This window comes from Shewanella glacialimarina (assembly GCF_020511155.1).
In the GTDB taxonomy this organism is placed as follows: domain Bacteria; phylum Pseudomonadota; class Gammaproteobacteria; order Enterobacterales; family Shewanellaceae; genus Shewanella; species Shewanella glacialimarina.
In genome coordinates, this window is record NZ_CP041216.1 from 1,960,831 (window position 1) to 2,018,501 (window position 57,671).

At 40.2% G+C, this 57,671-nt stretch carries 52 protein-coding genes and 1 tRNA gene (2 of these 53 only partly in view); 22 read left to right on the plus strand and 31 right to left on the minus strand.

Going from position 1 to position 57,671, the window contains the following annotated elements; translation table 11 throughout:
- The 15 genes from FJ709_RS08455 to FJ709_RS08525 form a co-directional block, all read right to left on the minus strand.
- The gene (locus FJ709_RS08455; protein WP_226415424.1) for an IS3 family transposase occupies positions 1-167 on the minus strand; it reaches 1,374 nt to the left of the window's first position. Within the gene, positions 1-167 belong to an annotated coding region that runs on past the window's edge; the region does not span the whole gene.
- A gap of 435 nt (positions 168-602) precedes the next feature.
- A complete protein-coding gene (locus FJ709_RS08460; RefSeq protein WP_226415426.1) occupies positions 603-1,679 on the minus strand; it encodes a protein-glutamate methylesterase/protein-glutamine glutaminase in 1,077 nt (358 codons plus the stop codon).
- Positions 1,676-1,960 (minus strand): hypothetical protein, encoded by a 285-nt coding sequence (locus FJ709_RS08465; RefSeq protein WP_226415428.1) that lies wholly within the window; start codon positions 1,958-1,960, stop codon positions 1,676-1,678. The genes FJ709_RS08460 and FJ709_RS08465 overlap by 4 nt, the downstream gene beginning before the upstream one ends.
- A gap of 222 nt (positions 1,961-2,182) precedes the next feature.
- On the minus strand, positions 2,183-2,983 hold the full coding sequence (locus FJ709_RS08470; RefSeq protein WP_226415430.1) for a CheR family methyltransferase: 801 nt from the start codon (positions 2,981-2,983) through the stop codon (positions 2,183-2,185).
- A 102-nt stretch (positions 2,984-3,085) separates the two neighbouring features.
- Positions 3,086-3,469 (minus strand): chemotaxis protein CheW, encoded by a 384-nt coding sequence (locus FJ709_RS08475; protein ID WP_319002910.1) that lies wholly within the window; start codon positions 3,467-3,469, stop codon positions 3,086-3,088.
- A gap of 161 nt (positions 3,470-3,630) precedes the next feature.
- Positions 3,631-3,879, minus strand: coding sequence for a hypothetical protein (locus tag FJ709_RS08480; RefSeq protein ID WP_226415432.1), 249 nt, complete (start codon positions 3,877-3,879; stop codon positions 3,631-3,633).
- Positions 3,880-3,955: 76 nt separating this feature from the next.
- Positions 3,956-4,129 carry a hypothetical protein gene (locus FJ709_RS08485; protein WP_226415434.1) on the minus strand — a complete coding sequence of 58 codons (174 nt, stop codon included), beginning with the start codon at positions 4,127-4,129 and terminating at the stop codon, positions 3,956-3,958.
- A gap of 15 nt (positions 4,130-4,144) precedes the next feature.
- Positions 4,145-4,654: a hypothetical protein gene (locus FJ709_RS08490; RefSeq protein WP_226415436.1), complete on the minus strand. Its 510-nt coding sequence runs from the start codon at positions 4,652-4,654 to the stop codon at positions 4,145-4,147.
- The gene (locus tag FJ709_RS08495) at positions 4,654-5,505 is read right to left on the minus strand and encodes a CheR family methyltransferase (RefSeq protein WP_226415437.1); all 852 of its coding nucleotides are present in this window, start codon (positions 5,503-5,505) and stop codon (positions 4,654-4,656) included. The genes FJ709_RS08490 and FJ709_RS08495 overlap by 1 nt, the downstream gene beginning before the upstream one ends.
- A gap of 2 nt (positions 5,506-5,507) precedes the next feature.
- Entirely contained in the window at positions 5,508-6,110 is a 603-nt protein-coding gene (locus FJ709_RS08500; protein WP_226415439.1) for a chemotaxis protein CheW, read from the minus strand.
- 9 nt (positions 6,111-6,119) lie between these two features.
- The gene (locus tag FJ709_RS08505; RefSeq protein ID WP_226415441.1) at positions 6,120-7,751 is read right to left on the minus strand and encodes a methyl-accepting chemotaxis protein; all 1,632 of its coding nucleotides are present in this window, start codon (positions 7,749-7,751) and stop codon (positions 6,120-6,122) included.
- Between the two features lie 360 nt (positions 7,752-8,111).
- Positions 8,112-10,331, minus strand: a complete 2,220-nt coding sequence (locus FJ709_RS08510; RefSeq protein ID WP_226415443.1) for a chemotaxis protein CheA — start codon at positions 10,329-10,331, stop codon at positions 8,112-8,114.
- A 39-nt stretch (positions 10,332-10,370) separates the two neighbouring features.
- Positions 10,371-10,685: an STAS domain-containing protein gene (locus FJ709_RS08515; protein ID WP_226415445.1), complete on the minus strand. Its 315-nt coding sequence runs from the start codon at positions 10,683-10,685 to the stop codon at positions 10,371-10,373.
- A gap of 52 nt (positions 10,686-10,737) precedes the next feature.
- Positions 10,738-11,100 (minus strand): response regulator, encoded by a 363-nt coding sequence (locus FJ709_RS08520; protein WP_226415447.1) that lies wholly within the window; start codon positions 11,098-11,100, stop codon positions 10,738-10,740.
- Positions 11,101-11,162: 62 nt separating this feature from the next.
- Complete coding sequence (locus FJ709_RS08525) at positions 11,163-12,332, minus strand: methyl-accepting chemotaxis protein (protein WP_226415450.1); 1,170 nt, start codon at positions 12,330-12,332, stop codon at positions 11,163-11,165.
- 334 nt (positions 12,333-12,666) lie between these two features.
- On the opposite strand from FJ709_RS08525, the gene FJ709_RS08530 reads away from it, so the two are divergent.
- On the plus strand, positions 12,667-14,823 hold the full coding sequence (locus FJ709_RS08530) for a bifunctional diguanylate cyclase/phosphodiesterase (RefSeq protein WP_226415452.1): 2,157 nt from the start codon (positions 12,667-12,669) through the stop codon (positions 14,821-14,823).
- Positions 14,824-15,656: 833 nt separating this feature from the next.
- Here the strand turns inward: FJ709_RS08530 and FJ709_RS08535 are convergent.
- The 3 genes from FJ709_RS08535 to FJ709_RS08545 all read right to left on the minus strand — a co-directional run bounded on the left by FJ709_RS08535 (position 15,657) and on the right by FJ709_RS08545 (position 20,906).
- A complete protein-coding gene (locus FJ709_RS08535) occupies positions 15,657-16,670 on the minus strand; it encodes a peptidoglycan binding protein CsiV (RefSeq protein ID WP_226415455.1) in 1,014 nt (337 codons plus the stop codon).
- A 77-nt stretch (positions 16,671-16,747) separates the two neighbouring features.
- Positions 16,748-20,257, minus strand: a complete 3,510-nt coding sequence (mfd, locus tag FJ709_RS08540) for a transcription-repair coupling factor (protein WP_226415457.1) — start codon at positions 20,255-20,257, stop codon at positions 16,748-16,750.
- Between the two features lie 28 nt (positions 20,258-20,285).
- Complete coding sequence (locus FJ709_RS08545) at positions 20,286-20,906, minus strand: hypothetical protein (protein ID WP_226415459.1); 621 nt, start codon at positions 20,904-20,906, stop codon at positions 20,286-20,288.
- A 156-nt stretch (positions 20,907-21,062) separates the two neighbouring features.
- Between FJ709_RS08545 and FJ709_RS08550 the strand changes: the two genes are divergently transcribed.
- From FJ709_RS08550 to lolE, 3 genes are read left to right on the plus strand one after another with little or no spacing between them, the layout of a single operon-like run.
- A complete protein-coding gene (locus FJ709_RS08550) occupies positions 21,063-22,307 on the plus strand; it encodes a lipoprotein-releasing ABC transporter permease subunit (protein ID WP_226415461.1) in 1,245 nt (414 codons plus the stop codon).
- Positions 22,307-23,029, plus strand: a complete 723-nt coding sequence (gene lolD, locus FJ709_RS08555; protein WP_226415463.1) for a lipoprotein-releasing ABC transporter ATP-binding protein LolD — start codon at positions 22,307-22,309, stop codon at positions 23,027-23,029. The genes FJ709_RS08550 and lolD overlap by 1 nt, the downstream gene beginning before the upstream one ends.
- A complete protein-coding gene (lolE, locus tag FJ709_RS08560; RefSeq protein ID WP_226415465.1) occupies positions 23,022-24,263 on the plus strand; it encodes a lipoprotein-releasing ABC transporter permease subunit LolE in 1,242 nt (413 codons plus the stop codon). The genes lolD and lolE overlap by 8 nt, the downstream gene beginning before the upstream one ends.
- 97 nt (positions 24,264-24,360) lie before the next feature.
- Here lolE and FJ709_RS08565 read toward each other — a convergent pair whose 3' ends face one another.
- From FJ709_RS08565 to punR, 6 genes are all read right to left on the minus strand, one after another.
- A complete protein-coding gene (locus tag FJ709_RS08565; protein ID WP_226415904.1) occupies positions 24,361-24,690 on the minus strand; it encodes a TusE/DsrC/DsvC family sulfur relay protein in 330 nt (109 codons plus the stop codon).
- 17 nt (positions 24,691-24,707) lie between these two features.
- A complete protein-coding gene (gene tusB, locus FJ709_RS08570) occupies positions 24,708-25,004 on the minus strand; it encodes a sulfurtransferase complex subunit TusB (protein WP_226415467.1) in 297 nt (98 codons plus the stop codon).
- Positions 25,001-25,357, minus strand: a complete 357-nt coding sequence (tusC, locus tag FJ709_RS08575; protein WP_226415469.1) for a sulfurtransferase complex subunit TusC — start codon at positions 25,355-25,357, stop codon at positions 25,001-25,003. The genes tusB and tusC overlap by 4 nt, the downstream gene beginning before the upstream one ends.
- Positions 25,358-25,369: 12 nt before the next feature.
- On the minus strand, positions 25,370-25,759 hold the full coding sequence (gene tusD / locus FJ709_RS08580) for a sulfurtransferase complex subunit TusD (protein WP_226415471.1): 390 nt from the start codon (positions 25,757-25,759) through the stop codon (positions 25,370-25,372).
- A gap of 58 nt (positions 25,760-25,817) precedes the next feature.
- A complete protein-coding gene (locus FJ709_RS08585; RefSeq protein WP_226415474.1) occupies positions 25,818-26,477 on the minus strand; it encodes a Bax inhibitor-1/YccA family protein in 660 nt (219 codons plus the stop codon).
- A gap of 420 nt (positions 26,478-26,897) precedes the next feature.
- Positions 26,898-27,800, minus strand: a complete 903-nt coding sequence (gene punR, locus FJ709_RS08590; protein ID WP_226415477.1) for a DNA-binding transcriptional activator PunR — start codon at positions 27,798-27,800, stop codon at positions 26,898-26,900.
- Positions 27,801-27,913: 113 nt separating this feature from the next.
- Here punR and punC point away from each other — a divergent pair, with 113 nt between their 5' ends.
- Entirely contained in the window at positions 27,914-29,182 is a 1,269-nt protein-coding gene (punC, locus tag FJ709_RS08595) for a purine nucleoside transporter PunC (RefSeq protein ID WP_226415479.1), read from the plus strand.
- An 89-nt stretch (positions 29,183-29,271) separates the two neighbouring features.
- Positions 29,272-29,361: transfer RNA gene (locus tag FJ709_RS08600), tRNA-Ser, on the plus strand.
- 410 nt (positions 29,362-29,771) lie between these two features.
- Here the strand turns inward: FJ709_RS08600 and FJ709_RS08605 are convergent.
- The gene (locus tag FJ709_RS08605; RefSeq protein WP_226415481.1) at positions 29,772-30,191 is read right to left on the minus strand and encodes a BLUF domain-containing protein; all 420 of its coding nucleotides are present in this window, start codon (positions 30,189-30,191) and stop codon (positions 29,772-29,774) included.
- A gap of 688 nt (positions 30,192-30,879) precedes the next feature.
- Here FJ709_RS08605 and FJ709_RS08610 point away from each other — a divergent pair.
- From FJ709_RS08610 to FJ709_RS08660, 10 genes are all read left to right on the plus strand, one after another.
- Positions 30,880-32,052: a methyl-accepting chemotaxis protein gene (locus tag FJ709_RS08610; protein WP_226415483.1), complete on the plus strand. Its 1,173-nt coding sequence runs from the start codon at positions 30,880-30,882 to the stop codon at positions 32,050-32,052.
- Between the two features lie 42 nt (positions 32,053-32,094).
- On the plus strand, positions 32,095-32,379 hold the full coding sequence (locus tag FJ709_RS08615; RefSeq protein ID WP_226415485.1) for an STAS domain-containing protein: 285 nt from the start codon (positions 32,095-32,097) through the stop codon (positions 32,377-32,379).
- The gene (locus FJ709_RS08620; protein WP_226415486.1) at positions 32,366-34,060 is read left to right on the plus strand and encodes a fused response regulator/phosphatase; all 1,695 of its coding nucleotides are present in this window, start codon (positions 32,366-32,368) and stop codon (positions 34,058-34,060) included. The genes FJ709_RS08615 and FJ709_RS08620 overlap by 14 nt, the downstream gene beginning before the upstream one ends.
- A complete protein-coding gene (locus FJ709_RS08625) occupies positions 34,057-34,422 on the plus strand; it encodes a response regulator (RefSeq protein WP_226415488.1) in 366 nt (121 codons plus the stop codon). Before FJ709_RS08620 ends, FJ709_RS08625 begins: the two co-directional genes overlap by 4 nt.
- Positions 34,423-34,450: 28 nt before the next feature.
- The gene (locus FJ709_RS08630) at positions 34,451-36,418 is read left to right on the plus strand and encodes a chemotaxis protein CheA (protein WP_226415490.1); all 1,968 of its coding nucleotides are present in this window, start codon (positions 34,451-34,453) and stop codon (positions 36,416-36,418) included.
- The gene (locus FJ709_RS08635) at positions 36,408-36,911 is read left to right on the plus strand and encodes a chemotaxis protein CheW (protein WP_226415492.1); all 504 of its coding nucleotides are present in this window, start codon (positions 36,408-36,410) and stop codon (positions 36,909-36,911) included. The genes FJ709_RS08630 and FJ709_RS08635 overlap by 11 nt, the downstream gene beginning before the upstream one ends.
- 5 nt (positions 36,912-36,916) lie before the next feature.
- Positions 36,917-39,241, plus strand: a complete 2,325-nt coding sequence (locus tag FJ709_RS08645) for a methyl-accepting chemotaxis protein (RefSeq protein ID WP_319002912.1) — start codon at positions 36,917-36,919, stop codon at positions 39,239-39,241.
- Positions 39,242-39,324: 83 nt separating this feature from the next.
- Positions 39,325-40,161, plus strand: coding sequence for a CheR family methyltransferase (locus tag FJ709_RS08650; RefSeq protein ID WP_226415494.1), 837 nt, complete (start codon positions 39,325-39,327; stop codon positions 40,159-40,161).
- A 2-nt stretch (positions 40,162-40,163) separates the two neighbouring features.
- Positions 40,164-40,784, plus strand: coding sequence for a chemoreceptor glutamine deamidase CheD (cheD, locus tag FJ709_RS08655; RefSeq protein ID WP_226415496.1), 621 nt, complete (start codon positions 40,164-40,166; stop codon positions 40,782-40,784).
- Entirely contained in the window at positions 40,777-41,829 is a 1,053-nt protein-coding gene (locus FJ709_RS08660; RefSeq protein WP_226415498.1) for a protein-glutamate methylesterase/protein-glutamine glutaminase, read from the plus strand. The genes cheD and FJ709_RS08660 overlap by 8 nt, the downstream gene beginning before the upstream one ends.
- Positions 41,830-42,221: 392 nt before the next feature.
- Here FJ709_RS08660 and FJ709_RS08665 read toward each other — a convergent pair whose 3' ends face one another.
- Positions 42,222-44,231 (minus strand): putative bifunctional diguanylate cyclase/phosphodiesterase, encoded by a 2,010-nt coding sequence (locus tag FJ709_RS08665; protein WP_226415500.1) that lies wholly within the window; start codon positions 44,229-44,231, stop codon positions 42,222-42,224.
- A 65-nt stretch (positions 44,232-44,296) separates the two neighbouring features.
- Positions 44,297-45,043, minus strand: a complete 747-nt coding sequence (locus tag FJ709_RS08670; RefSeq protein ID WP_226415503.1) for a transporter substrate-binding domain-containing protein — start codon at positions 45,041-45,043, stop codon at positions 44,297-44,299.
- A gap of 491 nt (positions 45,044-45,534) precedes the next feature.
- Here FJ709_RS08670 and FJ709_RS08675 point away from each other — a divergent pair, with 491 nt between their 5' ends.
- The 3 genes from FJ709_RS08675 to FJ709_RS08685 are packed head-to-tail and all read left to right on the plus strand — an operon-like array spanning position 45,535 to position 47,350.
- Positions 45,535-45,918 (plus strand): DUF302 domain-containing protein, encoded by a 384-nt coding sequence (locus FJ709_RS08675; RefSeq protein ID WP_226415506.1) that lies wholly within the window; start codon positions 45,535-45,537, stop codon positions 45,916-45,918.
- Between the two features lie 36 nt (positions 45,919-45,954).
- Entirely contained in the window at positions 45,955-46,242 is a 288-nt protein-coding gene (locus tag FJ709_RS08680) for a ferritin-like domain-containing protein (protein ID WP_226415508.1), read from the plus strand.
- 58 nt (positions 46,243-46,300) lie between these two features.
- Positions 46,301-47,350, plus strand: a complete 1,050-nt coding sequence (locus FJ709_RS08685; protein ID WP_226415511.1) for a Na+/H+ antiporter NhaA — start codon at positions 46,301-46,303, stop codon at positions 47,348-47,350.
- Positions 47,351-47,916: 566 nt separating this feature from the next.
- On the opposite strand, the gene FJ709_RS08690 is transcribed toward FJ709_RS08685, so the two are convergent.
- Positions 47,917-48,102 (minus strand): hypothetical protein, encoded by a 186-nt coding sequence (locus FJ709_RS08690; RefSeq protein ID WP_226415514.1) that lies wholly within the window; start codon positions 48,100-48,102, stop codon positions 47,917-47,919.
- 171 nt (positions 48,103-48,273) lie between these two features.
- Here FJ709_RS08690 and FJ709_RS08695 point away from each other — a divergent pair, with 171 nt between their 5' ends.
- Complete coding sequence (locus tag FJ709_RS08695) at positions 48,274-49,059, plus strand: PRC-barrel domain-containing protein (RefSeq protein ID WP_226415517.1); 786 nt, start codon at positions 48,274-48,276, stop codon at positions 49,057-49,059.
- Positions 49,060-49,534: 475 nt separating this feature from the next.
- Here FJ709_RS08695 and FJ709_RS08700 read toward each other — a convergent pair whose 3' ends face one another.
- Both FJ709_RS08700 and FJ709_RS08705 read right to left on the minus strand, forming a co-directional pair.
- A complete protein-coding gene (locus FJ709_RS08700; protein WP_226415520.1) occupies positions 49,535-50,911 on the minus strand; it encodes a lyase family protein in 1,377 nt (458 codons plus the stop codon).
- A 469-nt stretch (positions 50,912-51,380) separates the two neighbouring features.
- Positions 51,381-52,364, minus strand: coding sequence for a hypothetical protein (locus FJ709_RS08705; protein ID WP_226415522.1), 984 nt, complete (start codon positions 52,362-52,364; stop codon positions 51,381-51,383).
- Between the two features lie 1,198 nt (positions 52,365-53,562).
- Between FJ709_RS08705 and aguA the strand changes: the two genes are divergently transcribed.
- Both aguA and FJ709_RS08715 read left to right on the plus strand, forming a co-directional pair.
- A complete protein-coding gene (aguA, locus tag FJ709_RS08710) occupies positions 53,563-54,669 on the plus strand; it encodes an agmatine deiminase (RefSeq protein ID WP_226415524.1) in 1,107 nt (368 codons plus the stop codon).
- Positions 54,670-54,783: 114 nt separating this feature from the next.
- A complete protein-coding gene (locus FJ709_RS08715; RefSeq protein ID WP_226415526.1) occupies positions 54,784-56,490 on the plus strand; it encodes an amidase in 1,707 nt (568 codons plus the stop codon).
- 236 nt (positions 56,491-56,726) lie between these two features.
- Here FJ709_RS08715 and FJ709_RS08720 read toward each other — a convergent pair whose 3' ends face one another.
- Positions 56,727-57,671: the 3' portion of a methionine synthase gene (locus tag FJ709_RS08720; protein ID WP_226415528.1), read on the minus strand. It continues 108 nt past the right edge of the window; the window shows 945 of its 1,053 coding nt (coding positions 109-1,053); its start codon lies beyond the right edge, outside the window; the stop codon is at positions 56,727-56,729.

Here is a 57,671-nt window from a genome sequence, read left to right on the forward strand (position 1 = left end):
ACTTTTGACACGTTTAACCCTGAAGTATTAAATTGCTTTTGCCAACTATACAGGGTTGAGAGGTTAATGCCTTCTTGCTCTGCAAACTTGCGAACCGACAAACCACTTTGACTAAACTTGTTTAATATTGCTTCTTTAAATTGACCTGAATGCCTTTGATAATTCACTTGCTTTAACCTACCGCTCCCTGTTTATTTGTAAATTAATTGAGGCGACAACTATCCTGACACAGGGGGCTAAACCCACTCTAGATATATCCGATAGATATTATTAACGAAATTCACCGTCAGAACTCACTAGCCTTATCGAGTTGGCCTTGTAGACAGTAGTTAGCACATGTTTCTGTCAAGTTAAACATAGCAAAACGATTATTTCATGTAGTTTGTTACAATGAACAAGGTCGTTTAATTAATAAAAAGTTAACATTAGCTCAAGTATTGTCGTTCCCCAAAACTATCCAACATGTTTAGTTACTCTCGATGCTTGTGCAACATGGTATTATTGGGCTCGAAAATACGAACATGTGGTCATAGAGTAAAACTTATTCCACCTCAACACGTAAAAGCTTTTTGAATTAGCAATAAAAATTATATATTCAATTATCAATCTTTTAAATGGGCATAGCGCATAATTTCTTGTGGGATTTGATTTAGGGACAATACTTTATTCGCAGCTCCAAGTGCAATAGCTTCTTTTGGCATGCCAAATACTACACAAGATTTCTCATCCTGGGCTACAGTTGGTGCACCTGCATCTAGCATATCTTTTAGACCTCTTGCACCATCATCGCCCATGCCGGTTAGAATAAATCCTACCGCATTCTTGCCGGCACATTTAGCGGTCGATCTAAAAAGTACGTCTACCGAAGGTTTATGACGATTAACTAAGGGACCATCAATAACCTCAACCACATATTGCGCACCGCTGCGCTTCAACAGCATGTGCTTCCCCCCAGGAGCGATAAGTGCTTGACCAGGCAAGACGCGATCATTGTTACGCGCTTCACTAACACGTATATCGCAAATATTATTCAGTCGCTCAGCAAAAGATGCGGTAAACTTTTCAGGCATATGTTGAACAATCACTATGCCAGGACAATTAGAAGGTAAAGCTTTTAGAAGGTACTCTAAAGCTTGAGTGCCACCTGTGGATGTACCAATGGCGACCACATGTTCGGTCGTTTTAGACATAGCCGATGCCCCGCAAGGTATTAAGCTTTCTACACCATTTTTTACTCTTACAGTGACCGCAGCCTTAGGCATGCGAATATTGCTCATATTTGCTTTTGCTGCGGCTTTAACTGCGTTTGTAATATCACTCGCGGCATCTTGGATAAAATCTTTTAAACCTATTTTTGGCTTGGTCACTATGCTAACTGCACCAGCAGACAAAGCCTGCATCGTTGTTTCAGCACCTTTGTCTGTTAATGTTGAGCAAATCACAACTGGAGTTGGCCGTTCTGCCATGATTTTTTTAAGGAAAGTGACACCATCCATCCTCGGCATCTCTATATCTAAAACAATGACATCAGGCCATTGAATTGCCATTCTATTCATGGCAAATAAAGGGTCAGCAACAGCACTAATAACCTCAATGCCAGGGTCTTTATTCAATACACTTTGCAACACCTGTCTGACAATGGCTGAATCATCGACTATCATGACTTTGATTTTTGTCATAGCGATACTCTAGTAAGATCGCATTCACCGTATTTTACCCATACATCACCATTTAATAATTCTAGATAGACTTGTCTGTGAACCGAGCCTCCAAAATCCATGTTTTGAACATTAAATCCATGTTTTTTATGCAATGTTAGTCCAGCGGTAATGTTTTTTTCAGCGACATTGAGATATTGATGATCACTATTTAACTGATGGAGCATATTACTGCCACCAAACAGTTTGACTTGATATTCGTGGGGTAAGGTTTGATGTTTCTTGATTACTTTTAAAAACATTAATATCACCATTGGCAAAGAAACCTATTTCTAGTCTGTTAGATGTACGACTATAGGGCAACATATAATGGTACATCCCCCCAAGATGCTTGTCTGGGTGCCATAAAGTGATAGCGACACAGGAACCCCGTAAAGTATTGATTTTTATTTTTCCTTTACTGAAATAAAACTCACCGGGTTGTAAAGTGACTTGCTTAAATTCAGTGGCTGTCAACATAGCATTCATCGTTTTTGATACACTGAAGGTTTAACGGCTATGAGATTATCCACAACGCCGTTGAGGCTCTCTGAATGACCAACAATAAAATAGCCATTAGGTTTGAGCTGTCTGAGTAATTGTGAAACAACGTGTTGCTTTGTTTTCATATCAAAATAAATAAGTACATTGCGAAGAAAGATCACATCAAAACTACCAAGTTGGCTAAGGTTGTCTTTTAAGTTAGCATGTATGAATTGCACTTTTTGTCTCAGCTCAGGACACATGATGAACGTGCCTTGCTGTTGTCTAGTGCCCTTTAAACAATAGTTTACAAGATAGTTTTTTGGAATATTAGCTGACTTTTCAATAGCATAGTGTCCGCTTCTGGCTCTGTCTAATATAGGGGTACTTATGTCAGTACCTACGATCTCCCAATTTTTATTACCAGCATGTTCTGCCAAAATCATTGCCAGAGTATAAGCCTCCTCCCCGGATGAACTCGCAGCACTCCAGACTCTGAGCTGGGTACCATTCCAACCTGGAATAACTTTATCCCTGATAAAATCAAAATGCTTAGGCTCGCGAAAGAAAAAGGTTTCGTGGGTGGTCAGTAAGTCTATGGCAATTTGATATTCGTTATGCGCTTTACTCTGCAGTAACTCGAAATATTGCGCATAACTATTTAAGCCAAAATGTTTAACCCTTTTGGCAAGACGGCTACTCACGAGTGCTTTTTTATTTTCTGATAAATTAATACCGGCTATTTCATAAATCATTCGTTGAAATAAGCAGAACTCTTTATCACTGAGGTTTAAAACATCCATACTTATCCTCAAAAACAGCTCATCAAAAAATATTATTCCCACACTCGTTCGTGTTTTCAAAACGTAGGAATAAATGATTGATTTATAACACTTTTATTCTGCTCACTGTTTGTTATTAGGTATTTGTTCTTGAACTAAGGTGCTTACCATGGTCATCTCTTGGACGGACAGGACTTTATCTACCTGTAAGATAATCACAAAATTACCATTTACCTTACCCATTCCTTGAATGAAATCTACCCGTATTTGTGCGCCAAAGGCTGGGGCTGGCTCTATATCGTTGTTACTTATTTCAATCACTTCGGAAACAGCATCAACCATCACACCAATGTCTTGCATCACATCATCATTCAGCACCTCAATTATGACAATGCAAGTCCGTTTGACAATATTGCTTTGTTCGGCCCCAAAGCGAGCCGCTAAGTCCACAACAGGAACTACGGCCCCTCTGAGGTTTATCACTCCTTTGATGAAATTTGGCATCATAGGGACTGGTGTGACATTGCTGTACTCTAGAATTTCCTTTATACGTAAATACCAATTGCGTACATGGCTTCTTTTAAATTAAAGGTCAAATATTGCCAATCATCATCAATATTACTATTAGTCGAAGTGGCCATCTTGCTGGGAAAATTCATCATTACCTCCTAGAAGCGTACAAAGTCATGTTCGATAGTGGCAACAGAACGTTTTTTAGCCCTAGTATTTGATTTTTCTGCTTGCACTTGAGTCGTAATTCTCTTGCTGTGCACCGGACTTACGTTGGACATGTCAAATTTAAAGAATCCGATAACGTCCTGTAGTATTTCTGCTTGGCTACTCATTTCTTCAGCTGTAGCAGCTAACTCCTCAGATGCAGAGGCGTTTTGCTGAGTAATTTGACTGAGCTGCTCCATCGCGGTGTTGATTTGGGCGGCACCAGAAGACTGCTCTTTGGATGCGGCATTTCAATATCAAACACTATGACATCGGCTATTTTATGGCTATTCGTTTCATCGCAAATAATGGATCGGGCAGCGCCGCCATTACTTCGATACTTGGGGCCACCTCAAGCAGCGCAGAGTGCACCTTATGCACCACAGCAGAATCATCGACGATTAAAACGTTGATACTTTTCTTTTTATTCAGAATATTTTTTGATTGCATACCAATCTTTTCAAATTACTGGCAAGTTTTACTGTGTTTGCCATATTGAACCCAGACATCACCAGTGGTCAGTTCAAAATAAATCTTGCGGTAGCGCACCCCACCGACATCTTCCGCATTAACCACGAAACCAAATTCTTCAAGCATTTGGCGACCCTGCACGATATTATTGCTAGCTACATTGACCACATTAGGTCGATCATGAATACCTTCAAACATATTACCGCCGCCGAACAGCTTTACCTCAAATTCATCGAAATTCAGCCCATTTTTTATCGACTGCTGTTTAAAAAAATTAATGGCATCGGTGCCGTAATAACCTAGCGAATGATGTTCGTTTTTCTCGTAACTTTGGCGACAAGCCAGTAAATAATGACACATACCGCCCATTTTTGTTTTGCGGTGCCATAAGGTTATTGCCACACAAGAACCCAACAATGTGTGCACCAGTGCAGGTCCCTTGCCAAAATACAACTGGCCCGGCGTCAACACTATCTGGTTAGCTTTATCTCTCAATGAAAACATCAATTAGAGCCTAGATACAGATAAATTGAAGGACTCACCAGTTTTACCCGCTGAGTCACGCCATTCAGGCTTTCAGCGTGACCGATAAATAACAGACCGCCTGGTTTAAGGCGGTCAAGCACATGATTAACCACCCGTTGCTTTGAGGTTTTATCAAAATAAATCATCACATTGCGTAAAAAAATCAGATCAAACTGGCCGAGGTTCGTTTGTGGCTGTTGTAAATTGGCATAAGAAAATTCCACATTTTGGCGTAACTTGGGAGCAATTTTAAAAGTATTCGCTTTATCGCCGGTGCCTTTGCGACAATATTCATGCAAATAGCGCGTCGGAATATTTTTACTTCTCAGCATGGGATAAACCGCACGTTGGGCTGATTTGACCACCCGACTGCTAATGTCTGTGCCAATGATCCGCCAGTCACCAGGGTAATGTTCAGCCAGAGTCATGGCCAGTGTATAAGCCTCTTCACCAGAAGAACTGGCGGCGCTCCAGCAACGGACGGCGCGTGTTCCCCATTCGGGGAACAGTTTCTGGCGAAGATAATCAAAATGCCCAATTTCACGAAAGAAAAAAGTTTCATTAGTGGTGAGCAAATCAATCGCGGTCTGGCGCTCAGAATTATTATCACCCTTACTAGTTTCTATCATGCAATCAAAATATTGCTGATAGGAATTAAGCTCCAGCTCACGTAATCGTTTACTCAAACGCCCAGCGACCAAGGCTCGTTTAGCATCGGCAAGGTGTATACCGGCCGTCTCATATAGCCAGCGGCGAAACAGATTAAATTCTGTGTCGCTCAGTGCTATGGTGGGAGTGCTTAAAGCCATTTGAGCGTTATCAGGATGCATAATTAATCGATATTCCCTTTTAGTTTATCGCCATTCATCTCAGTGTTTTCAGGGTCGCAGGCCATATCCCGAACCTCATCCACGAGGGCTAATTTATCGACGGAAAGCACTTTGTCTTCTGCCAGAATAATCACGAAATCTTCGCCCAGCTTGCCCATACCGCGAATGAAATCGGTACGGATGGGAGCCCCAAATCCGGGAGCTGGACGAATATTGGTAGGCAGAATGTCCAGTACTTCGGATACGCTATCGACCATAACCCCAAAATCCTGATGCTGATCTTCACTCTGGACTTCGATGATAATGACACAGGTGCGTTTGGTGATGGTCGATACGGTTTGACCAAAGCGGCGGGCTAGATTAATCACTGGGACGACCTCGCCGCGCAAATTAATAACTCCCTGAATAAAGTTCGGCATCATAGGCACCTGGGTGACGTTGGCGTACTCCAGGATTTCTTTTACGTTGAGGATAGTAAAAGCATACATTTCACCGCTGAGAAGAAAGGTCAGGTACTGAACCACTTCTTCGGCTTCATGTCCGTTATCTGACACGCCTTGTTGTCTTTTAGACCCGGTACTTGGCATTATTTGTTGAAGACTCATAACAACCTCCTAGAAACGAACATAATCGGTATCGTCGCTTTCGATTGAGGCTCGGGTTTTTTTAGCGGCAACTCTAGCGGGCGGGTTAAGTTGTTTATTACTGGTATTGCGTTCGCTTTGTTTATTGTCGCCTTCATCAATTTTAAAAAAGGTCATCAATTGCTGTAATTGCTGAGCCTGACTACTCATTTCTTCCGAGGTTGAAGCCAGTTCTTCCGACGATGATGCGCTTTGCTGGGTGATGCTGTTGAGCTGCTCCATAGCTTGGTTAATCTGGGAAGCGCCACTGCTCTGCTCAACTGACGACGCGCTAATTTCTTGCACCAGATCAGAAGTTTTCTGAATCGAAGGTATCATTTCCTCTAAAAGCTTACCTGCCTTTTCCGCCAGACTAACACTGTTTTTCGCCACCTCGCCAATTTCCCGCGAAGCTACCTGACTGCGTTCGGCCAGCTTGCGCACCTCTGCGGCCACCACGGCAAAGCCTTTACCATGCTCACCGGCACGGGCCGCCTCAATAGCCGCATTGAGCGCCAACAGATTGGTTTGATAGGCGATATCATCAATGATGCCGATCTTCTCGGCGATAGATTTCATTGCCTGCACCGTCTTAGTGACCGCTTCGCCGCCTTCGACGGCTTCTTTAGCCGCTTTAGCCGACATACTATCGGTGACTCGGGCATTGTCGGTATTCTGGGCAATCGAAGCTGACATCTGTTCAACCGACGCGGTGGTTTCTTCTACGCTGGCAGCCTGCTCGCTGGCGCCTTGGCTTAAATTTTGCGCGGTGGCAGACACTTCTTCTGAGGCCGAGGCTAGGGCGTCACTGCTACTATTTACCTCGGTCACTATTTGCGTGAGCTTAGCCACCATGCTTTTCATGGCGCTTAAAAGCTGACCTACTTCATCAGTTCCCTTGACTGCGATGCTGCCTGTCAAATTACCTTCGGCTATATCATTAGCAATGGCAACAGCATTCATCAAAGGCTGGCTGATGCTTCTGGAAATGAAATACCCCATCAATATTCCTATTAATATACCGCCCAAGGTAAACAGGATCATCATGTTGCGGCTCTGGGTATATAACTCAGTGGTATTTTCAGAAGCCTCTTTAGCATTTTGCTCTTTTATCTCTGCCAATTGGCTCAATAAATCATCCGCTTTATTGGCGATAGGCCGCAAGTCCTGCTGGATATAGAGAACCGAACCCTCACTTTCCTTCAAGGGTTCCGATACAATCAAGTCGATCGCTTTTTCTATACCGGCCTGGTATTTAAGCCATTCCTTGTTAAACTGGTTGAGAATACCCTTAACGTCTGTGCGCAATAGCAAAGGCGTGGCCAGATCAATATTATCTTGCACAGATTTTGCGTAAACTTGTGTTGTTTCAATGCGTCGATTTCTATTTTCTTCGGTACTTGAGAGAACAGAATTGCGCAGTGATCTACCGACACCGATTAAACTAATATTGGCTTCTTTAATGTAAGAAAGCCCCAGCAATTCTCGGTCATATAATATATCCGCTTGATCATTTAAATGTGACATATTGGATATTCCTAAATAACCGACAACCGCAGTTATAAAAGAGACTAGCAAAAATGCTGCGATAAGCTTAACGCCAATTTTTATATTATTTAACATCTACACACCCTCAGTTTGAATTAAAAATTTATTTTCTATTTGTAATACTGCTTCCATACTCATAAATCGGTCATCTCTTTTTCGGCTATGTTCCTTAATACTGTTGCCTACCATAAGCGAATAACCGTATCTGCCGTTTGGATGGGCCTTGTTGATCAAATCAGTGTTGGCCAAGCTAATCCTCGGCTCGTTTTCCGATACTCATTCACCGCCTGACGAACAGGCATACCTCGTTAGAGCTACCGTATGAACGTTTATTACTCAATAACTGTTCGATAAACACTCATGGTCTATACGAATGTTAAGCTGAAAACAGATATTAACGAGTGCAATTGAGTGTACCTTTATTGTTAAGGTCAATTATTGAACATTCATGCGCTCGGTCTGGCTGTAAAGGGCTTTGGCTGATTCAGTTGTTAGTATCTTTTGTACTAAGTTAGGCACGTCTAAAATAAGCGCAACTTCGCCACTGCCAATAACAGTAGAACCACTTATTCCTTGTATATGAATAAATATGTTACCTAAGGGTTTAATAAAAGTGTGATATTCCCCCACCAGTTTATCGACCACCAAGCCAACCTTGCTGCCAAGGCAAGATATTACGATGACATTCTCTCGTTTAGGCACACGCCCGCCTAAATTAAACAAGCTCCTGAGTCTAATAATGGGCAAGACTTCTCCCCTGAGGTTGATATAACTTTGCTGTGTATTTGGATCAATGTCTGAGTTGCCCTCACTCAGCTGAACGCACTCTAGTACCATGTTTAATGGTATTACGAAGGACGACTTTTCAATTTCGACTAAAAAACCGTCTATTATGGCTAAGGTCAACGGCAAACGAATACTAAACATGGCCCCGTGGCCAAAAGTGCTCTGTACCTCAACCGTTCCCCTAAGATCGGTAATATTACGTTTAACGACATCCATTCCCACCCCGCGACCCGATAAGTTAGTTACCGAATCAGCAGTGGAAAAACCGGGTTCAAAAATGAGGTTATTAACCTCTTGTACATCTAACGTTTCCCCTTCAAGCACTAGGCCTTTTTGTTGGGCTTTTTTGAGAATTTTTTCATAATTAAGACCGGCTCCATCATCAGATACTTCAATCACTATCATCCCTGAGTCGTGATAGGCATTAAGAGTAATCTTGCCTTTAGCACATTTTTGATTGTCCATGCGCACATCGGGTGTTTCAATACCATGATCCATAGAGTTGCGGACTAAGTGCATTAAAGGATCGCTAATTTTCTCAACAACCGTTTTATCTAATTCAGTTTCAGCACCGGTAATCACTAGCTCAATATCTTTGCCCAATTCCTTGGCAACATCGCGCACAACACGTTGAAAACGCGTAAATGTGGCGCCAATTTGTACCATCCGAAGTTGTAAAGCAGCATCACGCACTTCTTCGACTAAACGAGTTAACATGGAAAAAGATTCTATTAAGACCCGGTCACCTGAACGGTGTGCGTGCAGGCTTGAACTCGCCCCTGCTATCACAAGCTCACCCACTAGATTTATTAATTGGTCTAGTTTCTCAGCATCGACTCTTACCGATTGAATTTCTTTTGTTTTTACATCGCGTATCTGATTTTGTTTAGCTATTGCTGATTCAAGTACAGGTTGTTGTGTTAGACCATTATTGACAACTAACGTCCCCAGTGGCACCTCGATGGATTGACTTTTCAATTGCCTTTGTAGACTCAAAGCAAATTCAAGCTCATTAGGCGTTAATGAACCCGATTGGACTAAAATTTCACCTAACTGTATATCTTGTTCGGGTAGAGACTCGATAAGAGTGATGAAATCACTGATACGACTGCTGGGAGGGATAATATGGACTTGACTGTCATCGCGAATAAAATCAAATGCTCCTTCAATATCAAGTTTATTGGCTTGACTGTTAAAGTTGATTTCATAACCTAAATAACAGGTTTCAGGATCCATTTCAGAGGCGCTGGGTAAGGAGGGGAATAGTGTCGTAATAGACTCAATATCGCCTAAAGTGGTCAAATAGCGCAATATTGCTAAAGGATCCATACCAAAACGGAACGAGTCTGGATGGTAACGCACTGAAATATGCCAATTGTCGCTTAGTACTTTGGGACTATTCTCTCTTTCAACGTCTTGAGTGGGTACCAATTGGGTATTGTCGTTAGGCGGTTCTTTAGGGCCATCAGTACCACCTTGCTTAACCACAATAATTAAGGTTTGAAGTAGTGCTTTACCATTAAGAAAATCATGATCGGCAAGAACTGTTTTATGCTCGACGTTATCTAGAAGCAAGCTGATATGATCTTTGCAATCTAATAGTAAAGAAGTGAGTTCAGAGTTTGATGCAATTTTACCATCACGCATTTTATCAAGTAAACTTTCCACGCCGTGAGTGAAGTGAACAACATCATCGAGCAAAAAAATCCCAGCTGAACCTTTAATCGTATGTGCAGCACGAAAAATCGCATTGAGACTTTCAGCCTGATCTTGTTCGTTTTCTAGATTGAGTAATAATAATTCCATTTCATCCAGTAGCTCCCTACTTTCTGAAATATATAAGCCTAATACTTGCTCTATCTCATCCATGGAAAAATCCCTATATCTCTTAATTACAGTGATTAATATTTATTGCCTAGTAATAATAACCGGATCATTAAACCAGCTAACTAAGCCCATCATTTCAAAGGCTGCTAATACCGTTTCGCTGTGATTAATTAAATTAAGTTCATGCTGAATGTGTATTTGATGTTGCTTTGCCATTATCAGAAGTTGTAATCCTGCAGCATCAATTTCGGTAACGGCGGCTAAATTTAACTCTAAATGTTGACTAGCACTTAAGGCACCCATAAATTGGCTTTTTAGGTTCATAGCGTTATGTATCGTCATAGGACCTTCAATATGAGCGCGGCCACCTTGATCTGTTTCTGTGAATGTCAGCATGGTTCAGTAATCCTTTAATTTATGTTAGGTTGTTGATGCCTTAACTTAATAACTAAATTAATTTAGCCACAGCAGCGAGCATTTGTTGAGGCTGAAAAGGTTTAACAACCCAGGCTCTAGCGCCTGCAGCCTGTCCTTCTGATTTTTTGTCAGCTTGAGATTCTGTAGTTAACATTATGATGGGAGTAAACTTATGTGCGGGGAGTTTTTTGACTTCTTTTACCATGCTGATCCCATCCATGTTCGGCATGTTAACATCACTGATGATTAGGTTTATTTGAGCACCAGCAAGCTTTTTTAGTGCATCGACACCATCACATGCCTCAATAGTATTATAGCCTGCGCCTTTGAGGGTAATACTCACGACCTGTCTTAAGCTAGCGGAGTCATCCACTATCATGATTGTTTTAGCCATTAAATATTCCTTAATCGTTATTATTATCTTTGTGTAGTTGGTGGTTAAATAGTGATTTTTTATTAAAAGAAGGTTATTTCTTCAGCGACATTAAGCTGTTTCTTATTTGAACCATGATTATTTCTTTGTTCAAGCATGGCATAGCCTTTTTCCATTTCAGTCAGCCAATGGTTGAGATCACTATCAGTAAATTCTTGTCCTATTTGTCGATTGGTATGTACCTGATTGATCGTCGAACACAGGTCCTCAATACTTTGATTAACTTGCGTTAAAATTTGGCTAGTTCTGTCTTGAAATTGTAATGAAACTAACATGTCAGCAATTTCTTGCTGTATATTTTGCCCTTCTTGCTGCATGACACCCTTTGAATCAGCTAAATCTTTTACAATAATAGTAAAACTGGCTAGTACTTCTTTAATGGACCTTTCAGCATGTTCCATCATGCCATCATCATCTTTGCTGGCTTTTTCTGCCACCGAAAAAGCCCCATTAACGGCTCCGTTAATAACATTAACTTTTTCGGTCATATTTTTACCTGTTACACTGGACAAGGATGATAGCTTTCTGACTTCATCGGCTACCACGGCAAAACCTCTTCCTGTTTCACCAGCTCTAGCCGCTTCGATAGCAGCATTTAGTGCTAATAAGTTAGTTTGCCCAGCTATGGCATCAACTTCAGAAGCCATTTTTTTTAACTCATCAGTGTAAGTCGTTAACATGCGTACTTCATTTAAAATTGCCGTTCTATCATGCTGTGTTGCTTGCAATGAGGCTAAAACGCTATTAAGCGCTTTTTCTGCTGCAGAAAACGTTTTTTCAATAGAGCTGTTATCTTGTTTATCGCTTGATTCTAAATGGGTAGGAAAAGCTTGGCTTAAACTTTCAACCAACTGACTAAAAGTATTAGCCATTTCGGTTGTTGCTGTTTCAGTTTGTTGACGGGTCGTTTCGATATGACGGTTCCAAATAGGGAACACTGCCAGGCAAAGTTTATCTGCATTATTGATTATTTTATTCGCTTCGTTTTGAGTGTTAACTTGAGATTTAAGTTCAACAACTTGTGTTTTAATTAAACTTAAAGCCTGATGAGTCCAGTGGCCAAATAGCAAACCTAATCCAGTAATAAGCAAAGTACTGACGATAATAACGATTGAAAATTGAGAAAATAATAACAAAAGTAAGCTACTAATGGTGCCTAGCACAAATGGGTAGATATGAACTTCTATACGCATAATACTTCCGGTCACTTTGTGAGTTATATTTTGCCAAAAATCTGATGCCAACTAAAAATCTAATTTAATTAGAGTATCAGCTCTATAAAACAGCGGAGGATTAATAATCTAATAACTCGGTTTAATTAACTCTAATGAATATTTGTAAAACATTTATTGCACTCCTCAACTAAAAAACATTATCCGCTAAAACAGATTCGCAAATTAACACATAAAAAACTAAATTAGTATTGTATTTTTAATGTACCTCATATAAATTCACAAGCAATACTAATTTAGTGTTCTTGGGTGATTGCATTTCCAAGAAAAAGAGCTCATTAGCAAGGACATAACTTTGAACAGCAAAATACCTAATCTCGAAAGTATACGTTTCGAAGCTTTTCTTAATGCAACTGGTGTTGGTATATGGGATTGGCAAGTTCAAACGGGGGACTTACAATTCAATAAAATTTGGGCAGATATGCTAGGACATACTCTTGGTGAACTACAACCGATAAAATTTAGTACCTGGTCTAATACTATTCACCCTGATGATTTTATTAGAGCCAATATTCTACTAGATCAACATTTCAATAATCAGATTCCTTTCTATGAGTTTGAGGCCCGAATGAAACATAAATCAGGTCATTATATATGGGTGTTAGCGTTGGGTAAATTAGTTGAAAGAGATGATGCAGGTAATCCAAAGCGAATGGTGGGATCTCACCAAGACATTACACAACGAAAAGATATCGAAATGCAAATGCTTCTGTCTAGTGAGTTGCTAAATGAATCACAGCGAATGGGGAAATTAGGTGGGTGGACTTTAAACTTAATTACAAATGTTCTGTTTTGGTCAGATGAAACTTATAGAATACATGAAACGTCTGCAGAAGAATTTAACCCTTCGGTAGATTCAGCTATAGATCTTTATTTACCCGATTCTAGAAAGCTTATTTCTGAAGCTTTCGAAAGAGCTATTATTAATGGAATCGGTTATGACCTTGAGTTACAGATTTTTACTTTCAAAGGTCAAGAAATAGATGTAAGAACAACATGTACTATAATACGCGAGGGAGGAAAAATTATTCGCCTAACAGGTATTTTTCAAGATATTACTGAAAGAAAAACTAACCAGAGAAGATTAGAGAAAAGTAATAGAGAGTTAGAAAGCGCGAACTCTTTGTTAGTACTATTTGCATATTATGATGTTTTAACAGGATTGCCTAACAGAAAATTATTGGCCGAAAGAATTCAGCAGGCACTTGATAAAAGTCATAGCAATAATACATATGTATCAATAGCATTTATTGATTTAGATGGTTTTAAAAAAGTTAACGATAATTATGGTCACAATATTGGTGATGAACTATTGATAACAGTTGGAACTTTATTGAAGAATGTACTGAGAGCTGACGACACATTAGCTCGTATTGGAGGCGATGAGTTTGTTGCGGTAATTGGCAATATTTCCTCGCCCTTAGAAAGTGATGTCGTAGTAGCTCGTATGCTTAAGGCTGTTTCTTCTACAATTATCATTCAAAAAAAATTACTTAAGATTTCTGCTAGTATCGGTGTCACACATTATCCTTTAGATGATTCAGACCCAGACAAGTTGATAAGACATGCAGACCAAGCCATGTATATAGCCAAGCAAAAAGGAAAAAATTGCAGACATATTTTTGATATAGAAAATGATGCAGCAGTAATATTAAAGAATGAAGAAGTACAGAGGATAGAAGAAGCGTTAACCAATGAAGAATTTTTACTCTATTACCAACCAAAGGTAAATCTTAGCACACTTGAAGTAGTTGGTTTAGAAGCGCTTATTCGTTGGAATCATCCTGAAAAAGGAATTGTATCTCCTAATCTTTTTTTACCTGTGATCCAAAATCATATATTAGAAATTGAAATAGGTAAATGGGTTATTAAGAATGCTTTGATACAACATCAGTGTTGGCTATCTTTGGGGCTTAATATTTTAATAAGCATAAATATCAGCGCCTTGCATTTACAGCACTATAACTTTGTAAGCGACTTGAAGATGATGATTCTTGAGTATGGTGACATTAAACAAGTAGGCATTGAGTTTGAAATTTTAGAAACCAGTGCATTGAAAGATATCAAATTAATATCAAAAGTAATCAAAGCATGTAATAAGCTTGGCGTGAGTTTTTCAATTGATGATTTTGGTACAGGTTATTCATCATTATCCTACTTACAACGTCTGCCTGTAGAGACTTTAAAAATAGACCAATCGTTCGTTATAAACATGCTAACAAATCCGAATGACAAAGCAATTATTCAAGGTATTATTGGATTAGCGCAGGCATTTGGTCTTAAAGTGATTGTAGAAGGTGTAGAGACTCCCGAACATGCTGAACTCTTACTTTCAATGGGCAGTTACATTGCACAAGGTTATAGCATCTCAAAACCTATGCCTGCAAAAAATATATTAAGTTGGATGGATAATTGGAAAAATAAACCTTGTTTAGTTGATGGAAGGCTTTAAATTAATTTTTTTCAATTGTTTATGAAATGTTTATTTGAAGATATTTTAAAAATCAACCAAAGTGAGAGGCCTTGTTGTACCAGTGCGAGATCGCGAACATTTCTTGAACGAAACCAGATTATTTAACGAACTGCCATAACTCGTAAATCTTCATAGCTAGGATGGTTTCATGTTCTTTTGCTTGAAGGTCAAACGTAGAGTTTAAAAATTAAGCACTCGTGTGATTTTCCTGCTTAATGTGCCAGGGCAACAGCGCTAGTACATATCCGATTGGGATACTTTTCCTAATGAATATCGTCACTTTAAGAGTTTTAACTCTAACGCGCTTTTGTCCAAAAACGAGTTAACTCTTGTTCTGATTTAGCTTTTACTACAATCACAAATAAAGCTAAATCGAAGAGATATAAATGCGGGTGCAGATGAGCCAGCGAGTATCCAAAACAAGGATGTTTTGGTTAAGCCCACATGGAGGTGCTTGCGGCGTCTGGCTGGATCATCTGCACTTGTAGTCAACCTTTGACGCCAATGAAAATTTAATTGAGTTTTAAAATTTAGTTTGGTCAGGGCAAACTTTTAGAAAAACAAATCTTGCAACCCGCTTTTGTCCAAAAGTGAGTTTCAAAGTGATCAAACTTTATTCTCAAAAAATGAAATTTGTTCTCTGATAATTTATCAAACTATTACGTCATTACCGTTCATGACAACCTTAATTTTTTATCAAATTATATTATCGTCGTACAGTAAGCATATTTTCAAGTATAAAAAAACCGGATACATGATCCGGTTTGTACTCGTTCTAGATATTATTCACCTAGATAGCATTAACTTAAGGATTACTGGCCATAGGGTTGCACAACACCGGATTGACTTTGACTTTGAGAATTTGGTTGGGCTTGATAGCTAGGTTTACTTAAATCAATTGGCTTTACCGAGGTTGGCTGAGCCATTTTGCGAATTTGCATTACCATGCCCATTTGCGGATGATCAAAGTAGTGAATTTCGCCACTGCGCACCCGACGGTTTTGCGCTAATGGGATCACTTGTAAAAACGGCTTCATCGTCTTTTCAACTTTAGTATTGACCGCATTAAACTGATTGAACTCGCTACGGTTAGACTCGACTAACTTTTGAGTCGGTTTACGCAGCGCTAAATTATTTTCAATATATAAATAATGGCTTAAATAAATATTGATGGTGCCGTCGAGCTCCCATACCGGTTTTTTTTGCTCGGTTTGAGTCATATCGCCCAAGGTTGAAAAGTCATTCATTGACAGTTGATATGACGATTCGGTTTGAGATTGTCCACTCACTTGCTGGCCGTGATAATCAAATTGTTTCGAAAAGTCTTTCCCACCAAATATTCTTACCGGAGTTGATCTGCGCTGTGACTCCATATTTTGCTGCCAGGTTAAGTGCACAATCGGTTTGACATTACGTTCACGGCTAACGGTACGGATAATATCTTTAAATTTGCTTTGGCTGTCGGCAAGCAAGAGTGGCCCTATGCCTATATAAGCTTGCTGTTCACTTGATGCTGCAATAGTAAATGGCACCTGGCTTGGGTGACTGCGTACCGTACTGCTGGTTAACGGGTCATTACAGTCTGGGGTGATCTCGGTAGACCAATCATTAGCACTACAACCACTGAGTCCCACAGCAACGCCGGTAATATCTGTGCTGATTAAGGGCGTGATGAAATCGACCGCACGATCGCTAATTTTCGGTGCAACGGCATTAGTCCATTGCTCTAGCGATGAGCTTTCACGTTCAAAAACAAATACCTCAACCTCAAACCAAGATTCAGCTTGGGCTTGAGATGAAAACGTTAACGCACCGAGCGTTGCCATGGTTATCGCGATACTGGGTAACGCTGATATTTTGCAAAGGACATTTTTTTTAAAAAGCACTGTTATGTTCAAAAGCACTACTGCTCTCCAGTTTGATGTTTAGCAAGCTGTTCAAGTAAAGTCTTTAATAATTCGAGCCTGTCTTTACTGGTTTCAGCTGGAATGGTGAACTTTAACTTATTTGGCCCATCCATTCGATAGATTTGTGGCTGCTTTTGTAATAAACCGATGATAAACATCGGATCGACCCTATGTTCCGCTCCAAATTCTAAGCTGCCACCTTTTGAGTGCATCTCAATACGTTGCAGCCCTAGCTCTGTTGCCTGGTGTTTATATAAGGTAATGTCCATCAAGTTACGGGTTGGATCGGGTAGCATACCAAAACGGTCAATAAACTCGACTTTAAGTTCATCAATCATGGTTTCAGAGTCACAATTGGCAATTCGCTTGTATAGTGATAAACGCATATTGACGTCACCAACATAATCCTCAGGTAGCAAGGCTGGAATACGTAAGTCAATGTCACAAATCGCATTCATCATATAGGCTAATGACGGCTCTTTGCCTTCCTTAAGCGCTTTGACGGCTGATTCGAGCATTTCCATGTACAAACTAAAACCAATTTTACTGATATGTCCGCTTTGCTCATCACCGAGTAATTCACCTGCTCCACGGATTTCTAAATCTTGGGTGGCTAACAAAAATCCTGCGCCCAGATCTTCCAGGGCATCAATGGCCTCTAAACGTTTACGCGCATCTGAGGTCATACGTTTTGGGTGCGGTGTCATCATATAGGCGTAAGCTTGATGATGTGAACGGCCCACTCGGCCCCGTAATTGATGTAACTGGGCTAAACCAAACATGTCAGCCCTGTGTATCAAAATAGTATTGGCGCTAGGCACGTCAATGCCGGTTTCGATAATAGTGGTACATACCAGTACGTTAAAACGTTGATGATAAAAGTCAGCCATCACTCTTTCTAAATCGCGTTCGCGCATTTGGCCATGGGCGGTTACGACTCTGGCTTCTGGTAACAGGTCGCGAATATCCTGGGCCGCTTTTTCAATGGTTTCGACATTATTATGTAAATAATACACTTGGCCACCGCGTAAAATTTCACGCAAAATGGCTTCTCGTACTGTGGCAATATCGTACTCGCGCACAAATGTTTTCACCGCTAAACGTTTTGCTGGTGGCGTAGCAATAATCGATAAATCTCGCATACCCGACATGGCCATATTCAAGGTGCGCGGAATAGGCGTGGCGGTTAAGGTCAGAATATCGATATTGGCACGTAAGGCTTTAATTTTTTCTTTTTGACGCACGCCAAAGCGATGTTCTTCATCAATAATCAGTAGGCCGAGGTTATCAAACTTAGCCTCTGCTGTGAGCAGCTTATGGGTACCAATAACGATATCCACTTTGCCTTCACTTAATGACTGCACCACTTGATTTTGCTCTTTAGTGGTTCTAAAACGTGACATCACTTCAATTACGAATGGCCAATCAGCAAAGCGGTCAGTAAAGTTTTCATAGTGCTGCTGTGCTAACAAGGTGGTGGGTACTAATACGATGACTTGTTTTCCGGCATTGACGGCAACAAAGGCTGCGCGCATAGCCACTTCTGTTTTACCAAAGCCCACATCGCCACACACTAAACGGTCCATCGCCATAGGTGCTTGTAAATCTGCTAATACCGCATGAATCGCGCTTTCTTGGTCAACGGTTTCTTCATAGGGGAAACCTTGGGCAAATACGGCGTATTCTTCTTCATCAAGTGCCAAGGCTTCACCTGGGCGAGCTTGACGACGGGCATAAACATCGAGTAATTCAGCGGCAACATCACGAATACGTTCAATGGCTTTTTTCTTGGCTTTGGCCCAAGTTTCGTTGCCTAGCTTATTTAGTTGGGTGTTTTCATCATTGCCCACGCTAAAGCGGCTGATTAAATGCAGTGAGGATACAGGCACATAAAGTTTATCACCGCCAGCGTACTCAAGTTTTAAATACTCAGCGACTAAACCGCCCGTGTCTAAGGTTTCTAATCCTTGATACAGTGCAACACCATGTTCTAAATGCACTATAGGTTGACCAACTTTTAATTCAGCTAAGTTTTTAACCAACACATCAGTACTGACTTGTTTTTGCTTCTCACGTCGACGCTGTTGTGAAATACGATGACCGAATAATTCGGTTTCACAAATAATGCTGACTTTACCTTTAGATCCTAGCTCTAACTCACATCCGCGAGAAAGCGGAGATACCACTAAACCGATAAACTCTTTGGCGGTGACATAGTCATCAATGTGCTTAAACAGTTTTGGTTTAATACCAATTTTTGCCAGCAATTCAATCAAAGCTTCACGTCGACCTTCAGATTCAGCCACAAATAGCATTTGCGGATGCTGTTGACTGTATTCCTGTAGTGCTAATAAAGGCTGTTTGAGTTTGTGATTGGCATTGATATCACTAATGCTATTTGCCTTAGCAAGTAGCGCATGTTTTGGCTGTGAATCTGGATTAATTTGACCTTGCTCATCAAACACTGCATTAATGACTTGGCTGCGGGGCATAGGTTTAAATGCCGCAAACAGTTGGTCCGCTAGCAGGTAAAGCTCTTTGGGTTCTAATAGGGGCCTTAATGGATCAACGCGGCGATCTTCATAACGGCTGTGCACTTCCTGTAAATGATGCTCGCAGGCTTTATCAATGTCACCCAAGGTAATAAGCTGGCTTTGTTCTGGCAGGTAATCAAATAAGCTAGATGATTCATCAAAAAACAGCGGCAAATAGTTTTCTATGCCCGCAGGCATAATATTACGACTCACCGATTGATACACTGATTCGGCTTCTTTAGAAATCACTTCAAAACGGCGACGATATCGCAGCCTAAAGCCTTCAATTGCAGCACTGTCTGTAGGAAACTCTTTCGCGGGCAGCATTCTAATTTGCTCAAGTGCCATGCCTGAACGTTGGGTATCAACATCAAAAAAGCGGATGGTTTCGACTTCATCGTCAAACAGTTCAATACGCAGTGGCTGTTTGGAACCCGTAGGGAAAATATCAATAATCGAACCACGAATGGCAAACTCACCGTGCTCATAGACTTGATCAACAATATGGTAGCCGGTATCTGTAAGATGCTGACGAACTTGATCAAGGCTATATATGTCGCCTTTTTTCAAAATCATCACGTTGGCGGTTAAAAATGATTTTGGCGGGAGTCGCACCATCAAGGTGTTTACCGGCACAATCACCACGTTATGATTACTTTGGCTGATCTGCGCCAGTGATTCTAAGCGCTGCGAGATTAAGTCTTGATGCGGTGAGAAACTGTCGTAGGGCAGGGTTTCTCTGTCAGGAAATAAACACACATTGACACCAGTATTGGCCAAAAGATAGCTGAGTTCGGCTTCTAAGGTCAGTGCACTTGGGGTGTCATGGGTGACAATCAAGCTAGTGCCTGAATGCTGGTTAATTAAATTTGCGACAGTGAGCGCTTGGGATACGCCGCCAAGGGTGGTTAAAACTTGCTGTTGTTGGCCTTTTTTAACACTTGGCGGAGCGATTACACTAAATTGTTTCATTTAATTGATTAACTTGTATTGAGAGAACTTACAGATTGTCTTTACGCAGCTGCTTGCGCAGTTTAAGCATTTTTTGTTGTACAGTTAAACTGGCTTTAACTAACTGCTCAACATCTTCATCTAAAATTTGAATAAAGGCGAGGTCAGTTTGCCATAATGCCTGTTCAATCGTTGCTGGATTATTTGGAGCAATGGCTTCTTCTTTATCTGCTGGGTATGAGCCAGTGACTTCACAAATACACAGTACGGCAACCACTTCGGCATGAAGGTATATATGACAACTAAAAATACTGCCAATATCCATTTGTTTGTCTGAAAAAAGGCTCAAGCCGCTGCCGCCAAATTGATGTCCTTGATATTGCACACCAGCTTGGGCTTCTTTTTCAAGCACATGCTGCAATACTAAATCGACTTTACGGGATTGTAACTTTAAAAATTCAACAATAGATTGGGTCGCACTGTCTAGCTGGCGTAACTGCAACAAGCAATTTGATTCAAGTGCTTTAACTTCTGACAGTAGTTTAAGTCCAGTAGATTGCATTTGCCTGAGTTGGGTGTCATCAGGGATAGGACGTTGTTTATCCCAGGGCGAAAGATAAACATTAAATTGGTGAGGCACGCTAAAATAAGAATTGCTATCGTTTATCAAGGTTTGCCTCTTTATTTATCAATCTAATACACCTATTATCATGCCCAACTTGATGGTTTAGCAAGTCATAAGCTTTTTGTAATGGTTTTAGCGTCAATTTTGACTCAAGCATAACCAATATACGCGCTAATATGCGCATTGGATGACAAATTTTATATGAATTTTGGATTTTCTTTTTTTATGGGGTTTCGATATTGGCGTGCACGTAAAGCCAATGCGTTTGCGTCATTTATCACGTTGTTTGCCGTGTCTGGTATTTTTCTCGGTGTGGCCGCGTTAATTGTGGTCAGCTCGGTAATGAATGGCCTAGAAGGGCAACTTAAAAACCGCATTTTAGGTGCTGTACCGCAATTGACCTTAGTGCATCAAACAGAATTTGATGATTGGCAGGCTCAAGCCACCTTTTTACAGCAACACAAACAACTAAAGAATGACATTGTCGGCATTGTGCCCAGTGCGACGACCCAAGGCATGCTGCAATCCAGTGCTAACATCGCCGCTGCGCAAGTATTAGGCGTTTACCCTGAGCTTGAACAAGGTTTGTCGAGCATTATATCCCACACACATTCAAGCGCCTTTGATGCTTTAACACCGGGAAGCTATGCCATTGTATTAGGTAGCGAACTCGCTAGAAACTTAGCGGTTAAAACCGGCGATCAAATTCGCATTTTAAGTGGTGATGGTGTGGTGTATTCACCGCTAGGTCCTGTGCCAAGTCAGCGTAAATTTACTGTGGCCGGAGTATTTGAAATGGGTGCTCAGGTTGACGCTTCAGTTGCCTATATACATCATCAAGACGCTCGTCGCTTAATGCGCCAAGACCCTGATGTTATTTCTGAGCTGCGAGTGTATTTAACGGATCCATTTAATGTTGCTAGTATCGCGCCATTGACGACCAAGCTGTTACAACAACAAGGTGTTGAAGCAACTAGCCGTGACTGGCGTGCTGACTTTGGCCATTTATTTGCTGCGGTAAATATGGAAAAAAACATGATGTCGTTAATGCTCAGCCTTATTGTGGCGGTAGCGGCGTTTAATATTGTGTCAGCATTGGTCATGATGGTGGTTGATAAAACCACAGATGTAGCAGTGCTTAAAACCCAGGGATTAACGACAGCTGCTGTAATGAACATCTTTATCGTGCAAGGCTCGCTAAATGCTTTGTTAGGCTTAGGATTAGGCACCCTTATTGGCGTTATTTTATCCCTAAACTTAAATGAGATTTTAACCACCTTAGGTGTCTCTATTCTGGGCGCAGGCCAAACACTGCCGGTGCAATTATCATTCGCTCAGTTAAGTATCATTATTGTTGGCACCTTGTTGATTACCCTAATTGCTACTATTTACCCAGCGTTACGCGCCGCACAGGTTCAACCCGCTACCGCATTGAGATACGAATAATGACCCAGAAAAAACAGGTTTTATTAACCATTAGCCATGTTAGCAAGCATTACCATGATGGTGACGTGACCACCCAGGTGCTTACTGATGTTAATCTTGAGGTTTACAAAGGCGAACAGTTAGCGATAATAGGCAGTTCAGGGTCGGGCAAAAGTACCTTGCTGCATATTATGGGCACGTTAGACACCCCAAGTGATGGCAAGGTGATGTTAGATGGCGAAGATATTTATCAGTTATCATCGGCAAGACAAGCAAGCCTGCGCAACCAAGATTTAGGCTTTATTTACCAGTTTCATCATTTGTTACCAGAATTTAGTGCGATTGAAAATGTCGCCATGCCAGCTTTTATTCAAGGTAAAGATAAACAACAGTCGTTAGCTAATGCCAAAGTGTTATTAGAGCGGGTTGGTTTAGGCCATAGATTGGAGCATATCCCAGCGCAATTATCCGGCGGCGAGCGTCAACGTGTAGCGATTGCCCGTGCGCTAATTAATCAACCTAAATTAGTGTTAGCCGACGAGCCAACGGGCAACTTAGATGCCAGCAGTGGCGAAACCGTATATCAATTGATCCGTGAACTAGCCCAGCAATTTGGTACAGCCTTTGTGGTGGTAACGCACGACCATAAATTAGCCGCTAAAATGGACCGTCAATTGACCATGAAAGATGGCGTATTACAGGTTGCTGTTAATAACCCGTCATTAGGAAGTGACCATGAGTAAATGGTTACCCTTTTTAATTGGTTGGCGTTTTTATCGCGCGCGGCAAAATAATGGTTTTATTGGTTTTATTTCATTTGCCTCTACCGCAGGTATCGCCTTGGGTGTGGCGGTATTGATAATTGTATTGTCAGCCATGAACGGCTTTGAAAAAGAGCTACAAACTCGTTTACTTGGGGTGATATCACACGGCGAATTAGTCGGCGTGAATGAGCCGATTCAAGATTGGCAAGCCATTGCTGAAACCGCTAAAAACATCCCGCAAATTACCGGTTTAGCGCCATTTGTGCGCTTGCAGGGATTAGTGCAAAAGCCTGGTGGTTTTCAGGGGATAGTGGTTAACGGTATTGATGTTGATTATGAACAGCAAGTATCAAGCATTGCGCAATATATGAATGACAGTGCCTGGCAGTCTTTGCAAGGTTCAGACAATCATATTGTGCTGGGTCGCAGTTTACTCGACAAACTGCAATTAGAGGTGGGCGATACCTTGGCAATGTACACGCCTGCCGCTAACAACAACCGCTTAAGTGCCGCTAAAAGTCATCGGTTTGTGGTCAGTGGCGTGTATGATTTAGGTGGTGAAATTGAAGCCTCACAAGCCTATGTGCCGTTAAAATACTTAAGTGAACTATTGAATATGGGCGATGGCGTTAGCGGTATTCGATTACAAGTCGATAATGTATTTAGCGCCCCTAGCGTTACCCGCGACTTAGGTTATGCGCAGGAACAATATCTATACCTAAATGATTGGACGCGAACCCAAGGTCACCTTTATCAAGATATACAATTAGTGCGAATGGTGATGTATTTGGTGTTGGCGTTAGTTATCGCCGTAGCCTGTTTTAATATTGTGTCGACGTTAGTGATGACTGTACGCGACAAAGCGTCTGAAATTGCAATTTTAATGACCATGGGATTAAAACGCTCCGCAATTATGGCTATTTTTATCATGCAAGGCGGACTAAACGGCTTATTAGGTTGTTCGATAGGCGGTATTTTAGGTATGTTGATTGCGGTTAATTTAAGTGCAATAGCGAAGGGCTTAGAATCAATGTTAGGGATCCAGCTGTTGGACTCGGACATTTATTTTATCGATTTTTTGCCATCACAATTACAAACCCACGATGTACTTTTTGTGGTATTTATTGGACTAGTAATGAGCTTGTTGGCGACGATTTATCCCGCTTGGAAAGCCACTAAAATTGCCCCTGCAGCGGCATTGGCTGGTCGCTAATAAACTGCTCAGATATCTGCAAACGAGTAAACGGCTAGATCATAAAAAGTGCCTTTAACATTAAAGGCACTTTTATCAAATAATATTCCAAATCACCTTAAAGACATTTAGCGGGTTTAGGCAATCCGGCAATTTTTGTTGCCTGTTTAGCCGGGCCAACGGGGAATAGGGTATACAGATACTTAGAGTTGCCTTTATCCGCTCCTAAGCTTTGGCCAATGGCTTTCACTAATACCCGAATAGCTGGGCTGGTTTTATATTCCAAATAGAAGTTACGCACAAAATGAACAACTTCCCAATGCGCTTCAGATAAGGCAATGTTTTCAGTAGCCGCTAAAACGGGCGCCATATCAAGTTGCCAATCATCCACTCTTTTAAGATAGCCTTGTTTATCGGTTTCAATGGCTTGACCATTAAACTCAAACATAAATTCAAATGACTTTTCTACCATGTGATGACCTTAGCGTGGCGCAGTGCTTGATTAACAAATTCAGTGTAATCAATCGGGTGAATATTAGGATATTGCAGCTTGGCTATTTTTGCTGATAAGCCTCGGGCTTGAATGTCATCACTTAACACATAGACGTCATTATTTTGCATAGCCGTTAATAATTGCGGCTTGAGTAGGGCGTTTACCGCGTCAGCCGCCAATAAAATACTGTCATCAGCCGCTATGTATCTTAAACATAGGCTTAAAGCATTATCACTCGTGGTTGATGTTTGAATGTGATGTAAAATCAAAATACCAATACCTCATCCGCCAAAGCTAATTGTGCTGTAATCGCTTGAGCGCTTGCTGACTCCACATCAATAGCTAAATCATCCACTGTTAACCCCATTGTATTAAGAGACTGCTCACAGGCCAATACGGTTTCTATTTCGTATAAATCAAACGCTTTAAAAACCGATACGTAGTCTTTGCTACCGGCCAGTTCAGCGTGTTGTTCAGGTAATAAATGCAGCACAGCTTCATCACAAAAAATCAACGACACTTGCTGCTCAAAGCTGGCACTCAGTAAGGCAAAATCTATCCCTTCGCGGGTATAAGTTGTGCCATAAGGGGCGTGACGAAATACAATGCAAATCTGTTTCATTTTAGTCAGTCCTTAAAAGCACACTAAGCGATCGGCATGTTCTATGCCGCTAACAAGCTCACCTAAGCCACCCATTACAAATACATCGTTACTGTTCCAATGGGCTTTAGCATTTTCAAGCGCATCTTGTTCAGACAACACACCACGGCGCAGTGCCGCTGAAACACAATTTATCATTGCGGTTTGATTATCTTGTGAGAAGGTTAGCCACATTTGCTGTAGGTTAACTTCATCGGAAGCTGGGCAATTAAGGGCATTACTATTGTATACACCGTCTTGATAAAAAAAGACTTTTACCACTTGATGACCAGCAGAAACCGCAGCCTGACAGAACTTAAGCGCTCTAAAGCTGGCGGTAGACCCATAGGCTGGTCCGTTAACTTGTACAATAAATTTATTCATTATAAAAAAAATGGCCCTAATTTAGGGCCATTTTATCGTAAATTACTGTCAATGACGATTAATCGTCGTTATTCATGCCTAATAAGTGCAGTAGCGCCATGAATAAGTTGATGAAGTTTAAGAATAACGAAATGGTAGCGCGAATATAATTGGTTTCGCCACCGTTTACGATACGGCTTGTATCATAAAGGATTAAGCCTACCATCAACAGTGCTACAGCAGCTTGAATAGCCACAAATGCTACGCCGTTACCCACAAACATGTTAATCAGTGATGCGCCGATAACCACTAATAAACCTGCAAACAAAAAGCCACCCATGAAGCTGAAATCTTTCTTGGTGGTGATTGCGTAAGCTGATAGCGACACAAATATAACTGAGGTTAATCCAAAGGCTTGCATGATTAATTCAGGGCCATTTGCTAAACCGACATAGTGGTTTAAAATGTAACCTAGTGATGCACCTTGCATACCAGTGAAAGCAAATATCCACGCTAAACCTGACGCGTTATCGGCTTTTTTCAAGGTCACTATCATGACTACAATACTGCCTAATGATAAGCCGATAGACATGAATGGACCAATATTTAACGCCATTGCCACACCCGCCATTACCGCGGCAAATGCCAAAGTCATCGACAACAGCATATAGGTGTTTTTGATAAGTTTGTTTGTTTCCACCGTCGTAGCTTGATGGCCCGACAAAGTTTGTTGATTCATAACAGTCTCCAAGACAGTAAAATGCGTATTCTGAACAATAAACAACCACACGCAAATAGTTGATTAATTCGTTTAATTTAGATGACCCAGCTTAAAGTAAACATAGCGATTTAGCACCATAAATAAGGGTTAACCAGTAATTTAAGTCATTTAAATTTTAACATGTCACCATTGTTATCAAGCTAGCTTAAGCCAATATTAAAAATAACGCTTTTAGCGGACTTTCACGCTAGCATTATCATTACACTAGCATTATTTATATCTATATCAGTAAATATGAGGGCGAAAACTGAAAACTCAACTTATTAGTTTCCAAAAATTAATGTCAAATACAATCCAAATGATCTTGTGTAAAGCACAAAATGCAAAACGTTTAAGTTATCAAAATGACGCTAATAAAATGACGCTAATAAAATAAAACTAAGCTAACCATTCCCGGTGTAATTTTTCTGTGTCACCTAAATAATCTAACACCCATTGCAGTGCTGGGGACATACGGTTTTGATCCCAGGCTAAGCAGCAAGGGCTAGAGGGTTTAGAGTTTTTTAATTGCTTTTCAATTAACATTCCACCGCTAATAAACGGCTGTGCCAGGTGAATTGGCATATAGCCCACGCCTAAGCCAGAGCGAAAACAATTAATGGCTCTTATCCAATCTGGCACTACTAAACGGCGCTGATTGTCTAAAAGCCATGTGGTGCGTTTGGGGATTTCTCTTGAGGTATCTTCTAAACAAATAGCGGGATATTGCCTCAGTTCATCGTCTTCAAGCGGTCTATCAATCGCGGCTAATGGGTGGTTCTTACTAACTAAAAATGCCCATTCAATGTCTTTCATATCACGGTATTGATAAACCCCACCAACAGGAATAGCGGTTGTAGCACCAATTGCCACCATACTGCGGCCACTCGCCAGAGACTCCCACACACCATTAAACACTTCAATTTGAATAATTAATTCAACATCATCAAAATGGCGATAAAAATCAGCAATTAAGGAGCTGATTTTATCGGCACGTACGATATTATCTAACGCAATCGACAAAGTGGGTTGCCAGCCATTGGCAACTCGTTGTGTTTCACGTTTCAGTTCATCCATTTGCCTGAGTAACTCTCGAGCATGTTTTAAAAAATGCTCTCCTGGCTGGGTTAAGGTTACCGATCTATGGTGGCGTTCAAATAACACTACGCCAATATCAGTCTCTACTTGTTTAACAGCGTAACTCACCGCTGACGGCACTTTATGTAATTCATTTGCCGCCGCAGTAAAACTGCCTAATCGGGCGACAATATCAATCATGTGTAACGTTTGTTCTGAAAGCATAGGGCAACCTTTGCTGTGATATTTTTTGATGGCTGCGTTCAAATATAAACGTTTCACAGATGAATTTCTAATAATTAAACTAGTTCCAATGAAAATTAATTTGAGTATTAGATATGAGTAAACAACAACAATCCCCTGGTGCTATTGAGAAAGCTAGTTTTTTTCTCTATTTAACCATTCTGAGTATGTTGTGTTTTATTGCCACCGATATGTATTTGCCTGCTTTTAAATCAATTGAAGGCTCATTTAATGCACCCTCTGCGGATGTAGCAATGTCGCTCACGACATTCTTAGCGGGCTTAGCTTTTGGTCAACTGCTTTATGGCAAGTTGGTTGAAAAATGGGGTAAGCGAAATTCACTGCTATTAGGTTTAATGCTATTTATTACGGCTACTGGCCTAATCATTGTTAGCGATAATATTGTGATGATGAATATTGGCCGTTTCATTCAAGCTATAGGAGTGTGCAGTGCTAGTGTAATTTGGCAAGCTTTGGTCATTGAAAAGTATAATGCACAAGAATCTCAGCATGTATTGTCTAACATTATGCCACTGGTTGCGTTATCACCTGCGATAGCGCCTTTAATCGGTGCGTTTTTCTTATCGTATTGGGGATGGCGGAGTATTTTTGTTTGTTTAGCGTTACTCGGTGTTTTGTTGATTTTGATGACACAAATATTTGTCAAAGCCGACAAGCCTAGCGCAGAAGCAATTAAAGCCGATAAAGATAAAGCGATGACATTCAAGCAAATGTTAGCAAATCCATTCTATGTGGGTAATGTGATGATATTTGCTGCTTGTTCTGGTGCATTCTTTGCTTACTTAACCCTGTGGCCTGCGGTGATGGATAAATTTGGCTTTGATGCAACTGCGATCGGCTTAAGTTTTATTCCACAAACTATCATGTTTATCGTTGGTGGTTATAGCGGAAAAATACTCATTAAACGTCTTGGCAGTCAAACCGCATTGAAAGTGCAGTTAGGTATTTTCTTCACCACTACAATCTTGATTTCAATTTTGACCATCGCTTTCGAGATGACAACCATCTATCCACTATTAATCGTGTTTGCTTTTATGGCCGCAGCAAATGGTGCGATATACCCGATTGTAGTGAACAATGCATTGCAAACATTTAAAGATGATGCCGCCAAAGCTGCTGGATTACAGAATTTTATTCAAATCAGTGTCGCATTTGGCGCATCAAGTATTGTGGCAGCATTTGCAGGGGCAGGTGAGCAGGCAATCGGTTTAGGCATTTTAGTCTGTTCAGTGATGGTATTTGGCGCCTATTACACTAGTCGTTATTCTTCATGGAACAGCTGGTTTGATTCTTTTACAATGCCAGACCCAGCCAGAATAGCCCTTAAAAAGGATGAAGACTAATCAATTTGACCTTAAAGTAATCAATTGAGTATTTTTTTTCAATTAGGACTTTACAGCATCAATAGGTTGTCATATTATTCGCCGCGTTCGGAGGGATGGCAGAGTGGTCGAATGCACCGGTCTTGAAAACCGGCAACGGTTTATCCCGTTCTAGGGTTCAAATCCCTATCCCTCCGCCACATTCAACGAGAAAGCCTCATCAGAAATGATGAGGCTTTTTTGTTTTGGCGAAAGATAAAACTTTGAACCCCAGGTGCCTCTTTATTACAAGCAAGCTATCCCCCGCAAGATTCAAGACAAATGTAACATCAGGAATAATGGGCATGTCGTTTTTGGGATTTGAGTGGCTATCCATAAGGATTGGCTCAGACAATGTACTTGCTGTTTACATTAGCAAAGCACTCAATAACGTGTACTTCACACGGATCTGTTTAGCCTGGTCGCTATGCAATAAAGACTTTCCTTTTGATGAAAAGTCTCGCTACTGATTCGTGACAGGGTAGTAGCCTTTTCTAAGCCTTCAACACCATAGTTCATCAAACCTAGACTAATGATTTTATCTGTCTCTCTTATTGGCTGTTGCTAAAAGTTAAGCAGAAATAAGACTGTTTCGAAGCTCTAAAAGCATCTGAAAAGCTGCTGAACCCGGTATGTTATAAGGATTGAATTCTGTTGAGGTTGAAAATTTTAAATTAATGGGCCCCATATTTTTAGTTGCAGGCACATATGCCATATCCCAAGAGCTAAACTCTCTTGAATATATCTCGCAATATTCAATAATCACAATGTTGGAATGGCGTGTATCGGTTACAATTTTATTATAAGTCTCATTAACGCTTTCTCTACTACCTTCGATGCATTGAATAAAATAATTATTATTAAAGCAGAGTATTCCAGTCATACCATTTTTAGCATTATGCAAACGTGCTTTTTTGAGTATGTCCTCTAAAGACGATTCGTTAATAAAATCTGTCACTGTACTTACGTAGATTAAACGAGTTAGAAACATACTAATCTCTTGTAACTAGGAAAAGGTTAAATTAAATATAATAGAACTATTACAAAAAGCTATGTAATAGCCATGAATAAAACCGTTTCTATAGCACTCTTGCAGCTATGGATGTTTTATTTGGCGTGGTGGTGTAAGAATGTTGAGCATTTAAAAAGCCAGTTCAACGAACTGAATTATAGAGTATTCTAATACTCTTTTTTAGTTTATTGAGAGCACATTATGTACCACGAAACCCAGTGCGATAAAGCAATCGCTTTTGAACATAAGCTTTTTGCTAAATGAGCTGAATGAAAATAAAAACGACCAAAATAGTACGTTTGTATGTCTGCTAAGACAAAATGACATGAGCAATTATAATTTTTATAAAGAATAGGTTATCTTTCTCGAATACATCTTAGAAAGCATAATTTAATACCTTGAACCGCTACAAACTCGTAGGTTTTGTTGAGAGGAACACCTTGGTCAAGGAAGTAAGTGTCTGTATATTAATATAATAAATGATCTTTAACCAACCTTCGCACTGCGTTTTTCATCCCTAAAATTTAAATCCCTTTTTTTAGCCACACCATCATTTTTGAAAATCATCAGAGCTATGTATATAAGAATAAATATTCTATAAATAAAATTTGCAGTTAAGAAGTTATTGTCTATTCTTTTAATATTAAAAGAAATTAAGGACAGCCTCTTGAAAAAAAAGCATTTTATGTCATCACCATTTATAGCTTTAGCGATAGGCTCATTTATCGCTTTTAGCATTTCTTGGTTATTGATGAATTGGGTGCCAGTAGTGGTTGCCTTGTTTATCGCAGTGCTTATCTGCGCTCTATCTGGCGGTTTTGCACTAAAATTGATAACGACTAGCTCCACTGTTAATAACGATACTACGGCAGAGAAAACTACCCTCACAAATGATGTCGACCAATTACAACAACAATTTCTGGACACATTAAAATCAACCCTACTCGAATGCAAACAAAATGTTGACGATGTAAATAATGTGCAATCGGATGCTATTGAAACGCTTGTTACTTCCTTTTCTCGATTAAAAGAGTTGGCAGAGCTACAACAAGATCGCGTAATGCAGTTGCTAGAAGCTGAAAACGATGAGCATGGGAATAGTTGGTTGACTTCATTTGCTCAAGAAACCAGTAAAACTCTTGAACAGTTTGTTGAAACAACAGTCAATATGTCAGCATCTTCAATGGAGCTAGTCGAAAAAGTCGGTCGAATTAATACCATGGTTCCTGATGTTATGAAGGCGATGAAAGATATTGATCAAATAGCATCACAAACCAACTTACTTGCACTTAATGCGGCAATTGAGGCTGCACGTGCAGGCGAGGCTGGGCGCGGATTTGCCGTGGTAGCAGATGAGGTTAGGTCGCTTTCTACTCGGTCAGCGGGTTTTAGTAATCAGATCCAACAAAAACTAAAAAATATGGCAGTGCAAATTGAAACTTTAACTGCTGATATAGGTGGCGTCGCCTCACAAGATGTTACTTATGTGATGCAATCGAAAAAAAATGTCCACATTGCTATCGATAAATTAATGGAAAACGCAACAGGCAATCGAAAGCATACTTCAGCTCTTGATGAACATAACCAAATATTACAACAGTCTTTGAATGACGCGATGCGAGGGCTGCAATTTGGTGATATTAACGCACAAAACCTGTCTTATACCGCTGAACAGTTAGCCGAAGTTAACAGACAATTAAATATATTGATGGAACCTGGTGGTATGGAAGATGAGGCTAAGATGCAAGGGTGTAATGAAAGCCTTGTACAATTTAGAATTCAAAAACATAACCCTGTTTCAGCCAGTTCTATGGCAAGTGGTGACATAGATTTCTTCTAGAAAACAGATATCTACAATGAAATACCATTGAGGAAAAGTACTTTGGATAATTATAGTGTTAGGTTACCAAACCGTTTTGATTTTAGTTACCACAAAACCTTCAACCAAGAGGTTGAGTCATTAGTTGGACAAGCGGGTATTAAAGAAATTCAATTAGACTTCTCTCAGGTGAACTATTTAGACAGTTCTGCGCTAGGAATGTTAGTTTTATTATCAAAGAAAAATGAAAAAGGTGTTCGTGCGAAACTGCTCATTAAAGGCGCTCATGGTGGTGCTTTGGAAATCCTAGAAATCGCAAAAATGACTAAACTTTATGTCTTCATTTGAACTGTTTCACGACAGTCGCCCACCTATATCAGTATTGATTATTGAGGATAATCCTGTTTGTATTTTGATGTACAAACAATTCTTTATGGAAAAAGGAATAAAAGTAGCCGTATGTACATCAATAGAAAAAGCAAAAAAAGAAGTTTATAGACCACGATTTAATTATGAATTGGTGTTACTGGATAATCATTTACCCGACGGTGAAGGGATTAAGTTTGTCTCTCAGCTGAAAGAACACTTACCTATGGCGGCTATTATTATTGTTAGTGCCAATAGTGATACCGATTTTTTTGTTGAAGCATTCAAACAAGATATTGACGATATTGCATTAAAGCCAGTCAAGATGGATTTATTATGGCTAAAAATTAAAAGGTCAATCCACCAGCGCCATTTGGAAAAAATTAACAACAATCAACGTGTTGCAATAAATGTTTGGCGGGATTCACAATTGCAGGAGCAAGTGCTGGCTAAACATTTATTTGGCGCCATGCATGGAAAAATTCATTTAGATATACCAGCGATAAACTATTGGATTAAACCTTCATCATTATTCAGTGGCGACGGCGTTATCCACTGTAATGGTCCAGACGGCAGTCATTATGTGATGTTAGCCGATGCAATGGGGCATGGCTTAGCCGCCGCAGTGTCGCTTATGCCAATAATGCAGGCATTTGGGGCCATGACAGAAAAAGGCTTACCGCTGTGTAATATTGTTTTTGAACTCAATAATAAGCTAAATTATTTTTTGCCAGATGATCGTTTTGTGGCGGCAGTTATTATTCATTTTAAACCGAACAATAAAACTATTGATATTTGGAATGGAGGTATGCCGCCAGTAATCATAGTCAATGAGCAGTACCAAATAATTAAGCAGATAAAACCTGAGAATATGGCATTGGGTATTTTGTCCGATAATCAATTTAGTGTTAATTCAGAACGTATTGATTTACAAGATAACCAAAGGGTAATTCTTTTCAGTGATGGTGTTATCGAAACCCCATCTAATAAAGGAAAAATGTTAACCGTAGATGATCTGGTTTCGTTACTAAAGTTACCTGGAGAACCTCTGGAAGGTGTGAAACAGCATTTTAATGTTGAATGTGAATCGCCACCAGACGATATTTCTGTTGTGCTAATTGATACTCACGATATTTTGCAGTCTTTTATAGAAGATGATGAATTAACTGCTGTTCAAGAGAGTGCATTTTTTATTGAACACACATTACAGGGTGCAGCAATCGATTTGTTGGATATTCCAGGACACTTGTGTGAATTATTAGCTAAGCAATTACCGTTGTCTTTTGTTAACAAAATTTTTACCGTGTTATCTGAGTTATATATTAATGCATTTGAACATGGTGTACTCGAGTTAAATAGTGAAATTAAGTCACAAGAGAATGGCTTTTTAACTTTTTATGAAGAAAAAATGGAAAGAGTAAATCACTTATCTAATGAAAATAAAATTATATTAAAAGTTCAGTGGCAAAGCCACTTACAGCGCTTAGAAATATATATCGAAGATAGTGGCCATGGTTTTTTTAAAAACGATATAGAACCGAGTAATTTGTCTAAAAGCTACGGCAGAGGCTTAACTTTAATTAAGCACTTAGCTGAAACCCTTGAAATTATACCCCCTGGAAATGCTGTAAGGGTGGTATTAGTTGGAAAACATAAACTATGAGTAAAAGCATTTTAGTTGTCGATGATTCTGCTTCAATTCGTCAAATGGTTGAGGCAACACTTAAATCAGCCAATTACCAGGTGACATTGGCTTCTGATGGTCAAGAGGCCTTTGATTTATGTAAAATCAAAAATTTTGACTTCGTATTAACAGACCAAAACATGCCACGTATGGATGGACTAACATTAATTAAATCATTACGAGGTTTACCTGCATATCGGACTAAACCTATTGTGGTATTAACTACCGAAGCAAGCGATGAAATGAAGGCTCGTGGGAGAGCGGCTGGGGCAACTGGCTGGATGGTTAAACCATTTGATCCAGATAAGCTTCTGCAAGTAGCTTCTAAAGTGTTGGGATAAGTCCTCTTATTTAATAGTTGGTAACATTATGTCAATGGATATGAGTCAATTTCATGGTGTCTTTATCGAAGAAAGCCAAGAGCATCTTGATGAGATGGAGCACCTATTACTAGCCCTTGATCCAAGTTCGCCAGATATCGAAGAGTTAAACAGTATTTTTCGTGCTGCACATTCGATAAAAGGCGGTAGTGGCATGTTTAGCTTTGATGCGCTAATTACTGTTACCCATGTTATGGAGAGTCTTTTTGACAAAGCTCGACAAGGTAAATTTAATTTTTCAGTGCATATCATAGATGAATTATTAATGGCTGTTGATACTCTTCGTAAGCTGTTAAAAAGCTATGCTGATAGTACCGAAATCGAATGGGCTTTAGTTAATTCTACCACCGCATCTTTAGAAGTTATTTTAGAACCAGATAGTCACGCAGAGTCGCAAGATGATGAAAATGGCTTTGGTTTTTTTAAGCCACTTAATTCCTCAAGTAAAAGCAATACTTCCGAAATCATGGCGCAAGTAAATGATGACACTGACGATGGTTTTGGATTCTTTGAACCTATAGTTGATGAAAGCACCGCTGATATAGAGGACGGTTTTGGATTTTTTGTTGATTTAGACGATAATTTACCAGACTCAAATTCATCTATACAAAAGGTGTCCAATGATGAGGAGCCTGAATTAGAGGCATCAGTTCTTCACGATACGACAGACGATTCGATTACCTCAGTATCCAGTCTTGCACAACATGCTAAATCTACGTCCCTTTCAAAATCTAACAAAGATACCAAAGCGAAGGCTGAAGCAAGTGAAAGTAGCAGCATTAGAGTCGACATAGCAAAAATCGACAGTTTAGTTAATTTGGTTGGCGAATTAGTTATTACGCAATCTATGCTGAATCTTATTGGTGACGAGATAACCGGCCTTGCAAGTGAAAAACTACGCTCAGCATTAGCCGAACTTGAACGGAATACACGAGAACTTCAGGAGGGCATCATGTCGATTAGGATGTTGCCTATGTCTTTTGTTTTTAATCGGTTTCCTAGGGTTGTCAGAGATTTATCTAAAAAGCTTAATAAGAAAATCGATTTAACTATTGTAGGTGGCCAAACCGAAATAGATAAAGGCTTAATTGAACTGTTGGTGGATCCATTGACGCATCTGGTGCGCAACAGTCTAGATCATGGCATTGAATTGCCTGAAATCAGGATTGCTAATGGTAAACCCGAAACCGGCGTACTCACCCTCAAAGCTGAACAGAAGGGGGGTAACATCTTGATCTCAGTATTAGATGACGGTGCAGGGCTCAATCGTGATCGTATTCTCGCTAAAGCTTTTGAAAATAATGTAGATGTGCCTGAAAATCCAACCGATCAACAGGTTTGGCAATTAATCATGTCTGCGGGATTTTCAACCGCGGAACAAGTCACTGATGTTTCGGGTCGTGGCGTTGGTATGGACGTTGTGAAACGTAATATAGAGTCTATGGGCGGCCGGCTAGAAATACTCTCTGAAAAGGGTCGCGGTTCTTCTTTTCAAATCCGCTTGCCTCTCACTTTAGCTATCCTTGATGGAATGTCTATCTCCGTTGGTGGGCAAATATTTATTATTCCACTGGTAAATATTATTGAATCCGTACAACCAAAAAGTTCTCAATTAAAGTTTATTGGTAATGAACAAGTTTTGGATTTACGTGACGCTTATTGGCCAATTGTAAATTTATATCAGGTTATGGATTTAGAGCCCCAGTCTAGGTTAGCAACTGAAGGTATTTTAGTGTTAGTTGAAACTAATAACACGCGCTTTGCCTTGCTTGTTGACGAGCTAATTGGGCAGCAACAAGCTGTCATTAAGAGTTTGGAACAACATTATCGCCGAGTACAAGGCGTTGCTGGAGCGACTATTATGGGAGATGGCAGTGTTGCATTGATATTGGATGCAGAATCATTGGCTTTGAAAATCAATGAATCTTTAAAGCAAAGGGTTAAGTATGATAACTGAACAAAAAAAAGATGCAGATAGTCAAGATAGCACCGCACATGAGTATTTAACCTTTATTTTAGGTGATGAACATTACGGTTTAGATATCATGAAGGTACGTGAAATTAGGGGGTATGAACCAGTTACGAAAATTGCTAATGCCCCAGCCTTTATTAAAGGGGTATTGAATTTGCGTGGTGATATTGTTCCGATTGTTGATTTAAGACTTAAATTCGATGTTGGTGAGGCTTCCTATAACGAATTTACTATTGTCATCATGCTTCATATTAATAATCGCATTGTTGGCATAGTGGTAGATGCAGTGTCTGATGTCATTAATATGCAGGCTTCAGATATTAAACCGCCTCCAGAGTTTGGTGTAGCCTTTGACAGCCAGTATTTATTTGGATTAGCACCAGTTAATGAACAAATGATTATTTTACTTAACATTGAAAAATTGATTTCCAGCCAAGAGCTGGGGTTATTCGATTCTACAGCATTGCCATCGGAGTGATAAATATGGGTATCAGATCTTGGTTTGAAAATAATGGACAGCAACAACAATCGTTAACCCGCGCTAGTTTGGCTTTAGACAATAGCAGCACTTGTTTTATGATTGCAGACCCCGAACGAGTTATCGTTTATGCGAATAGAGCAGTAGTTAATTTATTGACCGCAGCACAGGATGACATTCGTAAAGAATTACCCCAATTTTCAGTATCTTCTCTGATTGGGAGTAATATTGATATTTTTCACAAACAACCTCAACACCAAAAAAATATTGTTTCTCAGCTGTCCCAAACTCATACGGCTTCAATCAATGTCGGTGTGCGTTGTTTCAAACTGGTGCTTAATCCACTTCGTGATGAGAAGGGGGTATCTCTTGGTACATCAGTAGAGTGGCACGATATTACAGAGCAGAAAAAGCATGAATTACTTTCATTAAGAGTAACCTCAGCATTAGAAGCAACATCTTCAAATGTAATGGTTGCGGATAATGACCTCAACGTTATATATATGAATCAAGCTGTTGAACGGATGCTTAGGGAAGCTGAAAGCGATCTTAGAAAAGCCCTTCCGCATTTTTCTGTTAGTTCCGTCATTGGCAGTAATATTGATATTTTTCACAAAGAACCATCGCATCAACGCAGATTGCTTGCAGCGTTAGACAAAACTTATGTAGGAAATATTGTTGTTGCTGGTCGAAGCTTTCGGTTAATTGCTAATCCAATTTTTGATACAAAGCGTAATCGATTAGGCACAGTAGTGGAGTGGATTGACCGCACGAAAGAGGTCGCTTCCGAGCATGAATTAAGCCGAATTTTAGGTGCATTAGAAACCACTACAACGAATGTAATGATTGCCGATATTGATCGTAATATCACCTATATGAATAAATCAGTTGAAAACATGCTTCGCATTGCTGAGTCTGATTTAAGAAAAGAGCTTCCTCACTTTTCTGTTGAAAAGGTTGTTGGCAGTAATATAGATATTTTCCATAAGAACCCTGCTCATCAAATGCACCTTCTAGCCAATTTAACTAAAACATATACCGCAAATATTGTTGTTGGAAGCCGTCATTTTCGCTTGGTTGCTAACCCTATTTTTGCCAATGATGGCACAAGATTAGGCTCAGTTGTAGAGTGGTTAGATCGTACTCAAGAGGTGTTTGTTGAGTCTGAAGTGAATACTGCTGTACAAGCAGCAGCAGAGGGTGATTTTACCAGTTTAATTTCGACCGAAGGAAAAAATGGATTTTTCTTGAAATTATCTGAGGGATTAAATTCGCTACTTAGGGTCACTGAAAGTGGTTTAAATGACATTAATCGAGTGCTTAAATCCATTTCCGAAGGAGACTTAACTGAGCGTGTAACCGCTGATTACCAAGGTTCGTTTGAGTTACTTAAAAATGGTTGTAATCAAACCTCCCAGAATCTATCGCAGATGTTAGGTGAAATTCGTACCGCCGCAGATACTATTAAAACGGCTTCAAGTGAAATATCACAAGGTAATACTGATTTATCTAGTCGTACTGAACAGCAAGCATCCAGCCTCGAAGAAACTGCATCGAGCATGGAAGAACTTACAGGGACCGTGCGTCAAAATGCTGATAATGCAAGACAAGCTAATACGCTTTCAGCTAAAGCTTCTGAAGTTGCTATTAACGGAGGAAATTTAATCGATCAAGTTGTCGTTACAATGGCATCTATTAACGAGTCATCACAAAAAATCGCTGACATTATCGGTGTTATTGATGGGATCGCTTTCCAAACTAATATTCTAGCATTGAATGCTGCAGTAGAAGCTGCGCGAGCTGGGGAGCAAGGTCGAGGGTTTGCTGTCGTTGCATCTGAAGTAAGAACATTAGCGCAGCGATCAGCAAACGCAGCTAAAGATATTAAAGCATTGATTTCTGACTCTGTCGGTAAGATTAATAACGGCAATGAATTAGTCGGAAAGTCTGGTGATACGATGAAAGAAATCGTGACATCGATTAAACGTGTCAACGACATCATGGCCGAAATTGCCGCGGCTTCAAGTGAGCAAGCGACCGGTCTTGATGAAGTAGGTAAAGCTGTGAGTCAAATGGATGAAATGACACAGCAAAATGCTGCTTTGGTTGAAGAAGCAGCCGCAGCAGCTGAGAGTTTGCTATCTCAAGCGGCACAATTAGCGACTAATGTTGGCCAATTTAAACTAGACGATAATTATCAACATGTGCAAGCATCTTTACCACATTCGGCACCCAAAACAAAGATGATTTCTCACGCTAAGAACACATTACCAAAAAGAAATGCCATCAAACCATCACAACCTAAAGATGACGAATGGGAGAGTTTTTAGCCATATAAGTATTAAGTAATAAAATGATTGAAGCCCTCACCTATCCGGTGAGGGTTATGATACGTCTATACTAGGATATTATAATGACAAGCTCTGAAGGCTGGGATAATAGAGAGTTCAGTTTTGCAAAAGCTGATTTTGATTCAGTGAGAACCTTGTTATATCAATTAACAGGAATTCGCTTAGCAGATAGTAAAGACTCGATGGTTTATAGCCGTTTAGCCCGCAGGGTTAGGTCGTTAAAACTGCAAGGTTTTTCGCAATATCTGCATCATCTTAATACTCATCCTTGTGAAGAAGAACATTTCATTAATGCGCTAACTACAAACTTGACTTCATTTTTTCGTGAACCACATCATTTTGACATTCTTAAAAAGTACTTAATAGCACATCCTAAAACACGAACGATTTGGTGTGCCGCCAGTAGTACAGGGGAGGAACCCTATTCTATAGCAATGGTGGTTGCTGAAACCTTTGCTATGTTTGATGTGCCAATTAAAATTATTGCTTCTGATGTAGATAGTCAGGTATTGCAAAAAGCTAAAGCAGGGATCTATTCAATCGATAGAATAAATTCTTTAGCAGAGGAACGTAAAAAACAATTTTTTTTTAAAGGAAAAGGAGCATTTACTGGTATGGTTAAAGTCGTACCAGAGTTACAGAAAATGGTTGAATTTAGACAGATTAACTTACTCAAATCTGAATGGTCATTAAGGGAGCCAATTGACATTATTTTTTGTCGCAATGTAATGATTTATTTTGACCGTTCGACTCAGTTAAAGGTATTAGAAAGGATGGTTAAATTATTACCTGCTGATGGTCTTTATGTAGCAGGGCATTCTGAAACCTTTAATAATGCTACTCATCTGGTTAGATCTGCTGGCAACACAACTTATTACCCAAATCACTCTGTGAGGTAAGCTTGTTAAACTTTGATGTTAATAATTCGAACCTTGCTCCTAATCGATATTATGACCGGTATTTTAATTCTGAAGCAGTAAAAATTTCTCCCGGAGAGTATTTTGCTACAACACAAAATACCCTTATTGTGACAGTTTTAGGATCCTGTGTATCAGTGTGTTTACGAGATCCTGTCCTAGGAATTGCCGGTATGAATCACTTCTTACTACCACAGGATAACTACCCACAAGGTGGTGGGACTTCTGAGTCTGCTCGCTATGGAGTTTATGCGATGGAAATACTGATTAACCATTTACTCAAGCTCGGTGCAAGTAAAAATCGGCTTGAGGCTAAGGTGTTTGGCGGCGGTAATGTGCTGCAAGGGTTTATGACTGTTAATATTGGTGAACGTAACGCTGAATTTGTGCAAGATTATTTAAGAATGGAACATATTCCAATAATAGCTTCTGACCTACTTGATGTTTACCCCCGTAAAGTTTATTTTTTCCCAGATACGGGACGGGTACTGGTTAGAAAAATTAAAACTATGCATAACACTACAATTTTAGACCGTGAAAGTGAGTACAAGTTTAAGTTACGTTCACAAGCTATGAGTGGTGATGTGGAGCTATTTGATGACTAGACAAATAAAAGTATTAGTAGTTGATGATTCAGCCCTTATTCGGAGCTTATTGAGTGAGATTATTCGAGCTGAGCCAGATTTTACATTAGTTGGTGCCGCTCCAGATGCTTTTGTAGCAAAAGATATGGTTATCACCTTTAGTCCTGATGTGATTACATTAGATGTCGAAATGCCTAAGGTTGATGGTTTAACTTTTCTAGACCGTTTAATGAAAGCCAGACCAACTCCTGTGTTAATGGTTTCTAGTTTAACAGAGCAGGGTGCTGAGGTGACTCTCAAAGCTTTAGAAATTGGCGCCGTTGATTTTTTTCCCAAACCTAAATTGGATATTGCTAATAGCATGGAGGCCTATCGTAGCGAAATTGTTGCTAAGATACGCTCTGTTGCTAAGGCAAAGGTTCAGCCTAAAGTTATCAAAAAAAATACAGTAAATACTGCATTTAAATTTAAAACAAGTGAGAAAATTATTGCTATTGGAGCCTCAACAGGAGGAACTGTTGCACTAAAATCATTACTTGCTGAAATGCCTATCGACAGTCCAGCCATTGTTATTACCCAACATATGCCTCCAGGGTTTACTAAAACCTTTGCCGAACACCTCGACAATATTAGTGCGATACATGTGAAAGAAGCTCAGGATGGTGAAAGATTGATCCCTGGCTGTGCTTATTTAGCGCCAGGCGATAAGCACTTACTTGTTGTTCGCAGTGGTGCTGATTATCGGATTAAACTGTCTGATGGTGAGCGAGTTAGCGGTCACCGGCCTTCAGTTGATGTGATGTTTCAATCTTTAGCGCAAACAGCAGGTAGCAATGTCTTAGGTGTTATTTTAACTGGTATGGGTAAAGATGGTGCTGCCGGAATGTTGGAACTGCTGAACTCTGATGGTATTACTATCGCACAGGATGAAGCAAGCTCAGTTATATTTGGAATGCCTAAAGCTGCAATTGACTTAGGAGCCGCGCAGATGATTTTAAGCTTGCAGGATATCCCTTCTCAAATTGTGCAAATAATTAACCGACTAGGAAAAGAATATAGGATTTGATTATCTTCATTACTTATTTTTGTTAATTTTTTATGTCAGTAAAAGGTAATAATGAGGTTAAGCTCAGATAATTTAACAAGCCTTTGTTCAAGAATGTTTATGCTCTTGTCCTCGTGAGTGCTTCCGACACTTGTTTCATTACCTTTGCACAAAACACCCTCAACATCACAATTTTTTCAGCATATTGAACATAGCCAGACCAGAAAAAATACCGTTAGCTTAGAAGATACGGCTTACTATCAATGCTGTTCGCGGGTGGTACGTAAGGCTTTTCTTTGTTGTCTTGATACATCAACAGGTAATATTTTGAACATCGACGCGAGTGTGTAGTAGATGCTCGTATTATTGAGCTGGCGATTATCTTTGATATTTATTATGAGACTGGCAGATATTTAATTGAGGTTAACTAAGAATTTTTCTTCGAGCTCTTTGCTTGAAATAGGTTTACTGATTAAATAGCCTTGTAAATAATCGCAACCCTCTCTAACGAGCCAATCTTTCTGTTCTTTGGTTTCGACCCCTTCAGCAATCGTTTTTAAATCTAGAGCTTTAGCCATTGCAACAATCATTTCTAAAACGGCAGTGGATGGTTGGTCTCCTGAGACAAAAGAACGATCGATTTTGAGTGTATCGACAGGTAAACGAGATAGGTAAGAAAGTGAACAGTAACCGGTGCCAAAGTCATCAATTGAAATATTTATCCCATGCTGGCGTAATTTTTTTAAGGCAATAAAACTTTTATCGAGAGCTTTCATCAATACAGTTTCGGTAATTTCCAGCTCAAGCAGTTTAGGGTTAACATCATGTTTTTTAATCACTGAGAGTACATGTTCAACGTAATTGTCTTCTTGAATCTGTCGAGCAGAAACGTTGATCGCAACGCATATTCCACCATACTCTTTCTCCCAGCGTTTTATTTGCTGACAAGCGGTTTCTAATACCCAGTCTCCAATTGCGATAATTGATCCATTTTCCTCAGCAATTTTAATAAAGCCTTCTACTGAAACATCTTCAGGATTATTATTCCAACGTATTAACGCTTCGCAGCCTACTAACTTGCCCGTTTCAGAGTTTATTTTTGGCTGATAATTCAAATGAAACTCTTCACGCTCAACCGCATAATTTAGCGCGGCTTCGATATTTAATCTTGCTTCGACTTTATCGCTCATTTCTTTCGCGAAGAAGTGCCAATGTTTACCACTCCCTTTTGCTTTATACATGGCCAAGTCAGCGCAGCGCATTAGTTGATTTGTATCTTCTCCGTTATCGGGATAAATAGAAATCCCAATGCTACCTGAAGTACGAATTTCCCGGTCAGCCAAAAAATAGGGCCGTGTTAATGCCTCATCAATTCGCTGAACCACATACATTAATTCGCTTAGCTCGTTATTTCCTTCAATCACAACCAGAAACTCATCTCCGCCTAAACGTCCGACGGAATCGCTACTTCTAAGTACTTTTAATAATCTGTTAGCCACTTCAATAAGAAGAGTGTCGCCGACATCATGACCTAAAGAGTCGTTGATCGTTTTAAACCTGTCCATATCAATAAATAAAACAGCCACTTTAGTCTTGGTTCGTTTGGCGGTGACAATTGCTTGCGATAATCGGTCGGCTATGAGTGTTCGGTTGAGTATTTTTGTCAGTGGATCTCTCGTTGCTAGATTTCTAAGCTGTACTTGAGCATTAATCAGACCTTTTAACATTTGCTCGATATGATTAACCAGCTGTCCCATTTCATTCTCAGCATGGATAGTTAAGCTCTCCAGTGTTCTTGGATCTGGATTTTCAGGGTCAATTTTTGATATGGACTGAGTTACTCGCCGCAAAGGTGAACTCAGTAGCCATGAAGATAACCATAATAAGACCAAAGCAATGATAACGGCCTGCAGCAGACCTGTAATGATTACGCTGCCGGCAAAGGTTAAAAACTGTTGGGCAAGAGGGGTGGGATTTAATTTTATTGAGAGTAAGCCCACTTGGCGTTTTTCGTTATTCAGTTCAATATAGAGTTTTCTTTCACCGAGAATTTCGTCGCCGATAAAGTTAGCAGTGATCCATGCAATCGAAGGTTTGCTTTCCTGAACGGTTGTTCTGTCGGCGGCAATAATATTTCCAGTTTCACCAATAAGTACCGCATCTTGAACCATGCCCAGAGCCGTTATACTCGCTACAATTTGTTCGGCAAGAGCAGGATCTAAAGTCCAAGCCGCATTGGTAGCGCCACCTTCAGCAGCGGTAAGGATCTCTTGAGCCAAACTAAAGGCTTTATCTCTTTGGTCTGACAGATGCAAGCTAAGCGAGTATCCACTGACTAACAGAGCAATGAGAATACTTAGCACTAAAGCGATTAAGGCTTGTGTTAGCGCTAACGATTTCTTTAAATAATCTATGATGATCATCAGTCTCTGTACCCTAAAAGATCATATGGCTTAAGAAAAATAAACAACGAATGTGGATTTTTAAGCTAGTCGCCAAAATATAAAATTTCCTTATATTTGTTTTCCTCTTTAATCAGCTTTAAGTTAGTCACGCAAGCATCTCTTGCCGCTTCTGATTTAAATAGAAAACCATTGGGACTCTTTCCAAATAGGGGGGATTTATCCACCGCAACTGTCTCGTCAAATTCGTTGTCATTTAACAATTGTTGTCGATAAAATTGATAGATTTGTCCATCCATTTGAATAAAGTCGACCCTTTTACTGAATAACATTCTTAGCTGAGTTTTTTGATTATGAGTTTCACTATATTTTCTATTCTGCGTTGCCATTGCAGCGTACTCACCGCCAATATGTGCAATTGCTCCCTGCCATGAAATTAATGAGTATTCAGCAAGATCAGCTATTTTATTGACCTTAAGTGCCCTTTCTGAAAGAGAAAAAAGAAAGTTTTCATAGGCGTAGATATCGCCAGTGTAATAGCCTTTAAGTCCTCTTTCAGCAATGGTTTTTTCATTGATATCTGTCACCACACTAACCTGATCTGTCAGATACTCAGCAATTCGTCTTGCGTAAGGCAGTGTTTTTGGCGTCAGTTTATAACCTGCAGGTTCTAGGCAATCTTGCAACAAGTTGACCAGTATTCCGGTGGGACCCTCTTCAATTACCCACGGAGGTAAGGACTCCCCAAAAGAGGCAACAATTTCTTTAGATTGACTAAATACAGGGTTGGAGATCATCAGTGAAAAAACGAGGGATAAGGATAATTTGACCATATTTACTCTCAAATAGGATAAGTATTAAGACTCTGTTCAGAGTTTAGCTCACTATATATGATATGCAATTGCCTAAAGTGCAGTGACCCTTATATTTACTATAAGTTATTTATATTATTTATGTTATTTACGTTTGTCGCTGTTTGTCGCTGTTTGTCTGTTATGGCTTAGTAGGCATTAATTAGAAAAGTGATATTAGCCTGTAACTTGCCAGCAATAAGTGCAGCATGACATTTAATGAACACTTAACCCCACAAAACTATTTTCCACTTGATTGATATCGAGCTTTTTTGCTGCGTTGAATTTAGCTAATCGGTCATTTTGTGGCTATTGATTGCTAATTTATTTTTACAGGAAACCATCTCAACAGCTTACCGAACCTTTAAGGAATGTTCGGCAGCGTACAGACAAAAACTATACTTCGGTTGATGATGGGGACGGTACCTTAGGGTAGACGAAACGATAAATTAATTCGCTTAAAGGATGAATGAATGTACTACATAGTAGAAACAAATAAATCATTTGAACAAGTATCGAATGATCTCGACGAGGCTGTAAAAAGTCATGATTTTGGTGTTTTATATATTCACGATCTCGGGATGACTTTACGGAGTAAGGGGATTGATTTCACTGAAGATTGTAAGGTTTTTGAAGTGTGTAATCCTATGCAGGCAGCAAAGGTGTTGGCTATTGATATGCGTTTAAATATGGCCTTACCCTGCCGGATCTCGGTATTTACTGAGCAAGGAAAAACATTAATTGGTTTGATAAAGCCTGAGCAAATGCTGTCGGCATTGTCGCAAGATACTGCGTTAGCCGCCATTGCTAAAGATGTTGAACAAAAGATGATCATGATAGTCGACGCAGCTAAGTAGTTATACCGTATTTGAACATTCCTCGAGGAGATAAGCATGTCGAATGAAGGCTATCACGAACCAATAGGTGAGCTAAAAGATGACACCAGAAATATGCACAGGGCGATTACATCACTTATGGAAGAGCTTGAAGCCGTTGACTGGTACAACCAAAGAGTTGATGCCTGTAAAGATACAGAATTAAAGGAAATTCTTGCGCACAATCGCGATGAAGAGAAAGAGCATGCCGCCATGTTGCTGGAATGGATCAGAAGACAAGACTCAACTTTTGATAAGAAGTTAAAAGATTACCTGTTTACTGATAAGCCAATTGCACACAAATAAAATACATCATCAGGTCGCCGAGGGTTTCTAGGTATACGGTGCACAGAGGATTAACAACATGACTGATGACTCCAAAAATGCGTTGCAACGTGGACTTGAAAATATACAGGATCCTTTTTCTAGTTTTATTCGTGCGCAGGCTACCACTAGCTGGTTTCTTCTGCTTGCGACTATCATTGCCCTATGGTGGGCTAACTCAGAGTATTACTCTAGTTACCAGAACCTGACACATACATCGATTGGATTTTTTCTGGGTGATTATAAACTGGAGGCGTCCCTAAACCAGATCATTAATGATGGGTTTATGGTGATATTTTTCTTCTTTCTCGGACTTGAGATTAAACGAGAAGTCCTTGCCGGCGATCTAGCTCGTCCAGAAAATCGACGCATGTTAATTCTTTGCGCCATCGGTGGAATGGTTTGTCCAGCGGTAATCTATGCGTTGTTCAACTGGTCACATGATTCACTGGTTGGCTGGGGCATACCCATGGCAACCGATACCGCGTTCGCCTTAGGAGTGCTCACTACCGTAAGAAAATACATCCCCACCAGTCTATTGGCTTTTCTCGTCGGCCTCGCGATTGTGGACGATGTAGGTGCAATATTAGTAATTGCAATATTTTACACTCAAGATTTATCTATCTTGCATCTATTAAGCGCATTTGCACTGATTGCATTTTTAGCACTGGGCAATTACGCAGGGATACGTCAACCCTACTTTTATATTATTTTTGGCGTCGCAGCCTGGTGGATGATGCTTAAATCGGGTGTTCACCCTACGTTTGCCGGTGTCGCTATCGCTTTGACTGTACCAGCTCGTCCAAAATTAACATCGGAGAAACAATTGGTTAAAGCTAAGTCTACGATCAAGTCAATGCAGAAAAAATCAGTTTCAGTCGATGTTCTCGGCAGTCGCGAAGCCCATGAACAGGTGTTAGATATGCGTGACTTAGCAGAACGTGCCAGTACACCACCACGTCGCTGGGAAGATGCGCTGGAGTTACCCGTGGCGTTATTTATCTTACCCTTATTTGTGCTTACCAATGCGGGCGTTCCCTTCAGCGTGAACTCATTTGGGTTAATCATTGATAACCTTTTTATATATTAAAGTGAGTCATTCACTAATAGCTATGGTATTTCCTATCCAATTGTTTTTATTTGATATTTAATAATAATTAAGTAATCTTGTTATCAATATAACAGAGTTTATTAAATCGAGAGGATTTAATGTGCCTTGCTCAGCGTCAGTAGCTATCACAGCAGGCGAGTGGGACCATTATTTTCGATTAAAAGGTATTGCATCTTGTGTTGTATACATTGCCCATCGACAGGGTCTTTAGTGGGAAGGATAGACAGTAAAGCAAGACTTTTGGATCGCTGCGATTCACTCATTGCAAAGAGACTGAATAACAACCTATAGCCATTACTTTTAGGCATTAAGTGAGCAATTAAGGCAGTGGTTTTATCAAAATGAGTGGTATAAAAAGGTGGAGCAGCAAAGTGATTTTAAAGGCCTTTTTTCTAACGGCAACTAGAGATTTAGCTTTTGCCGCCGGCGTTAGCTAAGGTTGTATGCATTGAGTTAATGTGCAGTCTGATGCAAGGTGTACTTAGTATCTGATTTTATAGTCTATCCAAACGCATACATTGAATTTTTTAACAGAGATTTGCCATTTATTCATTTTGAATATCATCAATCGCCTGCCGAACTTCATTTAAAATTAACCTGTTTGCCAGGTTTTCATCGATATCGGGCACATCCCAGCCAAAAATAGCGCGATATTTTTCAATCAAATTGTTTACATCTTCGATAATATCGCTGCGATGGGCCGCTAACTCTACTTTTTCTATTTCAGCCATGCTAGTTCACCTTAACATTTATAGATAGATCTAGATTAGGCTAGTATTGACGCTCCTTCGGTGCGACACCGAACAGATTGAATCAGAAATTTGGTGCAAGCTAATAGATATTCACTCTATTAGCAAAACAATGACTTATTGTTTCTATCTATAATCTGGAGAAAATACATCATGTTACATACACTAAATGATCTAAAAAATTTAGCCATTCATGCATCGGATGGAGATATTGGGTTGACCAAAGATTTTTATTTTGATGATAAACAGTGGGTGATCAGATATCTGGTGGTCGAAACTGGATCTTGGTTATTTAGCAAAAAGATATTGCTTTCGCCTATATCAATCAAAGAGTTAAATAAGGAGGAACAGACGCTCACTGTCACAATTTCAAGGGAGCAGGTTAAAAGTTGCCCTGACATTGATAGTGAAAAACCGGTTTCTAGGCAGTATGAAGTAGAATACATGCGATATTATGGTTACTCACATTATTGGGATAACACAGGTATTTGGGGAAGTTATCCCAGTCCTAACATGATAGCACCTGGTTATTACAGCGTAGCGCCAAAGACAGATGACTTAGATTCTCCAGACAATTTCGCAGACGTCGACGCTGCACTATCGCGGGATAATGATCATCATCTGCGCAGTAGTGATGCCGTGACGGATTATCACCTTGATGCCATAGACGGTGAGTTGGGCCATTTGCAAGGTATGTTAATAGATATCGACACTTGGGAAATTCGTTATTTGATTATTAACACCAGTAATTGGTGGCTGGGCCATCTTGTTTTAATTGCCCCCAAATGGATTAAAGAGGTGAGTTGGCCTACCTCTAAAATTTATGTTGATATGACGCAGAAGCAAGTGAAAAACGCACCTACTTTTGATCCCTCAGAGCCTTTCAATCTTGAACATGAGCAAAGTCTTCAAGCTCATTATGATCGTGATGATGAATAAACATTATTACCTCTTTTTGTGATCTTTGACTGCCATGTTTACGCTAATCATTTAAAAGGTGCTTGGCGTAAAGTTATCTATTTTTATATTTTTATATTGAAATAATGGGCTTTATTTCAAGATGCAAATATGGTCAATCCCAGTGAGTCACTGCAGTTTTTATTCTTAAAGTCACTGTAACCAAATAAGTTTAAAAGTTGTGTTAACTTTTCAATTCGAGAGTTTGGTTTCCTCTTTATTACAAACAAACTATCCCTTTGCATGATTCAACGAAAAAGCCTTGTCGAATGACAAGGCTTTTTTTTGAGCTGAAAATAGCACTTTGAACTCGAGGGTTTATTTTTATTACAGCAAGCTATCTTAACCTAAGAGTCTGATGCAATCTTGTTTAAGGTGGAAAGGATTATGACGCAAACATTAGTCAATCAATCGATCTAATATAGGTTAATACAGGCGCTTATCGTCAGGCACAATGCTATTCAAAAGGCTTTGCCAGATTCAATGGGTCGAGTATTGCTTTAAGTTTATCTTTGTCCAAATCGGTTTCTTCAAGTGCAATTACTAATACTGATTTATGTTCTTTATCAGCACGTTTAGCAATTTTTGCGGCCATATCGTAACCCACCACTGAATTAAGTGCGGTAGCCAGAATGGGGTTTTTCTCCAATGCCTGGGTCAAGTGATCAACATTAGGTTCAAACTCGGCAAACACTTTGTCGGTCATGGCCTGGCAGGCATGGGTTAATAAATCAATACTGGAAAGTAGCTTGTCGGCAATCAGTGGTAACATCACATTTAACTGAAAATTACCCGATTGCGCCGCGATGGTGATGGTTGTTTCATTGCCGATAACCTCAGCAGCAATCATGGCTACGGCTTCTGGGATCACGGGATTAACCTTACCAGGCATTATCGATGAGCCCGGTTGCAACGCCGTTAAACTAATTTCTTGTAATCCTGCCACAGGGCCAGAGTTCATCCAGCGTAAGTCATTGGCGATTTTCAATAAGGTAACCGCTAACCCTTTGAGCGCAGAAGCCATGGCTAAGGTGTGATCTTGGCTACTCATATACAATGCAGGGATTGCCGCCGCTTGCCAGGGGATCTGATCTTGCTGTTGCAAATAATCACATGCAAGTGCGGCAAAACCTGGGTCACAATTAACGCCAGTACCAACCGCAGTTCCGCCCAATGGTAAATGATGCAGGCTCTGCTCAACGTACTGAATTTTAGCTTGAGCGCTGTTTAGCTGTTGTTGCCAGCATTGCAGTTCTTGCCCAAGTGTAATGGGCATGGCGTCCATTAAATGGGTGCGACCGGTTTTTACTGTATTTGAATACTCATCGGCCAAAGTTGCTAATTTGTCACTCAAGCCCTTAATCGATGGATACAACAAGCCCTTTAATTGCCTAACCGTACTGATATGAATGCAGGCGGGCACCACATCGTTACTGCTTTGCCCCATATTGATATGATCATTAGGGTGAACTTTTGCCTGCAAAATGTTGCTAGCGAGGCTGGCAATGACTTCATTAACATTCATATTAGAACTGGTGCCAGAACCTGTTTGGAACAAATCAATCGGAAAATGCTGCGAAAAATCAAGCTTCTTACTGGTGGTAGTGGCTTGTTGAATTGCATTGGCCATAGCGCTATCAAGCAAACCGAGTTGACTATTAGCCTTTGCTGCAGCTGACTTTATATCTAGAAGGGCGATTATCGCTGGCGTCGGAAAGCGTCGCTTCGAAAACTGAAAGTTATCTCGTGCACGTTGAGTTTGTGCTTGATAATAAACATCATCTGTCACCTCAACTTTCCCCATACTGTCATACTCTATACGCATCTTACTCATAAGGTTTTCGACTCTATTTTTGATTGGGATTGGTTAGTGTATTCACTAAGCTTAGCAGGAAGTGCCCGCAAATGTTTATAGCGAGACCAGCAACGAACCATTTTATGCAATTATTGAAACAGCTTAAAAATAATGGCAAATCTTTTTGGTATTACAGCTTTGATTGATTTGGCGTCAATTGTATTAGTCTCGACTTGATCTGACATTCAACTTGATAAAGAGACCTGTTTGATAAAGATGTCGAGCTTTTTATAAAATTTAGAGGTAACGATCATCTTGTACATTAATCATCCATTCATTAAACGCAAAGCAGAAATACTGACTTTAGATAAAGGGTGGGTAAAGTATCTTGTGCTTAAAAAGCATTTAGCCTGAGTTCATTTAGCTCAAATCTAAGCTGACGAGCACCATATAAAATGGATAACTGTCAGCTCAAATCTGAGCTAGTACTCGAGTGAATTGAACATTACTATGCTGGAGTTTTATATGCTCTAGCAACGTAATATGCTATTGAACCAGAACCAGAATTACATGTTATAGAAAGGGTTATTCCATCTTTCGATGTTGTATAACTTTGTTTGTTAGTAGAGTCTGTTTTTTCAGCTGCATCATTGGGGCTGATCCCGATACCGCAGTAACAATTGTTATCCACGTATATTCCTGTTAAAGGACATTCAACCCCAAAAGTCAGATCAATATTTTTATATGAAAAGGTGAAACCATACTGAGTGCCCACTAAAGCATCTTCTCTTTTCTCGGTCGCAATAAAACCTGCTGTAGCAACAGTTCTTACTCCGGGAATAACGACGGCTTGAGGTATCGGTGTCGTCATTAGCATTGGCTTACCGTGCACATTTGCATCTGACTTAAATGCTAACTCATCGTCAAGTTCGTTTATTAATAAAACAATGCAGTTTGCAGGCTTTTCCATAAAGTAAATAATTGGGATCAGTATTGCCACAATGACAATTGCCGCAATAGCACACACTGCGCCTACTGTTGCGACTTCAACCCCTGCATATGCAGCAGCAGCTTCCACAGCACCAGCAACTAATTCTGTTCCAGCGGCTTTATAAGCTATTCCACCTAAGGCAACTAAGCCTGAAATTACAATTTGAGCTGTTACTGTTGCAGGATCATCCTTTTCCATGCTTTTTAATCTGGAGGTTCCATCCAAGATAACGTGTAATTGCTGCTCTATCACATTACCTGTGGCATTTATTAGATTTTCATATTGCTTTTGAGTTAATGCAATAGGTGCTGTTTGATCTGCAGCTAAAAGCTGTTCTGGTGTTTTATTTAGAGCTTTTGCTAAATTATATTGTGCCTCTTTCAAAAACTGACTCTGAAGTTTTTTAATCTCAGCTTGCGATTTTGCACTGTCTAATAATTTAGCGTATTCAGGATATACAGATCTGAAAGAACTTTTTAAGCTATGTAATGATGTTGACATTTTAAAATTCCTTTTTGTGGTTTTATTTACTATCAATATGTTGCCAATATTGGCTTACACCTTCCTAAGGGTATTCTGTTGGTTAACGCCCGTGTAAAAGCTGATAGTTATCTGCTGAAATATATAAATAAGCTATACCGGCTTTGCTTTTAACTGTTATGTCATTAAAATTAGTAACTTATCATTTGTACTGAAATAATACTTTTAAGATAATTAGCGCTTAACTTATAGATAAATTATTAATTATCTTAATGATTTTACTTCATTGTTTTATTTACAAATATTGCTTATATCTGAACTGGCATATAATAATTTTAATCAGTTATTGCTTACGATAATAAATATACATTAAATAATATTTAAAACCTTCTGATAACCTTCCGGTAGCCTTGCAGTCGTAATAATTCTAATTATTTACTTGAAATGATATTAAAGTGGATAAATATAGATAATTAAATAATATTATTAATCATAAAAAACCATATTTCACTAGATTGATATCAAGTTTTTTAGCTGTGTTTAATTTAGCTTATGAGTCATTTTTTGGCTATTGAATCCAGATTACTGAAATCACCTAATTGGATCTGTCAGTTGAGAAAATGATAGTAGGTGTTGGTAGCTCTACAGCAAAGGCACGATTATCTGAATTTGGGTGTTATTACTTTAAAATAGACAGTTTTTTACATCTGTTTGTTTCTAAAGTTTTGCCTGCTTGTAGAGAAAACTTAGCCGTAAATTGTACCTAACTAGTCATACCCGAATTTATCTGCCGACATAACACTATTCTTACTTATAAGCAGCGTTCAATCGCGATTGTGCGTCATCTTGTTGTTGGGAGTATCTTGAAACCATTGATCAAGATTTAGGCCTGTTTATTGAATCAACCCACTTAAATGTATAATCATTAATCAGTGTTAATATTGATGCATGCAGACATGTTAAAAAACACATAAATTTACTTTACTAGAAGACATACAACCCTTTAGCGCAAGCAGCCTTAAATGATATGATATGGCAATATGTTTTAACAAAGCTAAAACTCACCTAGTGAAGATGCGGCTATTTCGGCCTAACTATCCGCCTGATGAGTGCCGTAAATCGATTTTTATTAGAATGATGCTAGGTGTATTTCTTTCCTGTCGTCCTATCTTAGGGCGCTTACCCTTATCGTTTTTCAGCATTACTGGAGACAAGACTCATGACAAACGTGAATACCACGCAGTTAACAACTAAGCCATCTGAAGATGGTTTTCATATGCCCGCCGAATGGGCGACGCAGCAAGCTGTGTGGATGCTTTGGCCATACCGTCCTGACAACTGGCGCAGTGCAGGAGCTTATGCTCAAGCCACCTTTGCCAAGGTGGCAGATGCCATTGGTGCCGCTACACCTGTTTATATGGGTGTACCCAAGGCATTTTTAGCTCAAGCTAAGACGGTTATGCCTGCTCACGTTACTTTGGTTGAAATCGATAGCAATGATTGCTGGGCACGCGATACTGGCCCTACTGTCGTGGTGAATGCCAAGGGCGAATGTCGTGGTATCGATTGGGGCTTTAATGCCTGGGGCGGTCATAACGGCGGTTTGTACTCTCCATGGGATAAAGACGAGCAAGTTGCACTGCAAATGAACGCGCAACATGGTTTTGAGGGGTATCGCGCGCCACTTATTCTTGAAGGCGGTTCAATTCATGTCGATGGTGAAGGCACCTGCATGACCAGTGCTGAATGTTTACTTAACAGCAACCGCAACCCAGATTTGACCCGTGAACAGATAGAAGCATTACTGTCTGAGTATTTAAATGTACAGCAGTTTATCTGGTTGGAAGATGGCGTTTACATGGATGAGACCGATGGACATATTGATAATATGTGCTGTTTTGCGCGTCCAGGTGAAGTGATTTTGCATTGGACTGATGATCAAAATGATCCGCAGTTTCCTCGCTCAAAAGCGGCCTTAGATGTGTTACAAAATGCTGTTGATGCACAAGGTCGTAAGTTAAAAATTCATTTAATGCCACAACCGGGCCCGTTGTATTGTACTGAAGAAGAAGCGCAAGGTGTAGAAGTGGGCACTGGTGTACCACGCACGGCGGGTGAGCGTTTAGCGGGTTCTTACGTGAACTTTCTAATGACCAACCAGCGTATTGTGTTCCCACTACTTGATCCTGCAACTGACGATATTGCAGCTCAAAAATTACAGGACATTTTCCCTGAGTATGAGATTGTTGGTGTGCCTGCACGGGAGATCTTATTAGGCGGGGGTAATATTCATTGTATTACCCAACAGATCCCCTCTGGTCAGTAAATAAAAATCAAGACCAATAAAAGACAGTGAATTTTCAGTCACTGTCTTTGATGATATTTATCTTTTAGAGCAATTGATCTTCCACACAATTGCCTTTCAAGAAGAGGTTGTAACATGTTCGAAGTCACTGAGATTTCTATTGCCGAGCTGCGACAGGCTCTCGAGTCGGGCCGAACTACATCGGTTGAACTGGTTAAGTCATATTTAGCTCGAGTTGATGCTTACGACGGCCCAGCGACACAGACCAAGCTAAACGCGTTAGTGGTTCGCAATCAAGATGCGATAAAGGAAGCTGAGGCTTCTGATGCACGTCGAGCTAGTGGTCAAGCACTTAGCCCACTTGATGGGATACCTTATACGACTAAGGACAGCTATCTTGTTAAGGGACTCACTGCCGCTTCTGGTAGCCCAGCCTTCAAGGATTTAGTGGCTCAATATGATGCCTTTGCCGTGGAACGTCTGCGCGAAGCGGGTGCAATTTGCTTAGGCAAAACCAACATGCCGCCTATGGCCAATGGTGGTATGCAACGTGGTCACTATGGTCGCGCAGAAAGTCCATATAATGCAAACTACCTTACCGCGCCTTTTGCTTCTGGTTCGTCCAATGGCGCCGGTACTGGCACTGCGGCAAGCTATTCTGCTTTCGGTCTGGCGGAAGAAACATGGTCGAGCGGTCGTGGTCCTGCATCAAACAACGGCCTGTGTGCATATACTCCATCTCGTGGTGTAATCTCTGTGCGCGGCAACTGGCCGTTGACACCGACTATGGATGTTGTGGTGCCTTACACTCGTACTATGGCAGACATGCTCGAAGTACTTGATGTCATCGTGGCTGATGACCCTATCACCCGCGGTGATTTATGGCGTTTACAACCTTGGGTTGAAATCCCCAAAGCATCAAGCGTGCGTCCACAATCTTATTTGGATCTTGCTGCTCAAACCGACACACTTAAAGGCAAGCGTTTTGGGGTGCCGCGCATGTACATCAATAAAGATGAATTGGCTGGCACCAGCGAAAACCCAGGTATTGGCGGACCAACCGGTCAGCGTATCAATACCCGCGCGACAGTTATCGACTTATGGGAAGCGGCGCGCAAAGCACTTGAGTCTGCTGGAGCACAAGTCATTGAAGTGGATTTTCCGCTGGTTTCCAACTGCGAAGGTGACCGACCTGGTGCGCCGACCGTGTTCAATCGCGGCATAGTCACCTCTGAGTTTCTTGAAGACGAGTTATGGGCACTATCGGGTTGGGCTTTAGATGAATTCTTGCGTGCCAATAATGATCCTAAATTAAATAAGCTTTCTGACGTTAACGGCCATTTAATTTTCCCACATGATTTAGGCACCTTGCCAAATCGTGAGGGCGATTTAGCCGCAGGCATGGATGAATACGTCAACATGGCTAAAAGAGGGCTTAAGTCGTATAACCAGATCGACAGTATTCCTGATGGTTTGCGCGGCTTAGAGAAAACGCGCAAGCTAGACTTGGAAGACTGGATGGACGAGCTAAAACTTGATGCTGTGCTGTTTCCAACTGTGGCTGATGTGGGTCCTGCTGATGCACACCTTAATCCTACGTCTGCCGACATAGCTTGGAGCAACGGTGTTTGGGTTGCCAACGGTAATCTGGCTATTCGTCACTTAGGTGTACCGACGGTAACTGTACCTATGGGCGTAATGGCCGATATTGGTATGCCAGTAGGTTTAACTTTTGCAGGCCGTGCCTATGACGACAATAATCTGCTTAAGTTTGCCAGTGCATTTGAAGCGACGGGCAACAAGCGTGTTATTCCTCCATGCACACCAGCGCTTGGTCAATAAGCACTGAGCACCGAACCAAAGCTTAAGCATCATAATTAAATAACGGGATTGGTTTTACGCACCAATCCCGTTATTTATAACGAAAAATCTTTGTTAAAAAATCAACAAAATGATCATCACCAAGTATCGCCATCAGTAATTAATTACAAGTTCTTAAACCTTATGTAGCAAGGTTAAATAATGGGTCAATTAATTGATTTTTGGGTTAATGTTTGTTACTGGACAAACACAAAAAGTTAATTCGTGTTGGCCAAGAGTTCTTGTCTAACGATCGCTGCGCCTGCACTTAAGGCATTGAGTTTGGCTCTTGCTACTTGATGCGTTAAAGGTGTCATGCCGCAGTTGGTACAAGGGTAAAGCTTATCAGCATCGACAAATTGAAGTGCTTTTCGCAGAGTATCTGCCACTTCCTCTGGCGTTTCTATGGTATTGCTTGCTACATCAATCGCGCCAACCATGACTTTCTTACCGCGAATGAGTTCAAGTAGTTCCATCGGCACATGGGAGTTGTGACATTCAAGTGAAATAATATCGATATTCGATTGCTGTAGTTTCGGAAATGCCTCTTCATATTGGCGCCACTCAGAGCCTAAGGTTTTTTTCCAATCGGTATTGGCTTTGATGCCATAACCGTAACAAATATGCACAGCAGTTTCGCATTTTAGCCCTTCAATAGCTCTTTCTAAGCACGCAATGCCCCAGTCATTCACCTCATCAAAAAACACGTTAAATGCAGGTTCGTCAAATTGAATAATATCAACACCCGCAGCTTCTAATTCTTTGGCTTCTTGATTCAGTATTATGGCAAATTCCCAGGCAAGTTTTTCACGACTTTTATAATGATCATCATGAAGTGTATCTATCATTGTCATAGGGCCAGGTAGCGCCCATTTTATTGGTTGCGTGGTCTGCTGACGTAAAAATTTGGCGTCTTCAACAAAAACCGACTTTTGACGGCTCACTGGACCAACAACTGTGGGAACGCTGGCATCATAGCGGTCACGAATTTTAACAGTTTTACGTTTTTCAAAATCAACGCCATTGAGGTGTTCAATAAAGGTAGTTACAAAATGTTGGCGCGTTTGCTCGCCATCACTGACTATATCAATACCTGCTTGCTGTTGATCTTGTAATGACAAACGTAGAGCATCGTGTTTGCCCGCAATTAACTCTTCACCTTG

Coding starts and splice junctions, on each gene's coding strand:
- FJ709_RS08460 (WP_226415426.1), bottom strand. CDS start 1,679: ATGACAAAAATCAAAGTCATGATAGTCGATGATTCAGCCATTGTCAGA.
- FJ709_RS08465 (WP_226415428.1), bottom strand. CDS start 1,960: ATGTTTTTAAAAGTAATCAAGAAACATCAAACCTTACCCCACGAATAT.
- FJ709_RS08470 (WP_226415430.1), bottom strand. CDS start 2,983: ATGGATGTTTTAAACCTCAGTGATAAAGAGTTCTGCTTATTTCAACGA.
- FJ709_RS08475 (WP_319002910.1), bottom strand. CDS start 3,469: ATGATGCCAAATTTCATCAAAGGAGTGATAAACCTCAGAGGGGCCGTA.
- FJ709_RS08480 (WP_226415432.1), bottom strand. CDS start 3,879: ATGGAGCAGCTCAGTCAAATTACTCAGCAAAACGCCTCTGCATCTGAG.
- FJ709_RS08485 (WP_226415434.1), bottom strand. CDS start 4,129: ATGCAATCAAAAAATATTCTGAATAAAAAGAAAAGTATCAACGTTTTA.
- FJ709_RS08490 (WP_226415436.1), bottom strand. CDS start 4,654: ATGTTTTCATTGAGAGATAAAGCTAACCAGATAGTGTTGACGCCGGGC.
- FJ709_RS08495 (WP_226415437.1), bottom strand. CDS start 5,505: ATGCATCCTGATAACGCTCAAATGGCTTTAAGCACTCCCACCATAGCA.
- FJ709_RS08500 (WP_226415439.1), bottom strand. CDS start 6,110: ATGAGTCTTCAACAAATAATGCCAAGTACCGGGTCTAAAAGACAACAA.
- FJ709_RS08505 (WP_226415441.1), bottom strand. CDS start 7,751: ATGTTAAATAATATAAAAATTGGCGTTAAGCTTATCGCAGCATTTTTG.
- FJ709_RS08510 (WP_226415443.1), bottom strand. CDS start 10,331: ATGGATGAGATAGAGCAAGTATTAGGCTTATATATTTCAGAAAGTAGG.
- FJ709_RS08515 (WP_226415445.1), bottom strand. CDS start 10,685: ATGCTGACATTCACAGAAACAGATCAAGGTGGCCGCGCTCATATTGAA.
- FJ709_RS08520 (WP_226415447.1), bottom strand. CDS start 11,100: ATGGCTAAAACAATCATGATAGTGGATGACTCCGCTAGCTTAAGACAG.
- FJ709_RS08525 (WP_226415450.1), bottom strand. CDS start 12,332: ATGCGTATAGAAGTTCATATCTACCCATTTGTGCTAGGCACCATTAGT.
- FJ709_RS08535 (WP_226415455.1), bottom strand. CDS start 16,670: ATGGCAACGCTCGGTGCGTTAACGTTTTCATCTCAAGCCCAAGCTGAA.
- mfd (WP_226415457.1), bottom strand. CDS start 20,257: ATGAAACAATTTAGTGTAATCGCTCCGCCAAGTGTTAAAAAAGGCCAA.
- FJ709_RS08550 (WP_226415461.1), top strand. CDS start 21,063: ATGAATTTTGGATTTTCTTTTTTTATGGGGTTTCGATATTGGCGTGCA.
- lolD (WP_226415463.1), top strand. CDS start 22,307: ATGACCCAGAAAAAACAGGTTTTATTAACCATTAGCCATGTTAGCAAG.
- lolE (WP_226415465.1), top strand. CDS start 23,022: ATGAGTAAATGGTTACCCTTTTTAATTGGTTGGCGTTTTTATCGCGCG.
- FJ709_RS08565 (WP_226415904.1), bottom strand. CDS start 24,690: ATGTTTGAGTTTAATGGTCAAGCCATTGAAACCGATAAACAAGGCTAT.
- tusC (WP_226415469.1), bottom strand. CDS start 25,357: ATGAAACAGATTTGCATTGTATTTCGTCACGCCCCTTATGGCACAACT.
- tusD (WP_226415471.1), bottom strand. CDS start 25,759: ATGAATAAATTTATTGTACAAGTTAACGGACCAGCCTATGGGTCTACC.
- FJ709_RS08585 (WP_226415474.1), bottom strand. CDS start 26,477: ATGAATCAACAAACTTTGTCGGGCCATCAAGCTACGACGGTGGAAACA.
- punR (WP_226415477.1), bottom strand. CDS start 27,800: ATGCTTTCAGAACAAACGTTACACATGATTGATATTGTCGCCCGATTA.
- punC (WP_226415479.1), top strand. CDS start 27,914: ATGAGTAAACAACAACAATCCCCTGGTGCTATTGAGAAAGCTAGTTTT.
- FJ709_RS08605 (WP_226415481.1), bottom strand. CDS start 30,191: ATGTTTCTAACTCGTTTAATCTACGTAAGTACAGTGACAGATTTTATT.
- FJ709_RS08620 (WP_226415486.1), top strand. CDS start 32,366: ATGTCTTCATTTGAACTGTTTCACGACAGTCGCCCACCTATATCAGTA.
- FJ709_RS08625 (WP_226415488.1), top strand. CDS start 34,057: ATGAGTAAAAGCATTTTAGTTGTCGATGATTCTGCTTCAATTCGTCAA.
- FJ709_RS08630 (WP_226415490.1), top strand. CDS start 34,451: ATGTCAATGGATATGAGTCAATTTCATGGTGTCTTTATCGAAGAAAGC.
- FJ709_RS08635 (WP_226415492.1), top strand. CDS start 36,408: ATGATAACTGAACAAAAAAAAGATGCAGATAGTCAAGATAGCACCGCA.
- FJ709_RS08645 (WP_319002912.1), top strand. CDS start 36,917: ATGGGTATCAGATCTTGGTTTGAAAATAATGGACAGCAACAACAATCG.
- FJ709_RS08650 (WP_226415494.1), top strand. CDS start 39,325: ATGACAAGCTCTGAAGGCTGGGATAATAGAGAGTTCAGTTTTGCAAAA.
- FJ709_RS08660 (WP_226415498.1), top strand. CDS start 40,777: ATGACTAGACAAATAAAAGTATTAGTAGTTGATGATTCAGCCCTTATT.
- FJ709_RS08665 (WP_226415500.1), bottom strand. CDS start 44,231: ATGATCATCATAGATTATTTAAAGAAATCGTTAGCGCTAACACAAGCC.
- FJ709_RS08670 (WP_226415503.1), bottom strand. CDS start 45,043: ATGGTCAAATTATCCTTATCCCTCGTTTTTTCACTGATGATCTCCAAC.
- FJ709_RS08675 (WP_226415506.1), top strand. CDS start 45,535: ATGTACTACATAGTAGAAACAAATAAATCATTTGAACAAGTATCGAAT.
- FJ709_RS08680 (WP_226415508.1), top strand. CDS start 45,955: ATGTCGAATGAAGGCTATCACGAACCAATAGGTGAGCTAAAAGATGAC.
- FJ709_RS08685 (WP_226415511.1), top strand. CDS start 46,301: ATGACTGATGACTCCAAAAATGCGTTGCAACGTGGACTTGAAAATATA.
- FJ709_RS08690 (WP_226415514.1), bottom strand. CDS start 48,102: ATGGCTGAAATAGAAAAAGTAGAGTTAGCGGCCCATCGCAGCGATATT.
- FJ709_RS08695 (WP_226415517.1), top strand. CDS start 48,274: ATGTTACATACACTAAATGATCTAAAAAATTTAGCCATTCATGCATCG.
- FJ709_RS08700 (WP_226415520.1), bottom strand. CDS start 50,911: ATGAGTAAGATGCGTATAGAGTATGACAGTATGGGGAAAGTTGAGGTG.
- FJ709_RS08705 (WP_226415522.1), bottom strand. CDS start 52,364: ATGTCAACATCATTACATAGCTTAAAAAGTTCTTTCAGATCTGTATAT.
- aguA (WP_226415524.1), top strand. CDS start 53,563: ATGACAAACGTGAATACCACGCAGTTAACAACTAAGCCATCTGAAGAT.
- FJ709_RS08715 (WP_226415526.1), top strand. CDS start 54,784: ATGTTCGAAGTCACTGAGATTTCTATTGCCGAGCTGCGACAGGCTCTC.